The following is a 54,971-nucleotide window of genomic DNA, read 5'->3' as shown; positions in this document are numbered from 1 at the left end:
CAGATGTGGAAGCCCGGTAACGGGTGGAGCTGACTGGTACTAATAGGCCGAGGGCTTGTCCTCAGTTGCTCGCGTCCACTGTGTTAGTTCTGAAGTAACGAACTGTGTCATATCCGGTTGGTTAACTTCATAGTGTTTCGGTGGTCATAGCGTTAGGGAAACGCCCGGTTTACATTCCGAACCCGGAAGCTAAGCCTTTCAGCGCCGATGGTACTGCAGGGGGGACCCTGTGGGAGAGTAGGACGCCGCCGAACAATCATTGTGGGAAAGCCCCGCACCAGCCCTTACGGGTTCGGTGCGGGGCTTTTCTGCGTTTGCAGGGCTTTTTGGTTTTTGTGGCGGGGCGGCGGCCGGTGGGCGGTGGGCGGGCGGTGGCGGGTGTGCGTCACCGTTGTGGGCGAAGGGGGAGCGGGGCAGGATCTTTGGATGTCCTGCGGATGCCCGGCATGGGGTCCGGATGGATTGGCCCTGACGGCTCGTAGGGTTGTCGCATGGGCTACGACCTCGTCATCTTCGACAACGACGGCGTGCTGGTGGACAGTGAGCCGCTCGCCAACAGCATCCTCGCCGGGTACCTGACCGAGCTGGGGCACTCGACCTCGTACGAGGAGTCGCTCCGCGACTACATGGGGGCCGCGGTCCACCGGGTCCACGACCTCGTGCGGGAACGGACCGGGCGGGACCTGCCGGCCGACTTCGACACCACGCTGCACTCCCGGACCTTCGCGGCCTTCGAGCGGGAGCTCAAGCCCGTGCCCGGGGTCGAGGGGGTACTGGCGGCTCTGGTCGAGAGCGGGACCGCGTACTGTCTCGCGTCCTCCGGGAGCCACGAGCGGATCCGGGTCGGGCACCGGGCGGCCGGGCTCGACGAATGGTTCGAGGAGGAGTGGATCTTCAGCTCGGAGGACGTGGGGCAGGGCAAGCCCGCCCCCGATCTGTTCCTGCACGCCGCGGACCAGATGGGTGTGGCACCCGGCCGGTGCGTGGTCGTCGAGGACAGCCCGCTGGGTGTCCAGGCCGCGCTCGCCGCGGGGATGGACGTGCTCGCGTACACCGCGATGGTGCCCGCAGACCGGCTGCCCGGCGCCACCGGATACTTCGGCGACATGAACCAACTGGCCGGGTTGCTGGGGCTGGCGGAGGGTGCCGGCTCCGGCTACAGCGGCTACGGCGGCGGGTTCTCGCACTGACCCAATCGATATGTGATCGCTCTACCCACCGGTAGGACCGGCGCCTACGCTGAGCCGCCATGACGGCAGACGTGCGGCTGCGCCGCGGGCGCGGGGCGTTGGGATTCAGTTTCTTCGTGCAGGGCGTGGCCTTCGCGCTCCTCGTGACGCGGATCCCCGCCATTCAGGACCGGTACGGGATATCCGACGCACTGCTGCCCGTCTTCCTGGCCGCCGTGCCGATCCTCGCCGGTGTGTCCAGCGTGGTCACCGAGCACCTGGTGAAGCGGGTCGCACCCAGCACCGTACTGCGGTGGGCGCAGCCGCTCGTGTTGCTCGCACTGCTCGGGGTCGGCGCAGGCAGCGAGATGTGGCACGTGGCACTGGCCCTCGGGGCGTTCGGGCTGTTCGTGGGGGCGCTCGACGCCTCCATGAACATGCTCGGGGTGAGTCTGCAGGGCGCGTACGGGCGCAGCATCATGCTCGGGTTCCACGCCTCGTACAGCCTCGGCGGGATCCTGGGCGCCTCGGCCGCGTGGGCGGGGGCGCACTGGCACCTGTCCCTGTTCAGTTCCTATCTGCCCGCCGTGGTGGTCCTGCTGCCGCTCGCGTTCGCCGCCAGCCGGTTCTACGTCGACCAGGACGGCAAGGCCGGCGGGGCCGAGGCCAAGGGTCTCGGGCCGGGCGGGTTCAAGCTGCTGCTGCCGCTGTGCCTGGTGATGGCATGTGCGTACATCGGGGACTCGACGGTGTCGAACTGGAGCGCCAAGTACCTCCAGGACGTGCTCGGCAGCTCCGAGCAGCTCGCCACCGTCCCCTACAACGTCTACATGGTGACCACCTTGCTCGGGCGGGCCGTGGGAGACCTCGGGGTGCGGCGCTTCGGGGCCGTGGCCGTCGTACGGATCGGGACGGTCGTATCGGCCGCCGGGTTCGCCGTGGTCGCGGTGGCGCCCGGGGCGTGGGTGGGGATGCTCGGCTTCACCCTGCTGGGGTTCGGGCTGTGCGTGATCGTGCCGCAGACCTTCGCCGCGGCGGGCCGGCTGTTCCCGGGAGCCTCCGACACCGCCATCGCGCGGCTGAACATCTTCAACTACGTCGGATTCCTCATCGGGGCGCCGCTCGTGGGCGGGATCGGCGACGCCTGGAGCTATCGGGGGGCGATGCTCGTGCCGATGGTGCTGGTCCTCGTCACTCTTTTCCATGCCCGCTCGTTCGGTTCTGAGCCCGCCCGATACGGTGTCCGGCATGAGCGGCGAACCGGTGACCGGGCTGTTGATGTGGGACGAGGCGGTAACGAAGTATGACTTCGGGCCGGGCCATCCGATGGATCCGGTGCGCCTGGAGCTGACCATGGGCCTGGTACGGGCCTTCGGGCTCGACCGGGAGCTGGAGGTACGGGCGGGCCGGCCGGCCGGGGAGTCGACGCTGCGGCTGGTGCACCGCGAGGAGTACGTGGCGGCGGTGCGCGAGGTGTCCGCCGACCCCGGGGTCGCCGACGGCTCGTACGGGCTGGGGACGGCGGACGATCCGGCGTTCCACGGGATGCACGAGGCGTCCGCGCTGATCGCCGGGCAGTCCGTGGCGGCGGCCGAGGCGATCTGGCGCGGGGAGGCCGAGCACGCCGTGAACTTCGCCGGCGGGCTGCACCACGCGATGCCGGGCGGTGCGGCCGGATTCTGCGTGTACAACGACGCGGCGCTGGCGATCGCGCGGCTGCTGGAGCTCGGGGCCGAGCGGGTCGCCTACGTGGATGTGGACGTGCACCACGGGGACGGGGTCCAGGCGGCGTTCTGGGACGACCCGCGGGTGCTGACGATTTCGATGCACGAGCATCCGCGGACGCTGTTCCCGCAGACGGGCTGGCCCGAGGAGACGGGCGGGCCGGCGGCGGAGGGATCGGCGGTGAACATCGCGCTGCCCGCGGGGACCGGGGACGAGGGGTGGCTGCGGGCCTTCCACGCGGTGGTGCCGGAGCTGCTGGAGGAGTTCAGGCCCCAGGTGCTGGTGACGCAGCACGGTGCGGACACCCACTTCGAGGACCCCTTGGCGCATCTGGCGGTGTCGTTGGACGCGCAGCGGGCCGTGCAGGAGGCGTGTCACGAGCTGGCGCACTCCTGTGGGGAGGGTGGCGGGCGGTGGCTGGCGCTGGGTGGGGGCGGGTACGCCGTCGTGGACGTCGTGCCGCGGTCCTGGACGCACCTGGTGGCCATTGCCGGGCATCGGCCGATCGATCCTGAGACGGCTGTGCCGGGGTCCTGGCGGGATGCGGTGTATGCGCGGACGCGGGAGTTGGCGCCTGGGCGGATGACGGACGGGCGGGTGCCGGGGTGGCGGGGGTGGGAGGGTGGTTACGACCCTGCCGATCGGATCGACCAGGCCGTGCTCGCCACCCGGCGGGCGGTGTTCCCCCTGCGGGGGTTGCTGGCCTAGGGGTGGCCGGAAGCGGGTGTGGGCCCTGCGGGGCTGCCCCCTACCCGCCCTTCCACCCTTCCCCGGGCTCCGCCCGGACCCGCGCCCCACACGCCGGTGAGGCTGGATCGGTTGGGCCAACGGGTGGGGGAATGGCCGGAACTGGTGAGGGGTCAGGTCCGGTGCGGGAGCATCGGGAGGGTGTTGAGTACCGGCGCGTTGCGTGCGCATCTGCTGGCCGCCCGCCTGGCCGGGCCCGTCGCGACCTCCCGGGAGGAAAGCCTGCGCAGCTACCGGCTGTTCGCGGCGCGGGATCCGCGGGTGCTGCTGGGGCTGGATCCCGCGTGGGGGTGGGGCGAGGGTGAGCTGCTGCGGCTGATGGCGCAGAAGTGCGGAGTCTCGGCGGATCCCGCGCACGTCAGCGGGCCGGACGTGATCGATCCCGAGCTGACGCTCGCGGCCCTGGAGGCCTTCGCGGGGAAGCTGCGGGCGGTGGCGGTGGCGCGGGCCCCGGTGTTGTTCGGGACCGGTCACCCGCACCGGCTCCTGGGGTTCTACGCCACGTTGGCGGGGGCGCTGTCGGCGGCGGGATGTGATGTCCTCACTCCGGCGCGGGGGGCGCCCGTGGACGTGCAGACCCGGTTCGGCGTACGCACGCACCGCATCGATTACGTACGAGGGGTCGCACTGGTGCGGGAAGACGGCGTGCGGCCGGACGGGAGTGACACCGGCGCGCACTCCCATTCACCCCTGCCGGTTCGGATAGCGCTCGGGGCGCTTGCGGAGGCCGGCGGGCCGTTGCCGGAGCTGGTGGTGGGGGACCACGGGTGGGTCTGCGGTGCAGGTCAGCTCGGTGTGGAGGCGATAGGGCTGGCCGATACCGATGATCCCGCGCTGTTCGTGGGGGAAGCAGAGGGGCAGGTGTCGGTGGCGGTTCCGCTTGATGACGCGGTGCGCGCGGACTACTACCGACCCCTCACTCGCTATGTACTCAATCGGGCGAGTCTGTCGGGTCCGCATGAGTGGCCGTAGCTCCTCTTCCCCACTCGTATCACACGCCCCTACTCTGGGGAGTGAGCGTGCGACGACGGGGCGTAACCGGAGGGGAAGCCGGTGCCCGTCATGCGCGGAAGGTCAAGGTGTGTCATGGCTGCTGGCGAGAGGCCTCTCAGTGAGGTTCAGTTCCTGACCGTGGCGGAGGTCGCCTCGGTGATGCGAGTGTCGAAGATGACCGTGTACCGCTTGGTGCACAACGGACATCTGCCCGCAATCCGGGTGGGCCGGTCCTTCCGGGTCCCCGAAAACGCGGTTCACGAGTACCTTCGCGAGTCCTTTGTGGGGGTGGAATCGGCCTGAGGGCATGGGTCGGGAGCCCGGCGTTACCCTTCGGGGGCACTCGGATTACAAGCTCAGAGCTCGGGCGGGTAGGCTAGGCCGACGTAGGTCGTGTGGGCCCCGACGCCCCGCACCGAATGAAGAGAAGTGAGCGAGGGTAGTCGTGGGCTCTGTTATCAAGAAGCGGCGCAAGCGGATGGCTAAGAAGAAGCACCGCAAGCTGCTCAAGCGCACCCGCGTCCAGCGCCGTAACAAGAAGTAAACGGTAGCTGTACGTGTTCTCCGCAGCCCCTCCACCATTCTGGTGGGGGGGCTGCGGTGCAGCCGGAGACGGTTGTTCCGATCTAGGGAGGCGCTGAGCTCGTGGGGAAGGTCGTGCTGGTCACCGGGGCTGCCCGGCAGCTGGGGGGCCGCTTCGTGCGGCGGATCCAGCGGGACCCGGAGGTCGAGCGGGTGATCGCGGTCGACGCGGTGACCCCGCCGCACAGGCTCGGCTCGGCAGAGTTCGTCCGTGCGGACATCAGACAGTCGGCCATCGCCCGGGTGCTGGCCGAGAACGCCGTCGACACGGTGGTCCATCTCGCGGTCACCGGGGGAGCGGCGACGGGCGCGGGCTCCGGCTCGTACAGCACCGTCAAGGAAACCAACGTCATCGGGACGATGCAGCTCCTGGGAGCCTGCCAGAAGTCCCCGACGGTACGGCGGCTCGTGGTGAAGTCCAGTACCAGTGTGTACGGGGGCACCTCGCGGGATCCGGCCGTCTTCACCGAGACCACGCAGCCCAAGTCGCTGCCCGCCGCCGGCTTCGCCAAGGACGCCGTCGAGGTCGAGGGGTACGTACGGGGCTTCGCGCGCAGGCGGCCCGACGTCGCGGTGTGCGTGCTGCGGTTCGCGAACATCCTGGGGCCCTTCGCCGACTCGGCGCTCGCCGAGTACTTCTCGATGCCGTTGATCCCGACCGTGCTGGGCTATGACCCGCGGTTGCAGTTCGTGCACGAGGACGACGTCCTGGACGTGCTGCGGCTGGCTTCGCAGACCAGCGGGCCCGGCGGGCTCAGCGGGACCTTCAACATCGCCGGCGACGGGGTGCTGCTGCTGTCGCAGTGCGCCCGGCGGCTGGGACGTCCGACGGTGCCGCTGCTGCTGCCCGCGGTGACCTGGGTCGGCGCGGCGCTGCGGGCGGTCGGGGCGACGGAGTTCTCGCCCGAGCAGATAAGGCTCCTCACGCACGGGCGGGTCGTGGAGACCACGCAGATGCGCGAGGTCCTGGGATTCGAGCCGATGTATACGACCGCCGAGACCTTCGCCGACTTCACGCGGAGCCGGGGCAGCGGGCTGCTGCCGCCGGAGCGGGTGGGACGGGCCGTGGACCGGGTGGCCGGGTTGCTGGACGTGGACATGGGCATGGACATCGATGGGGCCGCGGGCGCAGTGGCCGAGGGAGCGAAGCGATAGTGGCGGACGCCAAGGTCATTCCGTTCGACGAGGACCGGCCGCGACGGCGGTCCTCGCCCGCCCGGCGGGTACGGGTGGCGCCGGAGGCACCGGTCACGCCCGTCACGGCGGAGCCGGTCGTGGAGGCCGTACCGGATCCGGTGGCGGCGGGGGACGGCTGGGACCGGCGGATCGCCGGCGGGCTGGCGTTCCTGCGGCGCCGGATCACCGGGGAGTACGAGGTCGACGCCTTCGGCTACGACAAGGAGCTGACGGACCAGGTCCTGATGTCCCTGCTGCGGCCGCTGTACGACAAGTACTTCCGGGTCGAGGTCAAGGGCATCGAGAACATCCCGAAGGAGGGCGGTGCGCTGATCGTGGCGAACCACTCCGGGACGTTGCCGCTGGACGGTTTGATGCTCCAGGTCGCCGTGCACGACCAGCACCCGGCGCAGCGGCACCTGCGGCTGCTGGCCGCGGACCTGGTGTTCATGCTGCCCGTGGTGAACGAGCTCGCACGGAAGGCCGGGCACACGCTGGCGTGCGCGGAGGACGCGCAGCGGCTCCTGGAGGCCGGGGAGCTGGTGGGCGTGATGCCCGAGGGCTTCAAGGGGATAGGGAAGCCGTTCGGAGACCGGTACAAGCTCCAGCGGTTCGGGCGGGGCGGGTTCGTGTCGACCGCGCTGCGGGCGGGGACGCCGATCGTGCCGTGCTCGATCGTGGGGGCGGAGGAGATCTACCCCATGATCGGCAACTCGAAGACGCTGGCACGGCTGCTGGGGATTCCGTACTTCCCGATCACGCCGACGTTTCCGCTGCTGGGTCCGTTGGGTGCGGTGCCGCTGCCGACGAAGTGGACGATCCAGTTCGGGGAGCCGATCTCGACCGACGGCTATGCGGCCGAGGCTGCCGAGGATCCGATGCTGATGTTCAACCTGACGGATCAGGTGCGGGAGCAGATCCAGCACACGCTGTACAAGCTGCTGGTGCAGCGGAGGTCCGTGTTCTTCTGACGAGCACGGCCTTCTGACGAGCACGGCCTTCTGGCCAGCACGGCCTTCTGGCGAGCACACAGCCTTCCGACGCGCCGTTGCCGGGGCTCCGCCCCGGGCCCGCGCCCGAAAACGCCTGCGGGGCTGGATTGCATCCAGCCCCGCAGGCGTTTTCGCTAGTCGGCGTCCTCCGCCTTGATGCCCAGGCCTGGAAGGAGGCCGGGGAGGAGGGGCGGGAGGGTGATGTCCGGGTGGGCGGGGGTCGGGGCGGGTGCGGACTCGGACGGGGTGGACTCGCCCGTGGGCGGGTTCAGGAGGTTGCCCGTGCCGCCCAGGAGACCGCCGCCGCCCGGGGGCGGGGCCTTCGGGGAACCCGAGGCTGACGGTGCGGGGGCCGCGGACGGGGTGCCCTGAGGGGGCGTCGCCTGCTGCTTGCCCGCCGGGGCGCTCGGCTTCGTGGAGGGGCCGGAGCCGCGGGTCTGTTCCGGAGGCTTCGGGAGCAGACCCTGGAGCGGCGCCACGTCTTGGTCTATGGCCTGGAAGACCGACTCCACCTCACCGCCCACGTCCGTGAGCTGCGCCGGGAGATTGCCCCGGAGCTTGGCCCACGCGTCCCGGTGCGAGCGGGAGAACGAGGACAGCGCCTGGATCGGGCCGAGCGAGCCGTCCCGTTCGTAGGCGGCCTGGAGCAGCCGGTGGCCCTCCGAGGCATCGTGCTTCATCCCCGCGAGGGCTCGGCGGATCGCGCCGAGGGACTCGTGGTCGAGTGCGCCGAGACGGCCGCGCTCCATGAGCCGGCGGGCTTCCGACAGGCGGTTCGAGGCCTGGTCGAGATAGAGCTCGCCCCGGTCCGAATCGTCGTCGGCCATCCCGAGCCTGATGTCCTCCATGCCCCGCTTCACGGGGTACAGGTGGTCACCCGGCAGGGCGTCCGTGCTGGCAGCGGCCACTCCGCTGAAGGCCCCCGCGGCCACACCTACGGTGAGACCGCCTGCCGCGATGCCCTTGGACCAGCGGGAGCGGGGCCGCAATTTCCGGAGCGAGGTCGCCCGGTGGGCGCCGCGGCCGGTCCGCTGTTCGGGCACCTGAGGGTCGGCGGCCACGCCGCCTCCGGCCCTCTCTTCCATCACCTTGGCTTCCATGGCGGCAATGAGCTGGGCTCGTTGCACCACTTTGACCTCGGGGTCCAGCACCGGGCGCGGCATTCTTTCGCCGAGCACGTTCGCCAGGGCCAACAACCGGTCGTGGTCGGCAGGTTCGGCAGGTGCCTCGGACTGCTCGGCCGCCGGGTCCGGTTCCGAAAGGTCGGACGGGGTCCGCTCCTCCAGGGCCTGGGCGAAGGCGTTCGCCCGCCGGTGCGGAGTCACGTTCGCGATCACTGGCGGCACCTCCTCTCGTCATGACGATCGACTCCCCAAGGTGTCCGGAAGGTTGCCTTCCTTGAGCACATCCACTCTTTCGAGTGAGCGGCTTCGGTCAGGGCTTGTCCACAGGGAGCCTGCATTCCCCACAACGAGCGGCGCGGCACTTGGGTTACGGACGAAGGATGATCGGACCACAGCGTCGTCGGATTCGACGGTGTCGTCCCTGTCGTCGGGGGCGTCGGTGTCATCAAGGTCATCAGGGAGGTGTACCGAAATGTGAGAGGAGGGCGGCGTCAGCGGGCGTCGTCGGGGAGCAGGCGGGCCAGGGTGCGGACCGCCCGGTACTGGAGGGTCTTGATGGCACCCTCGTTCTTTCCCATCACCCTGGCCGTCTCGGCGACCGAGAGGCCCTGCAGGAAGCGCAGGGTCACGCACTCCTGCTGCTGCGGATTGAGTTTCCGTACGGCTTCCAGCAGAGCCGCGTTGGAGAGGGACTCCAGGACGGAGTCCTCGGGGGACCTTTCCACCTCGTTGGCGTCGAGCATTTCGCCGGTGGTGACTTCCAGGCGGAAGCGGCTCGACTTGAAGTGGTCGGCGACCAGGTTGCGGGCGATCGTCACGAGCCAGGCACCGAAGTCGCGGCCCTGCCAGGTGAAGGTGGAGATGCGGCGCAGCGCACGCAGGAAGGTCTCGCTGGTGAGATCCTCCGCGGTCGCTTTGCCGCCGACGCGGTAGTAGATGTAGCGGTAGACGGTGTCGCTGTACTGGTCGTACAGGCGACCGAAGGCATCGGCTTCGCCGGCCTGGGCGCGTTCGACCAGGTCCATCATGCGGGCCTGGTCGCTGTCCGCGGTGGGGCGGCGGGCGGCGGGCGCGGTGGTCCCGGCGGCTGCGCCCCCGGCGCGACCACGTCTGCCCACCGTCGCTCCGCCGTCGGTCAGGGCATAGCAAGGACCGGCCGGGCCGAGTCCGGCGGGGACCGCGGTGGCGAATGCGGGGACGGTGTACGCGGTGGGGACGAAGCCGCGCAGCTGGTCGAGGACCGTTGCGCGCAGCGTAGCCAGGCCCGAGGCGTCAACCCCGACAGGTGGGTACACGGGACTCCCAGAGGCAGAGCTTCCATCACGTGCAGTGCGGGACCGTTCACCCGTCGTAGCGACAGATGGCGGTGGCATGCGTTTGAGGAGAATAACGCTTCGTACAGGCAGCGCTACACCCAGTTGCTCAAATCACCGATTACGACACTTCTGTTGCGTGTCGAGGGCATATTCAGGCACAGATGGTGATCGATTCTTGATCACTTGGGAGCGCGGAATGCCTGCTTCCACGGTGGCTCGCGACCGAGTAGGGCAGGGCGGAGTGCCGCGCCGGGGGTGCGGGTAGAGGTGAGCGAATGTCCCGGGCAGGGGAGGGCGCGGGGCGTGGTGGGGCGGGGGGCCGGTCAGGGCCCCGTAGCTGCTACTTGCGGCGGCGGTGCAGGGCGATCGCGGCGGCCGTGCCGCCCGCGATCGCACCGACGCCGGCGGCGGCCGGGACGCCGATCTTCACGGCCTTGCGGCCGGTCCGATAGTCGCGCAGGCGCCAGTCGTTGGTGCGGGCATGCTTGCGCAGTTTTGTGTCGGGATTGATCGCGTACGGATGTCCGACCAGCGACAGCATCGGAATGTCGTTGTGCGAATCGCTGTACGCCGCGCAGCGCGCGAGGTCCAGTCCCTCGGCGGAGGCCAGGGCGCGGACCGCCTCCGCCTTGGCGGGGCCGTGGAGCGGCTCGCCGACCAGTCGGCCGGTGTAGACGCCGTCCACGGACTCGGCGACGGTGCCGAGGGCTCCGGTCAGGCCGAGCCGGCGGGCGATGATCGTGGCCGTTTCGACGGGGGCGGCCGTGACGAGCCAGACCTTCTGTCCGGCGTCGAGGTGGGCCTGGGCCAGGGCGCGGGTGCCCGGCCAGATCCGCACCGCCATGTACTCGTCGTAGATCTCCTCGCCGATGGACATCAGTTCGGAGACCTTGTGTCCCTTGACGATGGACAGCGCGCTGTCGCGGGCGTCCTGCATGTGCTCGGGGTCCTCGACCCCGGCGAGCCGGAACCAGGCCTGCTGCCAGGCGAAGCGGGCGAGCTCGCGGCGGCGGAAGAACTCACGCTTGTAGAGGCCGCGGCCGAAGTGGAAGATCGCGGCGCCCTGCATGACGGTGTTGTCGAGGTCGAAGAAGGCGGCGGCCAGGTCGTCGCCGGCGACGGGGAACTCGGGCTCAGCAGCCGCGGGCGGCTCCTGCGGGGCCTTCGCCTCCGCCTCCGCCGCGCGTTCCGCTTCCGCGGTTCCGGGGAATTCCGGTCCGGCGAGTGGTTCGTCGGCCAGCGCGGTCTTGCGGGCGGCCTCGGCCGAGGCCTCGCCTGCCAGCACGCTCCGCGCGGTGGCGGAGCGCCTACGGGGGGTGAGCCATCCCAGAGCGGCCATGACGCGAGCATAGCCACTGTGTTCGGGAGTTCCCGAACCGATGGGAATCGGGGATGTGAACTCTTCGGTGCGCCGGGCGGGGGCCGGTCGGCGTGCGGGCGCGGGAGAATGGGTGCATGAGTCCTTTGCTGCGCCGTGCCGAGAAGAAGCGTCCGCAGGAGCGGGTGGTCACGCTCATCGGGAAGCCGGGGTGTCATCTCTGTGATGACGCCCAGGAAGTGGTCGAGAAGGTCTGCGCCGAGACGGGCGCACAGTGGGAGAAGAAGGACATTTCACAGGACGAGGAGTTGTACCGCCTGCACTGGGAGCAGATTCCGGTCGTGCTGGTGGACGGAGAGCAGCACACCTTCTGGAGGGTGAACCCTGACCGGCTCCGACGGGCATTGCAGGCTTGAGCCGTCGGGCGGTTACCATCATGGGCGATTTATGGGGTCTCGGGGGCGTATTGGTGAGGAGTGTGTACCGTTTTGCCCCCTTCGGGAATTGAACGGGTTCGGCGTGTCGTCGGTTCCCGGTCCATACGCCCAAGGCGCGTGACCCCGGTCACTTTGCTCGGACAAAGCGGACACAATCTTTGTGCACGCGTTCACAAAGACATAGCCTGCATTCGACGGGGTGGTCCTGGGACAAGTGGCCACCTGCAGCCCCGCTCATCCCGCAGGAGCATCGTGGCAACTGGCCGAACTCACCGACCGGCGACCCGCAGCCGAGGTATTCCCGAGGCCACTGTCGCCCGGCTTCCGCTGTACTTGCGCGCCCTCACCGCGCTCTCCGAGCGATCGGTGCCCACGGTGTCCTCCGAGGAGCTGGCCGCGGCCGCCGGAGTCAACTCCGCGAAGCTCCGCAAAGACTTCTCCTACCTCGGCTCCTACGGGACCCGCGGGGTCGGGTACGACGTGGAGTACCTCGTCTACCAGATCTCCCGCGAGCTCGGGCTGACCCAGGACTGGCCCGTCGTCATCGTCGGCATCGGTAACCTCGGCGCCGCTCTGGCCAACTACGGCGGTTTCGCCTCGCGCGGGTTCCGCGTGGCGGCGCTCATCGACGCCGACCCGGCCATGGCCGGCAAGCCCGTCGCCGGCATGCCCGTGCAGCACACCGATGACCTGGAGAAGATCATCGAGGAGAACGGTGTCTCGATCGGGGTCATCGCGACCCCGGCGGGGGCCGCCCAGCAGGTCAGCGAGCGGCTCATCGCCGCCGGCGTCACGTCCATCCTGAACTTCGCGCCGACCGTGCTGTCCGTGCCCGAGGGCGTCGACGTGCGCAAGGTCGACCTGTCGATCGAGCTCCAGATCCTGGCCTTCCACGAGCAGCGCAAGGCCGGCGAGGAAGCCGCCGCCGCTGCCGCCGGGGTCTCCCCCGCGGGCACCGGCACCGGGGCGGCTCCGGCCGCCGCCGTCGTGCCGCCCGCCGGCCGGGCCGCCGCCGTCGCACGCAAGGGCGGACCCGACGGGGACGTCCCGGCGGTGATGCCGGCATGAGTCTGCTCGTCGTAGGGCTGAGCCACCGCAGTGCGCCCGTGAGCGTGCTGGAGCGCGCTTCGCTGGCCGCCGATGCCAAGGTCAAACTGCTGCACGACACGCTGGCCGCGGAGCCGGCGGCCGAGGCGGCGGTGCTCGCCACCTGCAACCGGATCGAGCTGTACGCCGACGTGGACAAGTTCCACGCGGGTGTCGCCGAGCTGTCGACGCTGCTGGCGCAGCACAGTGGTGTCGCGCTGGAGGAACTCACCCCTTATCTGTACGTGCACTACGAGGACCGGGCCGTCCACCACCTCTTCTCGGTGGCGTGCGGGCTGGACTCGATGGTGGTCGGCGAGGGGCAGATCCTCGGGCAGATCAAGGACGCGCTGGCGCTGGGGCAGGAGCTCCACACGGCAGGGCGTCTGATCAACGATCTTTTCCAGCAGGCGCTGCGGGTCGGCAAGCGGGCGCACTCCGAGACCGGGATCGACCGGGCGGGGCAGTCGCTGGTGACCTTCGGGCTGGAGCAGCTCGCCGTACGGGTGCCGGTGGAGGAGTGGGCCGCGGGAAAGCGGGCGCTCGTCATCGGGGCCGGGTCGATGTCGTCGCTGGCGGCGGCGACGCTGGCGCGGGTGGGTGTCGCCGAGGTCGTGGTGGCGAACCGGACCGCCGATCGGGCGGAGCGGTTGGCCGAGATTCTGGTTGCCTCGGGCACCGGGGTCACGGCTTGCGCCGTGCCGATGTCCGCGGTCGCGGGTGAGCTGACTCGGGTCGACGTCGTCGTGTCCTGCACGGGGGCGACCGGGCTCGTGCTGACCGGGGACGACGTGGCCGCGGCCATGGAGGAGCGCCCTGCGGGGGCCGTCCCCTCCTTCGGACCCGATGCGGGTGCGGCGCCGTTGCCGGGGGCCGGCCCCCGGACCTCCGCGCCCCAAACGCCGGCCGGGCCGGACGCCGCTGAGCCCGTCCGCCTGGATTCCGTCGACGCCGAGCTCGTCGCGCGGCTTGCCGTGCTGGCGGCCGGGGGGCGGCGGATCGCCGATGCCGGGGCCGTGCGCAGCAAGGTCGCCGTCGAGGAGCGGGACGGGTGTCCTGTGGGACTCGAGGCGCCGGCTTCCGACCCGGGGCGGACCGCCGACGGGCGGGCCGCGCTGGCCGGGGTGGACGCCGGGTCGCTGGAGCTGCACGGGACCTGGGCCGACCAGGGCGAGGCCGCCGCGCAGCGGCAGCCGCGCAGGACCGTACGGAGCCAGGACGACGCGCCCGTACGGCTCGCGCTGCTCGACCTGGCCATGCCGCGCGACATCGACGCCGCCGTGCACCGGATCCCCGGGGTGCGCTTGGTCGACATCGAGTCGCTCGCCGAGGCGAGCGCCGATGCGCCCATGGCCGCCGACGTCGACGCCGTGCGCGGGATAGTGGCCGCGGAGGTGGCCGCCTTCGGGGCCGCTCAGCGGGCCGCGCACATCACGCCCACCGTGGTCGCCCTGCGCGCCATGGCCGCCGAGGTCGTCGCCATGGAAGTGGCACGGCTCGACGGGCGGGTGCCCGATCTCGACGACCGGCAGCGGGCCGAGGTCACTCAGACCGTGCGCCGCGTCGTAGACAAACTCCTCCACGCGCCCACCGTGCGCGTCAAGCAGCTCGCGAGCGAGCCCGGCGGCGCCGGGTACGCCGAGGCGCTGCGCGAACTCTTCGATCTCGACCCGCAGACGGTGGCCTCCGTCAGCCGGGCCGACGAGGCTGACAAGAACCACGACTCAGGACGGGCATCATGAATCCACGTCTCGACCAGCCGCTGAGGCTCGGCACGCGGCGCAGCAAGCTGGCCATGTCCCAGTCCGGGCATGTCGCCGAGGCGGTACGGGCGATCACCGGCCGGCCCGTCGAGCTCGTGGAGATCACGACCTACGGTGACGTGTCCCGCGAGAGCCTTTCGCAGATCGGCGGCACCGGCGTCTTCGTCACCGCCCTGCGCGAGGCCCTGGTACGCGGCGAAGTCGACTTCGCCGTGCACTCTCTGAAGGACCTGCCCACCACGCAGCCCGCCGAACTCGTCATCGCGGCCATGCCGCGGCGCGAGGACCCGCGCGACGCGCTCGTCGCCCGCGACGGCCTGACCTTCGAGCAGCTGCCCGACGGTGCGCGCATCGGCACGGGCTCGCCGCGGCGCAGGTCGCAGCTGCACGCCTACGCCAAGTCGCTGGGCAAGGTCATCGAGACCGTCGCCATCCGCGGCAACGTCGACACCCGGATCGGCTTCGTGAGGAACGGTGAGCTCGACGCCGTCGTGCTCGCGGCCGCCGGGCTCAACCGGATCGGCCGCGGCGACGAGGCCACCGACCTGATCTCCGTGGACAACATGCTGCCCGCACCCGGCCAGGGTGCCCTGGCCGTGGAGTGTCTGGCGTCCGAAACGGACCTGATCTCCGCGCTCGCCGAGCTCGACGACCCGTACACCCGGGCCGCCGTGACCGCCGAACGCGCCCTGCTCGGCGCCCTGGAGGCCGGCTGCAGCGCCCCCGTGGGCGCGCTCGCCGACCTGTTGGCCGACGGGCAGATTGTCAATGAGATGCGCCTGCGTGGAGTCGTGGGAACCCTCGACGGTTCCACGCTGGTGCAGCTGTCCACCACCGGTCCCGTGCCCCAGTCGTACGACGAGGCCATGGCGCTCGGCCGCGAACTCGCGGACGAGATGCTGGCCAAGGGCGCGGCCGGTCTGATGGGGGAGCGGTCGCTTTGAACCCCTCAAGCCCAACCACCTCCGCATGTCCGGCCGTCGCCGTCCAGGGGCACGTCACCTTCCTCGGTGCCGGCCCGGGCGACCCGGGACTGCTGACGCTCCGCGCCGTGGAGGCCCTGGCCGCCGCGGACGTACTGATCGCGGAGCCCGAGGTGCTCGAGGTCGTACGTACGCATGCGCGCGCGGGGGTGGACACGCCGCAGCTGACGATTGCTGACGAGAAGTCAGCAGCCGCCGGGGTCCCGGTCATCCGAGATGCCGCCAATCTTGTCATGGAGGCCGCGCGCTCCGGCAGGCGGGTCGTCCGTGCCGTCACCGGCGACCCCGGACTCGACGGGAACGCGGCCGAGGAGATGCTCGCCTGCGCCACCGGAGGCATCCCCTTCGAGGTCGTCCCCGGAGTCGCGACCGCCGTCGGCGTTCCCGCGTACGCCGGTGTTCCGCTGACCGGCACGCAGGGTGCGGACGTGAGGTTCGTGAACGCGCGGACCGCCTCCCCGCGCTGCTGGAGCGAGGTGGGCGCCAGCGACGGCATCCTCGTGGTCTCCGCGACGCTGGAGACCGTCTCGGCGGCGGCGGCCGATCTGATCGGCGCCGGGCGCAAGCCCGACACCCCGCTCACCGTGACCGTGGCCGGCACCACCACGCGCCAGCGCACCTGGAGCGCGACCCTGGGGACCATCGCCCAGGTGTTCAAGCAGGGCAAGATCCTTCCCTCGCCGGAGGGTGCCCGCTCCGTCATAGCCGTGGTCGGGGAGCACGGCGCCGTCGCGCGCCGCGAGGAACTGTCCTGGTTCGAGTCGAAGCCGCTGTTCGGCTGGCGCGTGCTCGTCCCGCGGACCAAGGAGCAGGCAGCCTCGCTCTCCGACCAGCTCCGTTCGTACGGCGCGGTGCCCCACGAGGTGCCGACCATCGCCGTGGAGCCGCCGCGCACCCCGCAGCAGATGGAGCGTGCGGTCAAGGGGCTCGTCACCGGCCGCTACGAGTGGATCGCCTTCACCTCGGTGAACGCGGTCAAGGCCGTACGCGAGAAGTTCGAGGAGTACGGGCTCGACGCCCGTGCCTTCGCCGGCATCAAGGTCGCCGCCGTCGGCGAGCAGACCGCCGCCGCGCTGGTCGAGTTCGGCGTCAAGCCCGACCTCGTGCCCAGCGGCGAGCAGTCCGCGGCCGGACTGCTGGAGGACTGGCCGCCGTACGACCCGGTCTTCGACCCGATCGACCGCGTCTTCCTGCCGCGCGCCGACATCGCCACCGAGACCCTGGTCGCCGGGCTCATCGAGCTCGGGTGGGAGGTCGACGACGTCACCGCCTACCGGACCGTGCGCGCCTCGCCGCCGCCGCAGGACACGCGTGAGGCGATCAAGGGCGGCGGCTTCGACGCCGTGCTCTTCACGTCGTCGAGCACCGTGCGCAACCTGGTCGGCATCGCCGGCAAGCCGCACAACGTCACCGTCATCGCGTGCATCGGCCCGGCCACGGCCAAGACGGCCGAGGAGCACGGGCTCCGCGTCGACGTGCTGTCGCCGGAGCCGAGCGTGAGCAAGCTGGCGGAGGCCCTGGCGGAGTACGGGGCCGCGCGCCGCGAGGCCGCGAAGGAGGCCGGGGAGAACGTGTACCGGCCGAGCGAGCGGCGGCCGGGGGCGCGCAGGCGCCGTACGACCTGATGGCCGCCTTAGCGGTGTTACGTGACGGGGCCCGGGTGCGATGCGCACCCGGGCCCTGTGGCATGTTCCGGGCATGACGGCACTGGGGGAAGCGGTACGGGCGGGCGACACCGAGGCGGTACGGACGCTGCTGGGGGAGGGCGTGGATCCGGACGCCCCGGACGGGGACGGACTGCCGCCGCTGTGCGCGGCGGTGGCGGCGTTCGCGTACGGGACGGCCGAGCTGCTGGTGGCGGCCGGCGCGGACCCGGACCGGGTGCTGACGGACGGTACGACCCCGCTGCTGCGGGCCGTCGAGAGCGGCTCCCCGGCGGTGGTCGGCGCGCTGCTGTGGTCCAGGGACCTGCCGGAGCCGGGGGAGCGCCTGCCGGAGGCCGAGCGGGCACGGCTGCTGGATGCGGCCCGGCGCTGGTACGGGGCGGGCGCGGAGGCGGAGCTGCGGCGGCTGACGGGGGCGGTCGGCCGGGCGCAGACCTCGTGGGTGGAGGAGCAGTGGTGCCGGGTCGAGGAGGTCGGGCTCGGCGGGCGGACGGTGCGCGCGGGACACGGCGCCGTACTGACCACCCTGGAGTGGGTGTTCGGTGTTCCGGTCCCCCTGGAGGAACTGGTGGCCCGCGCCGTCCGGCACACCGACTCCTCGCACGTGGACTGGTCCACGGCCGGCTTCCGGTTGGAGAAGCGCCTCGCGGAGGGCAGCCGGGACGTGGTGACCGCTCTGCGGCACCACCCGTCCCCCGTCCACCGCCGCTTCGCCGCCGACTGGCTGCTGAGCCGGCAGTGGGGCCTCGGGGCCGACGCGTACCCGTATGCGGAGGAGGACCGGGAGCTCCTGGCCGCCTGGGCGGACGTGGAGGGGGACCCCGAGGTCCTCGCGGTGGTGCTGTGGGCCCTCACCGAGTACGACGCGGGCCATCCGAGGCTGGGGGCCATCGGCCTGCGGTACGCCGTCCACCCGGAACCCGGGGTGCGCTTGCGGGCGGTGGACTGCCTGTGCTGGTCCGACGGGCCGTGTCCGGCCGCGGAGGGCGAGGCCCTGCGGCTCCTGGCGGGCGACCCCGACGACGAGGTGCGGTACTGCGCCGTCCTGCGCCTGCTGGAGGGGGAAGAGGACGTGGACGCCCTGCGGGGCGTGGTCCGCGACCTGGTCCGGGACCCGCGGAGCCCGGTGCGGCAAGGGGCCGCGGACTACCTGGCGGAGTCCGGCGACCGGACGGCCGATGCCACGGAGCTGTTGCTGTCCCTAGTGGACGCCGACGACTGGCTGACCCGGATGATCGGCGCCTACGGGCTGGCCCTGCGGGACCATCCGGACACCCCGCAGGCGTACGCGAGGGCGGAGGAGCTCGGCCCGATCCGCTCGCCCGACCACCGGTGGAACGCCTTCTGGGACTGGAAGGAGCGCAACCGCCCCGCCGGTCCGGCCGATCCGGACGACGGGGCGGGGCCGGGGCGGGCCGGGCTCTAGGCTGGTCCCGACTGCTGTCGAAGCTCGAAGAGGCGACTAGAAGATGAGCACGTACGGATCCTTCCCCGGCTCGCGGCCCCGTCGGCTGCGCACCACCCCGGCGATGCGGCGGATGGTCGCCGAGAACCGGCTGCACCCCTCGGACCTGATCCTCCCGGCGTTCGTCCGGGAGGGCATCAGCGAGCCGCTCGCCATCTCGGCGATGCCGGGCGTGGTCCAGCACACCCGGGACACGCTGCGGAAGGCCGCCGTGGAGGCGGTCGAGGCGGGCGTCTCGGGGATCATGCTCTTCGGCGTGCCGGCCGACGAGAACAAGGACGCGCGGGGCACGGCGGGCACGGAGCCGGACGGGATCCTCCAGGTCGCGATCCGCGACGTGAAGGCGGAGGTGGGGGACGATCTGGTGATCATGTCCGACCTGTGTCTGGACGAGTACACCGACCACGGCCACTGCGGGGTCCTGGACGAGCACGGCCGCGTGGACAACGACGCGACCCTGGAGCGCTACGCCGAGATGGCGCAGGTCCAGGCCGACGCGGGCGTCCACGTGGTGGGCCCGAGCGGGATGATGGACGGCCAGGTCGGCGTCGTCCGCGACGCGCTGGACGAGACGGGCCACGAGGACGTCTCGATCCTCGCGTACACGGCGAAGTACTCCTCCGCCTTCTACGGTCCCTTCCGCGAGGCCGTCGCGTCCTCGCTCCAGGGCGACCGCAAGACCTACCAGCAGGACCCGGCGAACGCCCGGGAGTCGCTGCGCGAGCTCGCCCTCGACCTGGAGGAGGGCGCCGACATGGTGATGGTCAAGCCGGCCGGGCCCTACCTGGACATCCTCTACCGGGTCGCGCAGTCGGTGGACGTCCCGGTGGCGGCGTACCAGATCAGCGGCGAGTTCGCGATGATCGAGGCGGCGGCGGAGAAGGGCTGGATCGAGCGCGAGCGGGCGATCCTGGAGACCCTGCTCGGCATCAAGCGGGCTGGCGCGGACACGATCCTGACGTACTGGGCGACGGAGGTCGCGGGCTGGCTGCGCGCGGAGCGGTAGGGCGGTCCCCCCGGCACCGATTCGCATCGCGTCCGGCGCGGGCGCACTCTGGAGGCAGGGTGAACGAACCCTGGAGGTGATGCGCCATGACCACGCTCGTCGGGTGGCACGTGGATCTCGAATTCACCGAGGAGGGCCACCGCACCAGTGCGGCGGCCCTGGTCAGACTCGGGGACGGCTCCGAGATCAGGGCGCACGGCTACGCCATGCGCCACCCTTCCGACCCGGAGCAGCTGAGGGTCGGCGAAGAGATCGCCGGCGCGCGGGCTCTGATGGATCTCGCGTCCCAGATGCTGCAGAAGGCCCACAGCGAGATCGACGAGGCCACGGGCCGTCATTCATATCCGCTCAATCGCTGAGCGGGCAGGCCGCACAGGCCCGCGGCGGGCTCCGTCAGGAGCTCGTCAGCGGGTCCGGCCGCGGAAGAGGACGCCCGCCAGGGCGACGGCCGCCGCCGTGATGCCGGCGCACCAGGCGAGGGCCACCCAGGGGGAGTTCCCCGCGGGCTGCGCGAGCAGCAGTGCGCGCAGGGATTCGATCACCGGGGTCAGCGGCTGGTTCTGCGCGAAGCCGTGCAGCCAGCTCGGCATCGTGCCGATGGGGACGAACGCGCTGGACGGGTACGGCAGGAACATCATCAGGAAGGTGAACCCGCCCGCCGCCTCCGGCGACTTGGCGAGCAGCCCCAGCACGGCTGCCAGCCACGAGATCGCCGTGATGTACGCGAACAGCAGCCCGGCCGCCGCGAGGAAGGCGAGCGGCCCCGCCTCGGGGCGGAAGCCGATGGCGAGCGCGACGGCGAGGACCAGGGTGGTGGACAGCAGGTTCCGCAGGACGGAGGCCGTCACGTGCCCGGCCAGGACCGGGATGCCGCCGATGTCCAGGGAGCGGAAGCGGTCGATGATCCCGTTCTTCATGTCGTCCGCGACGCTGACGGCGGTGCTCGCCGCGCCGAAGCCCGCGCAGAGGAGCATGGCGCCGGGGACCACGTACGTCACGTACGCGGTCCCGGTGTCGATGGCGCCGCCGAAGAAGTAGACGAAGATCAGCATCAGCATGACCGGGAGCATCAGCGCGGCGATCAGCGCGTCCGGGCTGCGGCGGCTGATGCGCAGGCTGCGGCCGGCCAGCGCGAGCGCGGCGGTGGAGGTCTTCATCGCGGGCGTCGCGGGGATGGCGGGCATCGCGGGGATCGTGGTCGGTGTGGTCGTCATGGTCATCGGGCAGCTCCCGTCAGGGCGAGGAACACGTCGTCGAGGGTGGCGGTGCGCACCGCGAAGCGGGCGATGTCGGTGCGGTCCGGGTCGAGTTCGTCGAGCAGGGCCCGCACGTGGGCGGCGCTGCCGTCGGTGGGCAGGCCCAGGGTGAGTTCGTCCGGTACGAGGTGCACCGCGCGCGGGGTCAGTGCGTCGTAGGCCGCCCGGTCGGCCAGGGTCAGGTCGAGGCGGTGGCCAGCGACCCGCGACTTGAGCGCGGCGGGCGTGCCCTCGGCGGCGATCCGCCCCTCGGCCAGGACGACCACGCGGTCGGCGAGCCGGTCGGCCTCCTCCAGGTACTGGGTGGTGAGCAGCACCGTCGTGCCGTCCGCGCGCAGTTCCCGTACGAGGTCCCACAGGCCCTGGCGGCTGCGCGGGTCGAGTCCGGTCGTCGGCTCGTCCAGGAAGATCACCTCCGGCTGCGCGACCAGGCTCGCGGCGAGGTCGAGGCGCCGCCGCATTCCTCCGGAGTACGTCTTCGCCGTGCGCCCGGCGGCTTCGGCGAGCCCGAAGCGCTCCAGCAGCTCGTCGGCCCGCGCCCGGGCCGCGCGCGGGCGCAGTCCGCGCAGCCGGCCCATCATGCGCAGCGTCTCGGCGCCGGTCTGGAGGTCGTCGACGGCCGCGAACTGGCCGGTGAGGCTGATGGAGCGGCGTACGAGGGCCCGCGCGGACGCGGTGTCGTGGCCCGCGACGCGGGCGGTGCCGGAGTCGGGCTCGGTGAGGGTGGCGAGGATCCGGACGGTGGTGGTCTTCCCGGCGCCGTTGGGGCCGAGGAGGGCGAGGACGCTGCCGCGCGGGACGGCGAGGTCGATGCCGTCGAGGACGCGCCGGGCGCCGTAGGACTTGGTCAGGGCGGTGGCGTGGATGCCGAAGTCGTCGTTCGTGGTCATCGCGGACCGCGCTCCCTTCTACCTTCTTCTGTCTTCTGCGTATGGGTTACGCGCTTCTGCGTAAGTAATACACAGAACTAGGATGTGGGTCAACGACTCATCAGGGAGGAGGCGGCGATGGCGAAGGACCCCGATGGGGAAACCGGGCTCCCGGCGAGCCTGGAGATGGCCTGGGGCCTGCGCGAACGCCCCGGAAAGGGCCCCCGCCCCACCCTCACGCTCCAGCGGATCGTGGACGCGGCGGTCGCCCTCGCCGCCACCGAGGGGATGGGCGTCGTCTCCATGGGGCGGGTCGCCAAGGAACTGGGCGTCTCGACGATGTCCCTCTACCGGTACGTCACGGCGAAGGAAGAGCTGTACATCCTGATGGCCGACGCCGGCGTAGGCACCCCGCCGGAGCCGTCCGGCGGGGCGGGGCGGGGCTGGCGGGAGCTGCTGACCGACTGGGCGTACGCGCAGCGGGCCGTCCTGATGGCGAACTCCTGGATCGTGCGCATCCCGATCACCGGGGCGCCGGTCAGCCCGAACCAGCTCGCCTGGATGGAACGCGGCCTGGCGGCGATGGCCGGGACCGCCCTGCGGGAGGGCGAGAAGGTCTCGGCGATCATCCTGATCGGCGGCCTGGTCCGCAACGAGGCGACGATGGTCGCGGACATGATCGACGCCATCGTGAAGTCCGGCGTCTCACCCGACCAGGTGCTGGGTCAGTACGTACGCACCCTGCGGCTGATGACCGGCCCGGACACGCACCCGGCGGTGACGCGCCTGCTGGAGTCCGACGCGTTCGCGGGCTCCGACGAGCCGGACTTCCAGTTCCGCTTCGGCCTGGACCGCATCCTGGACGGCCTGGCCGCGCTGATCAGCGAGCGGTCCACTCCGTAAGGGCGGCCCAGGCGGTGGGGGTCAGGTCGAGCACGGGGCCGTGCGGGACCTTGGAGTCCCGGACGTGGACGGCCCCCGGGCAGGTGGCGACCTCGACGCACTGACCGCCTTCGTCGCCGCTGTACGTGGACTTCTGCCAGGCGACGGCCACCTCCAGGCACTGGCCGCCTTCGCTGCCGCTGTAGCTGGACTTGAACCACTTCAGTGCGGTGGTGGGGCTCATGGCTCTCCTAGCAGGCGGTCCAACAGGCCCCTCGTCTGCTCGGTGTTGAGGGCCTGAGTCCGCAGCATTGCATACTTGCGCGCGAGGATGCTGACCTCATTGGGGTCCGAGATCAGGTGGCTGCCGCGCTGGCTTTCCGTGTACGCGAGGTGCTGGTGGTCCGCGGTTTCCAAGAGCGTGAACGGGCCGTTGAGGCCTGCGTGCGAGGTGCGGCCCAGGGGCATGACCTGAAGGCTCACGTCCGGCAGGTCGGAGCAGGTTCGCAGATGGCGCAACTGCTCGGCATGCACCTCGTCCCCGCCCAGCCGGTCCCGTAGGACCGCCTCCCAGACAACGAAGCTCAAGGTCGGCGGCTTGGCGCGGCGCAGGATCTGCTGGCGCGCGATGCGCGAGGCGGTCAGTGATTCGATCTCCGCCTCCGGGTGGGCCGGGACGCGGCAGGCGAAGACGGCCCGGGCGTGGGTCTCCGTCTGGAGCAGGCCGGGTACGACCTGGTTGTCGAACCAGGAGAGGGCGATCGCGCCGTACTCCAGGTCCATGTACTCCTCGGCCCAAGGCGGCGTCACGTCCACGGCGGGCATCTCCGCGGCCGCCACGGTCAGGGTGCCCGGCAGACCCAGGAACTGGTCCATCAGCTCCGCGACGTTCGGCATCAGCGCCCGCCGCCCCTGCTCGATGGAGGCGATGGTCTCCGCGTCCAGGCGGACCAGTTCTCCGAGCTGTGTCTGCGTCAGGTTCTTGGCGATCCGGGCCCCGGCCACCTGCTTGCCGACCATCTTCATGGTCGTCGCGTTCGGCCGTGCGCGTTTCCTCGGTGGCATGACGGTGAACTCCCCACCCCTGCTGCTGAACTACCCCGTGCCGACCCGTACTCATCACTGAGTACGGGTCGGCGCTCAGCCACACGCTAGTCACGCAACGCGATGATCGGCGCGTGAATCTGCATACTCAACCCGCCCTGGTGCAGGACCGCCTCTACCTGCGCGCACCCCGAACCATCAGCGCCGCACGCCACTTCACACGTGACACCTTGGACGCGTGGGGCCGGACCTCCCGGCAGGACGACGTGTTGCTCTGCGTGAGCGAGCTGGCGACCAACGCGCTGCGGTACGGGGTCCCGCGCGGTCGCGGGTACCTGCTGCGACTGCTCACGTACGACGGGACCGTCCGCGTCGAGGTCCACGACAGCGGGCCCGGGCTGTCGCGGATCCGGGAACGGGCTCCCGGGTGGGGGCTGTTGCTCGTGGACGGGCTGGCCGACGCCTGGGGGGTGCTGCCGCGGGCGCCCGGGAAGGTGGTCTGGTGCGAATTCCGGGGGCTCGGCTGCTAGCTTCGGGCTGCTCAGGGGTTCTGTTCGAGGGGGGTCAATGTCAGGTCCGCTGCGGTGGGTCGTGGTCGTCGTCAGCGCGGGGATCGTGTTCCTGATCAGCTTCAGGCTGGGGGTGTGGGACCCCTTCGGCTGGTTCCCGGAGAAGGACTCCGACCGGGTGTCGGCTGCCGCCGGCTTCGGCGGGGCCATGGCCGCCGTGTGCGCACTGGTCGGCGGCTGGTGGGCCGGCGGGGGCAGCGGCGGCGGGAACTCCGTACGGCAGCGCGCCCGCGCCTCCGGTACCAGCCAGGTCACCCAGACCGGCGGGACCGGCGCACCCGGCCCGGTGGACCAGCGGGCACGCGCCGACGGGGACGCCCGCGTGCGGCAGACCGGCGGCGGTGAACAGCAGCCGGACCCGACCCCGTGACGGGGAACCGGTGGCAGCAGCGGGCGCGGGCCGAGGGGGACGCGCGGATCACCCAGATCGCTGTGGCGGGGGACTACGTCACCCACGCGCCCGGATCCGGTCCGCTGCCCCCTGCCTCCCTCGGGCTGCCCGCCGCGCCCGTCGCCCTCGTCGGCCGGGACGGCGCGGTCGGGGAACTCACGCACCTGCTCGGCCGGGGCGAGCGCGGTGCCCCGGTCACGGTGGTGGCCGGGCTGCCCGGGGTCGGCAAGAGCGCGCTGGCCGTCACGACGGCCCACCGGGCCGTGGCGCAGGGGTGGTTCGGGGACCGGGTGTTCTTCCTCCGGCTGCACGGCTACGCCCCGAACGGCGCCGTGAGCGGGCCGCAGGCGGTGCGGGAGATGCTCCGCTACCTGGGGATCAGGGACACGGACGTACCGCCGTCCCCCGACGGGCAGGTCACGCTGTACCGGGCCCGGCTGGCCGCCCTCGCCGGGGCCGGGCAGCGGGTCCTGATCGTCGCGGACGACGCCGCATCGGTGTCCCAGGTGCAGGGCCTCGTACCGCCCGACGGCACGCACCGCCTGCTGGTGACCTCGCGGCACCGGCTGGTCGCGCCGGGCTTCACCGCGCGCGTGGTCGTCCTGGACGAGCTGGCGGCGGAGCCCGCGGCGGAACTGCTCGCGGGTGCGCTGCTGCAGACCTGGCCGCAGGACCCGCGACCGGCGCGGGAGCCGGAGGCGCTGGGGCGGATCGCGGAGCTGTGCGGGCGGCTGCCGTTGGCCCTGACGGTGGCCGGGGCGCTGCTGGCGGGGGATCCGGGACTGGCGGCGGGGGAGTTGGCGCGGGAGCTGGCGCGGGCGAGGACCCGGCTGGAGACGCTGCACGTCGGCGGCCTCGGCGACGGCTCCGGCGGCGACGGCTTCGGCGGCGACGGCTTCGGCGACGGTGAGGTGCCCGTCGGGGTCCGGGCCGCGTTCGACCTGTCGTACGCGAGGCTCCCGGCGGACCAGGCCCGGATCTTCCGGCTGCTGACGGTGGTTCCGGGGCCGGACTGCTCCACGCTGTGCCTCTGTGCGGTCGTTCACGAGGGCGACCCGGAGGAGCTCGAAAGCACCGTCGCAGGCCTCCGGCGCCCGTTGGCAGCCCTCGCACGGGCCAGTCTGTTGACCGAGCACCCCGTCGGCTCGGGCAGGTGGCGGATGCACGACCTGATCCGGCTCTACGCGCTGGAGCGGGGAGCGGAACATGCCGATGAGGACGGCCGGGAAGCCGCGGTCGACCGGTTCCTGGAGACGGTGGTCTTCGCGGTCGAGGCGGCCCAGCAGGCACTGGGCGTGGCTCCGGTGACCGCGGAACTGGCGTCCGGCCTCACGGTGGAGCCGGTACGGAAGTGGTTCGAGGACGAACGGGCCATGCTGGTGAACGCGGTGGGGTTCGCCGCGGACAGCGGTCGCACGCGGATGGCCCTGCGCTTGTGCGACCGCCTGGGGTCGGTGCTCCAGGTCTACCGCTACGAGCAGGACATGCTCGTGGTGGCCCGGACCGGGCTGGAGCTGGCCCGGCGCTCGGGCAACCGCGGGGCGGTCGCCATGGCCCTGTGCAACCTGAGCAGCGCACTCCTCAACGGGCATTACCTGGAGGAGGCGGCCGGGCACCTGGCGGAGGCCCTCGCACTGGCCGAGGAGACCGGTGACCGCAAGGCGCAGGGCGTCGTGCAGCGCCTCCTGGGGGACGCCTACCGGTACATGGACCGGTACGAGGACGCGCGGGCGGCGCTCGAAGGGGCCTTGGTGATCTTCCGCGAGCTGGGCCTGCGCAACGAGGAGGGCATGACGCTGGCGGGCCTCGGCCACAGCCTGGGCGTGCTCGGCAGGCCGGACGAGTCGCTCGCCGTGCTGCGGGAGGCCGTGGACGTCCTGCGGGAGACCGGGGACCGCCACCGCGAGGCCACCTTCTCGGCGGCCCTGGCCTCCGCGCTCTGGCGGGCCGGACACCGCGAGGAGTCCCTCGCGGTGCGGAAGAGGGCGCGCGCCGTGCTGATCGAGCTGGGCAACGGGATCGCGGCCGCCGACTCGCTGCTGGGGCTCGGGGATTCGCTGTTCGCCGCCGAGCTTCCGGAAGAGGCGCTGACGCACTACGAAGAGGCCCTCGCGCAGTACGAGGAGGCCGGGGAGCCGAAGTACCGGGGCATCGCACTGGGCCGGCTGGGCCTGTGCCATCACGCGGCGGGCCGGCTGGAGGAGGCGCTGGCCGTGTTCCGGGAGGCCTGCGCCCTCCTCGCCGGTACGCGGGACCGCACCAACGAGGCCCTGGCGCTGATGGGGCTCGGCGCCACGCTGACGGATCTGGGCCGCGAGGCGGAGGCCGCGGACTTCCTCGGCCGGGCGCAGGAGATGTACGACTCCGTGCGCGACACGGACACCGGCACCGGCCTCGCGGACGACCCGCCTAGCCGCTGACCCGGCCCGCCAGCCGGGCCATCGCCTCGCGCAGTTCCCGCTCCGCGCCCAGGGGGACGATCGCCGCGCGGCCCGGGACGCGTACCCCGCCCGTCAGGGCTGCTCGGGTGGCGCCGTCGGGGGCCGGGGCGGCGGCCATGCCGATGATCAGGAAGCGGCTCTGGAGCCAGCACCAGCCGGGGCGCAGGACGCCGTGGAAGTGGGCGCGCAGGCCGTACTTGCTGCGGGCCAGGGCCTCCACGCGGTCGCCCGTGACGCGGAGCACGCGCACGGTGCGCATGTCGGGCTGGAAGCTGCCGAACTCGCCCTCCAGGTCCGACATCACCGCCCAGACGGCATCGAGAGGGGCGGGGAGGACCTCCTCGACGACCCGGGCTCCCGGGACGCCGGCCGCCATGATGCGCAGGCGGGCGACCGGATCCATTCGGTATGCGTCTGCGTGCGTCATGACGTCCACGCCTTCCGGAAGCTCGTACGGGCCCGGTGCAGCCGGGACTTGGCGGTGCCCGGCGGGACGCCGAGCAGGGCGGCGGCGGACTCCTCGTCGAGGCCTTCGACGTCGCGGAGTACGAGGACCGCCCGGTGGTCGGGGGAGAGGCGGGCCAGGACGTCGTCGATGTCGGTGGCGAGCTGCGGGTCGTCCCGGCCGGGTACGTCGGCCAGTTCGGCCGGGCGGTCGCGGGCCGCGCGCCGGGCGGTGCGGACGGCTTCGCGGACGGCGATGGCGCGGACCCAGCCGTACAGGGTCTGCGGATCGCGGAGCGAGCGGAGGGAGCGGAAGACGCGGAGCAGGGCCTCCTGTGTGGCGTCCGGGCCGTCCGCGAGGGCGATCGGGTGGCAGATCCTGGCGATGTACGGGGTCAGGTGGTCGAGGAGGCCGTGGAGCGCGAGGGTGTCGCCGGCCCGGGCCGCGCGCGCGAGGGCGACTCCGCGGTCGCGGGCGGCCTGGGTGAGGGGCCCGGCGGCGGGGCGGCCGGATGGTGCGCTCACCGGGCTCTCGCCAGCCGGACCGCGGCCCAGCCGAAGCCGAGGCAGGCGGGGGTGTACAGGGCGAGGTTGAGGGCGCGGAAGGGGCCGTCCGCCGGGCTGTCGAGGAGACCGGCGGCCCAGCCCAGGCCCGCGAGGCCCCGTACGGCCAGCCCGGCCGCCACGGCGGCCGTCGCCAGGCGGGCGGCCCGCCGGACGGGCCCGCTGCCCCGGCCGTGCGCGTGCGCGAGTACGGCGGCGGCCCCGGTCAGGGTGAGCGCGGCGAGCGGCAGGACGACGGGCGGCCCGAAGGACACCTCGGAGCCGAGCACGGCCAGGGACAGGGTCCGCTCGTCGGCGGCGGGCCAGGTCAGGCCGGTGGCCCAGTACAGATGGACCAGCCCGTCCGCGGCGAGCAGCGCGGCGAGCGCGCGCCCGGTGCGCCTGCGCGTCGTGTCCTTCATGTGTGCCCCTCTCGGTGGTGGAACGCTCCCGCAACGCTCCGGCACACAGAGGAGGGGGCCCACGGGGGAAAGGTTCCCTGTGAGCCCCGTCACCCCTCTGGGGGCGTCCGTCAGTCGATGATCTCCGGGCGGGCCTTGATCACCGCGAAGACGGCGCCCTGCGGGTCGGCCAGGACGGCCATGCGGCCGGCCGCCATGTCGAAGGCCGGGGCCATGACGGAGGCTCCGGCGCGGGTGGCGGAGGCCTGGATCTCGTCGACGTCGTCGGCGCTGAAGTACGGGATCCAGTTCGGCGGGGTGCCCGGCGGGAGGTTGCCCAGGTCCATCATTCCGGCCACCGCGCGGCCGTCGACCTGGAACTCCGTGTACCCCGCGGCCTCCGGCATCTCGGACAGGGCCGTGGTGACCGGCAGGACGGCGCTGTAGAACGCCCGCGCGGCGGGGACGTCGCCGGTGCTCAGCTCGTTCCAGATGAGCGCGCCGTGCTCGTTGACGATGCCCGCCCCGTCGAAGGTGCCCGCCTGCCACAGGCCGATGACGGCGCCGGTCGGGTCGGCGATGACGGCCATCCGGCCGAGGTCCATCACGTCCATCGGGACCATCACGACCGTGCCGCCCGCGTCGGTGACGGACTTGAGGGTGGCGTCGATGGCGTCCGTGGCCAGGTACGTGGTCCACACGGTCGGGGGCATCGGGTCGGGGACGCTGCCGTCCGGGTTCATCGCCTTCATGATCCCGGCGACCGGCTTGCCCTTGAGGGTGCAGACGGAGTACCCGCCGGTCTCGGGCGGGCCGATCTCCCCCTGCCAGCCGAAGAGGTCGGCGTAGAAGTCGAGGGCGGCCTGCTGGTCGGGAACCATCAGGTCGATCCAGCAGGGGGTGCCGGGCTTGTAGGGGCCGTTCATGTCGGGCACGGGGCCCTCCGGAGGTGCGTAGGGGAAGGACGGGCCGTCCCCTACCCGGGCCACCCGGACCCAAGCGGGCTGTTCGGGTGAAACCGGGTGGTCGATCACGGGTGCGATCACGGGTGCGATCACGGGGACGTGCGGCTGCTCGCGGGTGTTCGCGCGTGCTCGTCTCCGTGGCGGCGGCCGTCGCGGCCCCGGGCACGACGCCCGGCACCCTCACCGGGGCGGCGCCCGCCACCCCGGTGACACAGACGCCGAAGGGGCCCCGGGGAACACGCTCAGCGCGTTCCCCGGGGCCCCTTCCGGTACGTCAGAGCTTCTCGGGGGTCCGGATGCCCAGCAGGGACATGCCCTTGCTGAGGGTGCGGGCGGTCAGCTCGCACAGGAACAGGCGGTTCTCGCCGACGACGAGCTCGGGCTCGGGCTTCACGACCGGGCACTGCTCGTAGAACGTCGCGAACAGCGAGGACAGCTGGTAGAGGTACGCCGCCACCTTGTGCGGGGCGTGCTCCGCGGCCGCTTCGGCGATCAGCTCGCCGAACTGGTCCAGGTGCAGGCCCAGCGCGCGCTCCGCCGGAGCCAGCTCCAGCTCCGGGTGCGCGACCGGCTTGCGGTCGCCCGCCTCGCCCGCCTTGCGCAGGATGGACTTGATGCGGGCGTACGCGTACTGGAGGTACACGGACGTGTCACCGGTCAGCGAGACCATCTGGTCCAGGTCGAACTTGTAGTCGCGCGAGGCCGAGGTCGACAGGTCCGCGTACTTCACGGCGCCGATGCCCACGTACTGGCCGTTCTCGACGATCTCCTCCTCGCTCAGGCCGATCTTCTCGGCCTTCTCGCGCACGACGGCCGTGGCCCGCTCGACGGCCTCGTCGAGGAGGTCCACCAGCCGGACCGTCTCGCCCTCACGGGTCTTGAACGGCTTGCCGTCCTTGCCCAGCACGGTGCCGAAAGCCAGCTGAACGGCCTTGACCTCGTCGTTCAGCCAGCCCGCCCGGCGCGCCGTCTCGAAGACCATCTTGAAGTGCAGGGACTGCCGCGCGTCGACCACGTAGATCAGCTCGGTCGCGCCCAGGGTGCCCACGCGGTCGCGGATCGCCGAGAGGTCGGTCGCCGCGTAGCCGAAGCCGCCGTCCGACTTCTGCACGATCAGCGGGGTCGGGTTGCCGTCCTGGCCCTTGACGTCGTCGAAGAAGACGCAGAGCGCGCCGTTGGAGCGGACGGCGACGCCCGAGTCCTCCAGCAGCTTGCAGGTCTCCACCAGCATGTCGTTGTAGCCGGACTCGCCGATGACGTCGGGGTCCTGGATGTCCATGTCCAGCTTGTTGAAGACGGAGTAGAAGTAGATCTTCGACTCGTCCACGAACCGCTGCCACAGCGCCAGGGTCTCCGGCTCGCCCGCCTGGAGGTCCACCACCCGGGCCCTGGCCCGCGTCTTGAACTCCTCGTCGGAGTCGAAGAGCGTGCGCGAGGCCTTGTAGAGGCGGTTCAGGTTGGACATGGCCTCCTCGCCGGAGACCTCCGAGCCGTCCTGCGCCTTGTGGTCCAGCTCGTGCGGGTGCTCCAGCAGGTACTGGATGAGCATGCCGAACTGGGTGCCCCAGTCGCCGATGTGGTGGCGGCGGACCACCTTCTCACCGGTGAACTCCAGGATCTCCACCATCGCCGCGCCGATGACCGCCGAGCGCAGGTGGCCGACGTGCATCTCCTTGGCCACGTTCGGCTGGGCGTAGTCGATCACCGTCGTACCCGGCTTCGCGGCGAGCGGCACGCCGAGGCGGTCGTCCGCGGCGCGGGCCGCCAGGGTCTCGATGATCGCCTCGTCGGTGATGGTGATGTTGAGGAAGCCGGGACCCGAGACCTCGATCTCCCGGATCAGGCCGCCGGTCTCGATGCCCTCGACCACGGTCGTCGCCAGCTCGCGCGGGTTGGCCTTGGCCTTCTTCGCGAGCGCCAGGATGCCGTTGGCCTGGAAGTCGGCCCGGTCGCTTCGTCGCAGCAGCGGGTCGCTCGCACCGGCGTCCGGCAGGGCGGAGGCGAGTGCGTCGGCGACGCGCTGGTTGACGGAGGAAGCGAGGGAAGGGACCGAGGCCATGAGCTGCCGTTCCTGTGAGGTCGTGCTTGAGCGTGCACTTGGGGTTTCCGACAAGGACCGAGTATCCCACGCGGGGGCTGTCCACATCCCGGGATATATGGGGGACCGGGCGGCACCGATAAACCTCGGAGCCCTCCCTTCCGTCTGGGAGAATGGCGAGAAGCCAGCATTCGAGATAGAAGGACGTGTCGTGGCTCAGAGCGCCCAGAGCAGCACCGAGACCGACTGGGTCTCCCGTTTCGCGGACGAGGTCATCGCCGAGGCGGAGCGCCGAGCCCCGGGCAAAGCCGTCGTCGTCGCGTCCGGTCTTTCCCCCTCCGGCCCGATCCACCTGGGCAACCTGCGCGAGGTCATGACCCCGCACCTGGTCGCGGACGAGATCCGCCGCCGGGGCCACGAGGTCCGCCACCTGATCTCCTGGGACGACTACGACCGGTACCGCAAGGTCCCCAAGGGCATCCCCGGCGTCACCGAGGAGTCGCACGCCCAGCACATCGGCCGCCCGCTGACCGCTGTGCCCGCCCCCGAGGGCTCCCCGTACCCGAACTGGGCCGAGCACTTCAAGGCCGCCATGGTCGAAGCGCTGGCCGAGCTCGGCGTCGAGTACGACCCGATCAGCCAGACCGAGCAGTACACCGCCGGCACCTACCGCGAGCAGGTGCTGTTCGCGATGAAGCACCGCGGCGACATCGACGCGATCCTCGACCAGTACCGGACCAAGCAGAAGCCGGGCGGCAAGAAGCCGCAGCAGAAGCAGGTCGACGAGGCCGAGCTGGAGGCCGCCGAGGGCTCGGGCGCGGCGGCCGAGGACGACGGCAGCGTCGGCGAGGGCGGGTACTTCCCGTACAAGCCGTACTGCGCCGAGTGCGGCAAGGACTTCACCAAGGTCACGTCCTACGACGACGAGACCACCGAGCTGACCTACGTCTGCACCGAGGACGAGTTCACCGAGACGGTCAAGCTCAGCGAGTTCAACCGCGGCAAGCTGGTCTGGAAGGTCGACTGGCCCATGCGCTGGGCCTACGAAGGCGTGATCTTCGAGCCGTCCGGCGTCGACCACTCCTCACCCGGCTCCTCCTTCCAGGTCGGCGGGCAGATCGTCGGCATCTTCGGCGGCGAGCAGCCGATCGGACCGATGTACGCGTTCGTCGGCATCAGCGGCATGGCCAAGATGTCCTCCAGCAAGGGCGGGGTCCCGACCCCGGCCGACGCGCTGAAGATCATGGAACCGCAGCTGTTGCGCTGGCTCTACGCCCGCCGCAAGCCCAACCAGTCCTTCAAGATCGCCTTCGACCAGGAGATCCAGCGGCTCTACGACGAGTGGGACAAGCTGGAGGCCAAGGTCGCCGACGGCTCCGTGCTGCCCGCCGACGCCGCCGCCCACGCCCGCGCCGTACGCGTCGCCTCGCACGAGCTGCCGCGCACCCCGCGCCCGATGGCCTACCGGACGCTCGCCTCGGTGGTGGACATCACCGCCGGACACGACGAGCAGACCCTGCGCATCCTCAGCGACCTGGAGCCGGAGCGGCCGCTGACCTCGCTCGACGAGGTACGCCCGCGCCTGGACCGCGCCGAGAACTGGATCACCACCCAGGTCCCGGCCGATCAGCGGACGCTGGTGCGCGAGGAGGCCGACGTAGAGCTCCTGTCCTCCCTGGACGACGAGGGACGCGAATCGCTGCGCCGCCTCGTGGACGGGCTCGACTCGCACTGGTCCCTCGACGGACTCACCACGCTCGTCTACGGCGTGCCGAAGGTGATGGCCGGCCTGGAGCCGGACGCCAAGCCGACGCCGGAGCTCAAGGTCGCGCAGCGCACGTTCTTCGCACTGCTCTACCGGCTCCTCGTGACCCGGGAGACCGGGCCGCGCCTGCCCACGCTGCTGCTCGCGGTGGGTGCGGAGCGGGTGCGCAAGCTGCTCGCCGTCTGAGGCTCCGCGTCCGAGGACACGGGAAGGGCCCGCACCCCACGGGGTGCGGGCCCTTCCCGTGTCCCGGGTCAGGCGATGTGCTCGTTCTCCAGCTCGGTCTGGTAGCGCTGCTTGAGCTGCGGAAAGATCTTGCGGATCAGCGAGGCGCTGCGCGGATGCACCACTCCGTACCGGTCGGCCAGCAGTATGTCGAGCTGCTCGGCGGTCAGGACCTCGCCGTTCTCCTCCAGGTGGGAGCGGAACACCTCGTACGCCGCCTCCGCGAACTTCACGTCGTCGTCGCTCGGCGGCCCGCCCTCCAGGAAGGCCTCCTCCTGGCGGGGACCCGGTATCGGCAGCTCCTGCAGCTCCTGCTGCTCGCGCGCCTGCTCCGGCTCCTGCTGGTCCTCCGGGCCGGTCGGGGGCATGACCGGGGTCGGCTCCAGGCCCTCGACGTACTGCGGGTTGTAGCCGCCCTCGTACGCGGCCTGCGGCGCGCGGGGTGCCGCGAACCACGCGCTGTTGTGCGCGGCCGGCATCGCGGTCGGGTCCACCACGAAGGGCGCGGCGTCCGGGTGGCCCTGGGGGGCCTGCGCGCCGCCCGGACCCTGCGCGTACGGGGGCTGCGGCCCGGCGAGCTGGTGGTCCTGCCCGCCGTGCCCGGCATCGCCGGGAACGGGAACGGTGCCGGCGACGGCCACGACCGCCCCCGGCGACGGCTGTTGCGCATCCTCGGCGCCCGCCGGGAGAGCCGGAGCCGCCGGTTCCGCAGACGGGGCCGGGGGGATGAGGAGGGGCTCGATGCCGGCCGCCGCCAGACCCTCGGGGGCGGTCTGGGCCAGGGGGACGCCTATGCGGGCCAGCCTCAGCGGCATCAGGGCCCCGACGGGGGCCTTGCGGCGCCAGGCGCGGCCGTAGCGGGCCTGCAGGCGGGCCTGGTAGATCAGACGGTCCTGCTCCATGCCGACGGCCTGCTCGTAGGAGCGCAGCTCCCACAGCTTCATCCGGCGCCACAGCTTGAAGGTGGGAATGGGGGAGAGGAGCCAGCGGGTGAGGCGGACGCCTTCCATGTGCCGGTCCGCGGTGATGTCCGCGATCCGGCCCACCGCGTGGCGGGCGGCCTCCACGGTGACCACGAACAGGATCGGGATCACGGCGTGCATGCCGACCCCGAGGGGGTCGGGCCAGGCGGCCGCACCGTTGAAGGCGATCGTCGCCGCCGTCAGCAGCCACGCCGTCTGGCGCAGCAGCGGGAACGGGATCCGGATCCACGTCAGGAGCAGGTCCAGCGCGAGCAGGACACAGATGCCCATGTCGATGCCGATCGGGAAGACCAGCGAGAACGAGCCGAAGCCCTTCTGCAAGGCCAGGGCGCGCACGGCGGAGTAGGAACCGGCGAAGCCGATCCCCGCGATGACGACGGCTCCGGCGACCACGACACCGATCAATATCCGGTGCGTACGAGTCAGCTGCATCGCGGCCACCCGCGATCCCCTCCCCTTGTCGAGCTACGGCAGGGCACAGCGTACGCGCGTACGGCCGAGGGGACGTCGGCGGATCCGGACCCGCAGGCTCCGGGCACGGTCCGCCGACGGCGCGGTGCGTATCAGGAGTTCGAAGGCGAAGGCGAGGACGAGGGCTGCTGCGCCGACTGCTCGGGCTGCGCCGACTGCTCCGGCTGCGCCGCCTGGTTGGAGGCCGCGACCGAGGCGACGGTCTCCTTGGTCGCCGCGATGGCGTCCTGGAGCAGCTTGGCCTGGTCGGGAGCGGCCGCACCCTCGTAGGCCGTGCCGTTGTAGTCGAGGGTGATGACGACGTTGTGCGTGCGGGCGATGACCGAGGTGTTGAAGAAGTCGCCGTCCTTCTTGGTGGTGAAGGTGACGGAGGTGGCCTGGTCGCCGATGCCGCCCGCCTCCTCCGGCTTCACGTTCTCCGCGCCCTCGACGGCCTTCGCCTTCTCGACCTGCTTGGCGTACTCGTCCTCGGCGCGCTTGGTGCCGGTGCCGACCGAGGCGAGGGAGTCGTAGCGGACCAGGGATATGGAGAGCCAGCGGTACTGCGAGCCCTTCAGGCCGGCCTCGTCCAGACCGTTCCAGGTGCAGGTGGCACGGCTGGTGAGGTCGTTGGACTTGGCGGCGGTGCCGTTCGCGTCCTTCGCCTTCGGGACGATCGTCTCGATCGTCTTCGCGGCGACCGCCTTGCACGGCTCCGGCAGCGTGGCGTACACGGCCTTCTCCAGCGCCTCCTTGGAGGGCTTCGAGCTCGGCTTGGACGAAGAGGACGCTCCGGACTTCTTGCCGCTGTCGGCGCCCGACTTGCCCGAGTCGGACGAGCAGCCGGCGACCGTGAGGATCACCGGGACGGCTGCGCAGGCGAGGACGCGGGTGAGGCGCGAGGCTGATCGGTGCATGATTCCTTCAGACGTTGTGGGTCTTCGTGCGGGCTCGTTCGGTCCCTCTGACGGGCGCGGGACCCGAGCAACGGTAGCCCGACCCGGCGCCCGGCTGCTGTGCGCGCCGTCACGACGGGCCCGGGCGCCCCCCTGGGCCGGGACCGGCTAGTCGTTGAACCGCTCCACGAGCGCCTGCGCCAACTGCCGTGCCCTGTCCTGGGTTTCACCGCTGGGCGGGACCGTTCCGGGGAGCGCGGGCTGGACGCTGTACTCGACGGTGACGATGACATTCGAGGTGCGGAACACAATGCGGACGGTGCGCGCCCGCGCGGCGGTGGCGCCGGCGGCGGCGAGCTTGTCGTCGAGGAAGGCCTCGTCGCCGAGCCCTTCGAGGACGCGGGAGCCGAGCTCGGGCGGGGCGGAGGGGCTCGTGCTCGCCCCGGGGCTGGTGCCCGTACCCGTACCCGTACCCGTACTCGTACCCGTGCCCGTACTCGCAGGCGCGCTCGTGCTCGGTGTCGGTGCGGGGCTCGGCGTCGCGCCGGAGGTCCCGGAAGCCGGTGTCCCGGCCCCGGACGGCGTCGGGCTCGTCGACGGCGCCGGGGCGGGCAGGTCGGCGGCGGTGAGCTGGCGGCCGTAGACCTGCCGCGCCTTGTCGTCGTCGCTCGTGGTGGCCCGGTCGTACGAGACCACGCGCTCGAAGCCCACCGACAGCAGCCGGGTATCGGTCAGCGTCTGCGAGGTCCAGCGGCAGCCGACGCGCCGGTCCGCGTCGTACGAGGCGTCCGCGACCCCGGCGTAGAGGGCCGCGAGGGCCTCGGGGGTGAGGCCCTCGGTGGCCGGGAGCATCGCCTTGACCTTCTTGGCGTCGGCGGCCTTGCAGGGCATGGGCAGGCTGCGGTACTTGCCGGGCTGGGCAGCCGTACCGGCCTTCGCACCGGCCTTCGCGTCGCTCTTGGTTCCGATTCCGCCGCCGCCGTCGGTGCAGGCGGTGAGGCCGGCCGTGAGGGCGGTGAGCATCGCGATGGCTGGCAGGACTCCACGTACTCGGCGTACTCGTACCACCTTGCGCTGCACGTTCCACCGGCTCCCTTCGGGAAAATGCGTTGCCGCGGCTGGGGCGCGGCTGGACACAATGTCTATCGCACACGCTGGTGCCGGCGCCGGTCTCATGTCGTTTTTGAGGCCATGAGCGAGGCTTTTTGCGTATGGAGACTTTTCTGCGGTTAACGGGGTGTTGAGGCCAAAATGTCGTATGTAGAGGTACCCGGGGCGAAGGTCCCGATCCGGATGTGGACCGACCCGGCGTCGGTGGAGGACAGCGCGATGCGCCAGCTCCAGAACACCGCGGGCCTTCCCTGGATCAAGGGCCTCGCCGTCATGCCGGACGTGCACTACGGCAAGGGCGCGACGGTCGGCTCGGTCATCGCCATGAAGGACGCGGTCTGTCCGGCGGCGGTGGGCGTGGACATCGGCTGCGGCATGTCGGCGGTGAAGACCTCGCTGAACGCGAACGACCTCCCGGGGGACCTGTCGGGTCTGCGCTCGCAGATCGAGAAGGCGATCCCGGTGGGGGCGGGGATGCACCGGGAGGCGGTGGATCCGGGGCGGCTGTACGGGTTCCCGGAGCGGGGGTTCGGGGATCTGTGGGAGCGGTTCGACTGCGTCGCGGATGCGGTGAAGTTCCGGCGGGAGCGGGCGCTGCGACAAATGGGGACGCTGGGATCGGGCAATCACCATGCGGAAGTCAATATCGACCAAAATGGTGTGGTTTGGCTGACCCTGCACTCCGGATCCCGAGGTATTGGCAACGAACTTGCCAACCACCACATCGGCATCGCACGAGGGCTGTCCCACAACCAGGGGCTGATCGACCGGGACCTTGCGGTCTTCCTGTCGGCGACGCCGGAGATGGCTGCGTACCGGCACGATCTCTACTGGGCCCAGGAGTACGCCAAGTACAACCGGGCGGTGATGATGAGCCTCATGAAGGAGGTCGTCCGGCGGGAGTTCCGGAAGGCGAAGGTCTCCTTCGAGCAGGAGATCAGCTGCCACCACAACTATGTGGCGGAGGAGCGGTACGGCGGCGTGGACCTGCTGGTCACCCGCAAGGGCGCGATCCGCGCCGGCAGTGGCGAGTACGGGATCATCCCCGGCTCGATGGCGACCGGCACGTACATCGTGAAGGGCCTCGGAAACAAGGCGGCCTTCAACTCGGCCTCGCACGGAGCGGGCCGGCGGATGAGCCGGACCGCGGCCAAGAAGCGGTACACGGCGCAGGATCTGGCGGACCAGACCAAGGGCGTGGAGTGCCGTAAGGACTCGGGCGTCGTGGACGAGATTCCGGCGGCTTACAAGCCGATCGAGCAGGTCATGGAGCAGCAGCGGGACCTCGTAGAGGTCGTTGCCAAGCTCAGGCAGGTCGTCTGCATCAAGGGCTGAACGCGAGAGGGGCACCGCATGTGCGGTGCCCCTCTCGCGTTGTCGCGTCTACTGCGGTAGGGCGACGACGCGTCCGCTGCGGATCCGCCAGAGGCGCATCGCGCAGCTCTGTTCTGTCCGGTCCAGGGTGGTGGCCACTGCGGCCGGGTCGTCGAGGCGGAGCAGTTCCTGGTCGTCCTGCACGGTCCAGCGGCGTCGTGGCGGGGCGATCCTCATGTCCGCAGGGCGGACCCAACCTTGGATCGATTCCGCGTTCGCCCTCGTGTGGGCGAGGGCGAGACAGCCGTCGTAGTACAAGTGTGCGGCGAGTTGCTGTGCGGGCACGCGGGACTGCCATCCCGGGTGGGGGCCGTTTCTGTTTCTGCCGAACCCAAGTGTGAATTCAGGTGACTTGAGGCCCTTCGCGGCGCCTTCACTCGAACGCATGATGGAATGTCACATTCCCCCGGATCTCGCGCAATCCGCGGAAGGAAGTGTCAACCGGGGCATTGACGGGGGGAGTTGGTCTAGACCAGGGTGTGCCGCATGGGGAGATCTCGTGCGGTGCTTGCCGCGTTCGCGTCGTTGTCGCTCACCGTGGGCGGAGCTCAGGCCGCCGGTGCTGCCGGGGCCGAGGCCGCCGCTCCGGCCGCTGTCGCTGCTTCGCGGGTCGTGGGGCTGCCGCCCGTCGTGTCGCACGTGCCGACCAGCGAGAAGGTCGTGTTCATCACCATCGACGACGGGTGGGTGCACGATCCCGCGGTCGCGCAGACGCTCGTCGAGCAGCGGGTGCCCGCGTCGCTGTTCCTGCTGCCGGGGGCGACCTCGTACGACACCCAGTACTTCACCGGGCTGGTCGAGCAGGGGCGGGCGGTGAACGTGGAGAACCACACCGTCAACCACCCTGATCTCACTGCTCTCGACGCCGCCGGCAAGGACGCCGAGGTGTGCGGGGCCGGGGAGCAGCTCGGTGCGGTGTTCGGGCGGGAGCCGAAGCTGCTGCGGCCGCCGTTCGGGGCCGTCGACGACGAGGTGCGGCTGGCCGCCAAGGCGTGCGGGGTCAAGGCGCTGATCACGTGGACGCACGACTTCACGACGTGGGGCGGGACGCCGGCCACGCCGCAGCTGAACGCCGGCGACATCGTGCTGCTGCACTTCACGCCGACGCTCGGCACGGACCTGAAGCGGGCCCTGGACGCGGCGAAGGCCGCCGGGCTGAAGCCGGCGGCCTTGATGCCGCACCTGAAGAGTGCCGGGTTGGTGAAGTGACTACAGCTCGCGGTGGAGCTTCGTGTTCGAGGCCTGGGCGCGGGGGCGGACCACCAGGAGGTCGATGTTGACGTGGCTGGGACGGGTCACCGCCCAGGTGATGGTGTCGGCCACGTCGTCGGCGGAGAGGGGCTCGGCCACGCCGGCGTAGACCTTCTCCGCCCGCTCGACGTCGCCGCCGAAGCGGGTCTTCGCGAACTCCTCGGTCTTGACCATGCCCGGGGCGATCTCGATGACGCGGACGGGCTGGCCGACGATCTCCAGGCGGAGCGTCTCGGCGAGGACGCGGGCGCCGTTCTTGGCGGCCACGTATCCGGCGCCGCCCTCGTAGGTGGCGTGGCCGGCGGTGGAGGAGAGGACGACCACCGTGCCGTCGCCCGAGGCGGTCAGGGCCGGGAGCAGGGCCTGGGTGACGTGGAGCGTGCCGATGACGTTGACCTCGTACATCGTGCGCCAGTCGGCGGGGTCGCCGGTGGCGACGGGGTCGGCTCCGAGGGCGCCGCCGGCGTTGTTGACGAGCACGTCGCAGCGCTGCAGCGAGGCGGCGAGGGCGTCCACCGCGCTGCGGTCGGTGACGTCGAGGGCGTGGGCGGTCGCCTCGTGGCCGGCGGCCGTGATCTCGGCGGCGAGGGCCTCGATGCGGTCCTTGCGGCGGGCGGTGAGGACGACGTGGTAGCCGGCCGCGGCGAGCTGCCGGGCGGTGGCCGCGCCGATGCCGCTGCTCGCGCCGGTGACTACGGCGGTTCGGGTGGCCGTGCTCATGCTGGCTCCTCGTGCGTTCGTACGGGTGAGTACTGGCCAGCATAGGCGGGTCGCGCCGCAGGTCATCGGCCGCGTGGGGCGTACATGATCACTGCCATTCCGGCGAGGCAGACGAGGGCGCCCGCGATGTCCCAGCGGTCGGGCCGGTAGCCGTCGGCGACCACGCCCCACAGGAGGGACCCGGCGACGAAGACCCCGCCGTAGGCGGCGAGGACGCGGGCGAAGTCGCCGGTGGGCTGGAGGGTGGCGACGAACCCGTAGAGGCCCAGTGCGATGACTCCGGCGCCGATCCAGGCCCAGCCCTTGTGCTCGCGGACGCCTTGCCAGACGAGCCAGGCGCCGCCGATCTCCAGGAGCGCGGCGAGGGCGAAGAGGGCGGCGGAACGGGCGATGAGCATGGCCGGAACCCTATGCGGAGCGCTTGAGCGAGCGGGGGAGGAGGGCTCGCCCTCGTTCGTGTGATGGTCCGACCATCGGACGGGTGGGAGGGCTAGCGTCCGCGCGAGGAGGTGGTCGCGGTGCGCCGAGGTGCCGTACGGAGTGTGGTGATGGCCGGGCTGCTGGTGCTGCTCGGCGGGCTGGGGAGCGGTGTGGGGACCGCCCGCGCCGGGGCCTGGCCCGGGCCCGGGCCCGAGGCGGGGGCGGAGGCGGGGGCGGAGGTCGAGGCCGGGCCCGAGGTCGAGGCCGATGTGGCCTATCACGGGCGGGTCGCGCTGGCCGGGGGCCGGCTGCGGATCCTGCTGGTCCCGGAGAACGAGGGGCCGTCCGCCCTGGTGAACGCGACCGTGCGGCTGCGCCTGTCGGCCGATCTCGCGGACCGGCAGGAGCTGGCGGAGGGCTGCGCGCGGGCAGGGCTGCGCGAGGTGGTGTGCGAGACCGGGGAACTGCCGCTGCACGGGCGGGGACGGCACATCGGGCTGGTGATGCGGCTGAAGGAGCCGGCTTCGGAGGTGGTGGTGCGGGTCGACACCTGGTGGAACGGAGGCGCGGCCGACCGGAACCACGCCAACAACGAGCACGTGGTGCTGGCCCTGGACACGGGGGACACGTACGCGTTCTGACCAGGGGGTGGGTCCGGGAGGCGGCGCGGGGGCGGCGCGGGGGCGGACCCGGAGGCGGAGCCGGCTCCGGAGCCGGCTCCGGAGCCGCACCCGGACCGCGGCTACGGGGTGCCGACGCCGCCGAACTCGGCCACGGCCTCGTCGACGATCCGCTCCAGCCGGGCGTGGTGGGCGCCGCGCCAGTAGACGCGCTCGCAGTCGACGCACTGGGCGAAGACCTCGTACGAGCGCTGCGTGCCGCTCTCCAGCCGGTCGCCGACGCTGTCCTTGTCGGCCTCGCGCAGGGTGCCGTTGCACGCGGTGCAGCGGGTCCACGGCGCGAGGGCCGGGGCGAACCGGCCCAGGATGTCGCGGACCTGCTCGTCGGGGTTGTCGCTGTAGACGTACGCGCCGGCGAACAGCTCGCGGCGGCGCAGCAGTCCGCGATCGCGGGAGAGCAGGACGCGCTGCTCGGCGGCGGAGCGGGTGGCCAGGGCCGGGTCGCCGATGTCCTCGTTCTCGTACGCCGCGTCCACGCCCAGCAGCCGCAGGCGGCGGGCGAGGGTGCCGAGGTGGACGTCGAGGAGGAAGCGCAGCGGCGTGACCTCGGGGACGCCGGGGAGGTGCTGGGGGCGGTCGACGCCGAAGACTTCCACGGATTCGCCGGCCCGGGGCACGTGGGCGAGGGGGGTCTCGGCACCGTCGACGAGGATCCGGCCGACTTCGGTGAGCGGAACGCCGGCCGATTCGACGACGTGGCCGAGGCTGGAGACGCCGTCGGTCGCGGTCGGTACGCGCGTGCCGCGGCGCGTGGGCGCGGCGAACACGTGCAGTTCGGGGGCGAGGGTGAGCTGAATGCCGGGTCCGTTCACGGGCCCAGCATGCCATCGCGGGGCGGGGGACGGCGGTGGATTTACGCGGCCGCGCGCAGGGCCGTAAGGCCGGGGGCCGCGTGTCCTGGGACCGTACGGGCCGTGAGCCCCGGCGCGAGCGGCCGGGGCCGTATCGACGGTGGCCCTACGCGTCCGCGTCCGCGTCGGCATCCGCGGCCGCGGCCGCCGCGTCGTGGAGCTCGCGGTGGGCGTTGACCTCGTCGAAGTGGTTCTCGGCCCACTCCTTCACGGAGCTGAGCAGGCAGCCGAGGTTGCCGCCGAGGTCGGTCAGCCGGTAGTCGACGCGGACCGGGACGGTGGGCGTGACGGTGCGGGCGACGAGGCCGTCGCGCTCCAGGGAGCGCAGGGTCTGGGTCAGCATCTTCTGGCTGACGCCGGGGATCTTGCGGCCGAGCTCGCTGTAGCGCAGGGTCCGGTCCTCGGCCTGGGCGAGCGCGCTGACGATGAGGCCGACCCACTTGTCGCTGATGCGTGCCAGGAGCTGGCCGGTGGGGCACTCCTTGAGGAAGGCGTCGTAGGCGGCGCGGGCCTCTTCGCGGCGGGCCTCGGCGGTACGGGTGGCCATGGGTGCCCCACTTCCGGGTCGGGTACGCACTCCGAGGTACGTACTTACGATTCGAGAGTAACTCTCCCTAGGTTAGTTCTCACCGGAACACCGGAACGAGAGAGCGAGCCCGCGGAAGAGGCGATGGCGATGGCGATGAGCGAGATCAATCAGACGACCGGCTCGACGGCGACGACGGCGACGACGGCGACGACGATGGCGGCGGCCGTGGCCCAGGGCTTCGGCGGCCCCGAGCGGGTCGAGGTCGTACGGGTGCCGATCCCGCGGCCGGGCGCCGGGCAGGTCCGCGTACGGGTCCGGGCGGCCGGCCTGAACCCGGTCGACGGCGGGGTACGGGCCGGGGTCTTCGGCGGCGAGGGGCAGCGGCTGGGCTTCGGGTGGGACGTGGCGGGCGAGATCGACGAGCTCGGCGCGGACGTGGACGGCTGGGCGGTGTCCGACCGGGTGGTCGGCCTGCACTACGGGACGGTCAAGCCGCTCGGTACGCACGCGGAGTACGCGGTGCTCGACGCGTCGGCGCTCGCGTCGGCCCCGGTCGCGGTCGACGGGGTGACGGCGGCCGCCCTGCCGCTGAGCGGCCTGACCGCCGCCCGTGCGGTGGCCCAGCTGGAACTTCCGGCCGGATCCACGGTCCTGGTCACGGGCGCGGCGGGGGCGGTCGGGGGCCTCGCGGTCCAACTGGCGGCGCGCGCCGGCTACGTGGTGACGGCCCTGGCGGGAGCCGATGACGAGGCGCTCGTACGTTCCCTGGGCGCGGCCCACTTCGTCCCGCGCGGCGCGGCTCCGGCCGCCGCCGTGGACGGTGTCGTGGACACCGCGGTGCTCGGCGGGCCGGCGCTGGCCTTCGTCCGCGACGGCGGCGCCTACGTCGGTCTGATCCCCGGCGCAGCCCCGGCGGCGGAGCGGGGCGTCCGCGTGGTGGAACAGGAGGTCGCGGCGGACGGCGCCCACCTGGCCCGCCTCGTGTCGCTGGTCGACGCGGGGGAGCTGACGCTCAGGGTGGCGCGGACCTTCCCCCTGGCGGAGGCCTCCAAGGCCCACGCCCACCTCGCGGACCCGGGCACCCGGGGCCGCATCGTCCTGACGGCCTGAGGCCTCCGGGGACGGGGCGACGCGGCCGGATCCGACGGGGCGGGGCCCGGCCCGCTGCGCCGCCGGGGAGCGCAGTGGGCCTCGCAGGCCCAGTACAGCCGTTGATCGGCGGTCTCCTCCCGCGAAGGCGGCGCCGGTGGGCCATGCCCGGCTTCCGAGGCCGGGCCGAGGCCGGGCCGAGGCCGGCGCCGCGGAGCTGCCGGGAGCTTTGGGGCGGCCCGTCACGGCGGTGGTGCGCCGCCGCGCGGGGAGCGGGGCTCACCCGTGGGGGTGGATCGAGGCAGCCAGTGGGGCTCAGGGTGGCCAGCCGTCGCCACCCGGCCGCGCAGGTGCCAACAGGCTGTGGCCTGTCCCTGCAGGCGGCGACCCGCCGGACGCCGGCGGCGAGCAGACGAAAGGCCTCCATGTCCCCATTCACCGCTGGTCTGAGAAGAGCGCTGGAGCGAACCGGGGTCGCGGCCGCCACCGGCCTGGCGCTGGTTGTGACCCTGCCGGGAGCCGCTCTTGCCGCGCCGGGCGATCTCGATCCGGCCTTCGACGGCGACGGCAAGGTCGTCACCGACTTCGGCGGCTACGACGAGAGCCGCGACATGGCGTTGCAGTCGGACGGCAAGATCGTCACGGTCGGTCTCGCCGAGCCCCCGCCGGGCGGCGCGGCCGACTTCGCGCTGGCCCGGTACAACACCGACGGCAGCCTCGACACCGGCTTCGACGGCGACGGTCTGGTCCTGACCGACGTGAGCGGCGGCAACGAGGACGTGGCCAACGGGGTGGCGGTGCAGCCGGACGGCAAGATCGTCGTGGTCGGCCGCAGCACCGATCCCGTGAGCGGCGGGTACGGGTTCACGGTGGCCCGGTACAACCCGAACGGCAGCCTCGACACCGGCTTCAGCGGCGACGGCACCCTGCTCACCGACTTCGGAACGGGCGGCGCGCAGGAGGCCTTCGCGGTAGCGGTGCGGGCCGACGGCAAGATCGTCGCCGTCGGAATGGGCGGCGCCGAGGTGGCGGTGGCCCGCTACAACAGCGACGGCAGCCTCGACACCGGCTTCGGCGGCGACGGCATGGTCACCACGGCCTTCGCGGGCGGCTCCGCGACCGCCTACGACGTGGCGCTGTCGCCGGCGGACGACAAGATCGTGGTCGCCGGTCGTGCCGGGTACAACTACCCGGCGAACGCCTCCGACTTCGCGGTCGCCCGGTACAACGCGAACGGCAGCCTCGACACCGGCTTCGACGGGGACGGCAGGGTGACCACCCCCTTCGCCGAGGCCGACGTGGCCGGTGGGGTGAAGCTGCAGTCCGACGGGAAGGTCGTCGTGGCGGGGAGCAGCGCCTTCGACTTCGCACTGGCCCGCTACCACGTGAACGGCGCTCTCGACAGCGGCTTCAGCGGCGACGGCAAGGTCACGACCGACTTCGGAACCGGCACCCTGGACGGAAGCTCCGACCTGGAGCTGCAGTCCGACGGCAAGATCGTCGCCGCGGGCATCAGCCAGGCCGACTTCGCGGTGGCCCGCTACACCACCGACGGCGCCCTGGACGGCGGCTTCGGGACCGGCGGCAAGGTGACGACCGACGTGTACTTCGGCTTCTTCGACACCGCCAGTGCGGTGGCGCTGCAGTCCGACGGCAAGATCGTCCTCTCCGGCAACACCGGCGACGAGCGCGGACTCGTCCGCTACCAGGTCGCCGCGACCCCGCCGCCCCCGCCGGGGGTGAACCTGTCGGTCACCAAGACCGGACCCGCCACCGTCAGCATCGGCGACCAGGCCACCTACACCGTGACGGTGACCAATACGAGCACCACGACGGCGGCCACGGGAGTCACGCTGGCCGACACCCTCACCGGACCCGGATCCCTCCTGTCCGCCGTGCCCGGCCAGGGCACCTGCACCACCACGTCCACCAGCGCCAACTGCGCTCTGGGTTCCCTCGCCCCGGGCGCCCGGGCCACGGTGACGGTGGTCGCCGAACCCCGGGCCACGGGCACCCTGTCCGACAGGGCCACGGCCGGTGCCGCGCAAACCGACCCGGTGCTCACCGACAACACGGCGACGGCGACCACCACGGTCAACAACGCGCGGGGCTGCACGATCATCGGCACCAGCGGCGCGGACACCCTGACCGGGGGCTACTTCAACGACGTGATCTGCGCCCTCAGCGGCAACGACACCGTCCGGGCCGGCTACGGCAACGACACGGTTCACGCCGGCCCCGGCAACGACAACGTGGACGGCGGCTTCGGCGCCGACACGCTGACCGGCGGTACCGGGAACGACACCCTGACCGGCTACTACGGCGACGACGTGCTCAACACGGTCGACGGGGCCTCCGGCAACGACACCGCCAACGGCGGCTTCGGCACCGACACGTGCACGACCGACCCGGGCGACACCCGCCTGAGCTGCCCGTAGCGAACGACGCATCCCCCGTCCGCCCCGGCCCGCGGGGTCTGCCCCCGGAGGTCACGCCGCCCGGGGCGGGCCCGCGGGACCCGGGCAAGGACCAGGTCGGGTCAGGGCCAGACCAGGCAGTACGGCTGGTGCCCGGCTTCGTGCAGGCGGTGGCTGAAATCCTGCCATTCGTGGAGCAGCTGGTAGACGTTGAAGGCGTCGCGGGGGCCGCCGCGGTCGGGGACCGTGGACCAGATGAAGGCGGCGGCGCCGACCGATTCCTCGCCGATGCCGCGCAGCGGGTCGACGACGGTCATCGGGAGTTTCACGACGGCGTAGTCGGGGTGGAGGACGACCAGTTCCAGCGGGGGCACCTTGTGCAGGGGTATGCCCTCGATGCCGGTCAGGACCATCGCGGCGACGGTTTCCGGCTTGATCTTGGTGAACATGCCGCCCATGCCGAGCTCGTCGCCGCCGAGCTCCTCCGGCCGCATCGTGACCGGGACGCGCGCCGCCGTGGCCCCGTCGGGGGCGCCGAAGTACTTGTACGTCACGCCCATGCCGCGCCCTCTGGGGAGGCCGTCGGGGTCCTGTGTGGGGCCCGGTACGGGTTCTGCCGCGTCCGTGGCGCGACGGCGGTGCTTGCCGCGGCGCCGTTCGCGGGCGCGCTGCGGGTCCAGGCCGTCCGTGCCCTCGCCCGGTCCACCACCGCGTTGCATATCTCCACCCGACTGGTCTTGCCTGCCCCGGCCCCGTGACCCCCGCCACGCAGCCTGATCATCATGGCAGTGACCTCCCCCGGGGCGGCGCGGTGAAACGCCCGTCCGCAAGTCAGTCGCGGCCTCTGAGACCATGGCTGGTGTGAGCTACCCGTACCCGTATGAAGCCAAAGTCTCGCAGACTCTCTTTGACCGCGCGTCCCTCGTGACGCCTGGCGGCGTGAACTCTCCCGTGCGCGCCTTCCGCGCCGTGGGCGGAACGCCCAGGTTCATGGTGTCCGGTACCGGTCCGTACCTGACCGATGCCGACGGGCGCGAGTACGTCGACCTCGTCTGCTCGTGGGGGCCGATGATCCTCGGCCACGCCCACCCGGCCGTGGTGGAGGCCATCCAGGCCGCCGTCGTCCGCGGCACCTCCTTCGGTACTCCCGGTGAGGGCGAGGTCGCGCTCGCCGAGGAGATCGTCGCGCGCATCACACCCGTGGAGCAGGTCCGTCTGGTGTCCTCCGGGACCGAGGCGACCATGTCCGCGATCCGCCTCGCCCGCGGGTTCACCGGCCGCGCCAAGATCGTGAAGTTCGCCGGCTGCTACCACGGGCACGTGGACGCGCTGCTGGCCGCCGCCGGCTCCGGGCTCGCGACCTTCGCGCTGCCGGACACCCCCGGGGTGACGGGCGCGCAGGCCGGCGACACGATCGTGCTCCCCTACAACGATCTGGAATCGGTCCGGGCGGCCTTCGCCGCGCACCCCGGCGAGATCGCCTGTGTGATCACCGAGGCCGCGCCCGGCAACATGGGCGTCGTGACCCCGGGGGAGGGCTTCAACCAGGGGCTCGCCGACCTGTGCCGGGCGTACGGTGCCCTGTACATCTCCGACGAGGTCATGACGGGTTTCCGTACCTCGCGCGCCGGCTGGTACGGCGTGGACGGGGTCGAGCCCGACCTGATGACCTTCGGCAAGGTCATGGGCGGCGGCTTCCCGGCCGCGGCGTTCGGCGGCCGGGCGGACGTCATGGGCCACCTGGCGCCCGTGGGTCCCGTCTACCAGGCGGGCACGCTGTCCGGTAACCCGATCGCGACGGCCGCCGGTCTCGCACAGCTGCGGCTGCTGGACGACGCGGCGTACGAGAAGGTCGACGCCGTGTCGCGCCAGATCCAGGGGCTGGTCACCGAGGCGCTCACCAAGGAGGGCGTCGCGCACCGGGTGCAGACCGCCTCCAACATGTTCTCCGTGTTCTTCACCGAGGACGAGGTCCGCAACTACGACGACGCGAAGAAGCAGGAAGCCTTCCGCTTCAACGGCTTCTTCCACTCGATGCTGGCGCAGGGCGTCTACCTGCCGCCCTCGGCGTTCGAGTCGTGGTTCGTGTCCACCTCCCACGACGACAAGGCGATCGAGCGCATCGCGGCCGCCCTGCCGGCCGCCGCGCGGGCCGCCGCGGAGGCCACCGCATGAGCAATCAGGGCAGTGCCGAGATCACCGTCGTCCACGTGGTGCGCCACGGCGAGGTGCACAACCCGGACGGGGTCCTCTACGGCCGCCGCTCCGGCTACCACCTCTCCGAGCTGGGCCGCAAGATGGCGGACCGGGTCGCGGAGCACCTGGAGAACCGGGACGTGACGTACGTCGTGGCCTCTCCGCTGGAGCGGGCCCAGGAGACGGCCGCGCCGATCGCCAAGGCGCACGGGCTGGACCTGGCGACCGACGGCCGCCTCGTCGAGGCGGGCAACGTCTTCGAGGGCAAGACCTTCGGGGTCGGGGACGGCGCGCTGCGCCGGCCCCAGAACTGGAAGCACCTGACGAACCCGTTCAAGCCGTCCTGGGGCGAGCCGTACGTCGAGCAGGTCGTGCGGATGATGAGCGCGATCGAGTCCGCCCGTGACGCGGCGCGCGGCCACGAGGCGGTGGCGGTCAGCCATCAGCTGCCGATCTGGATCGTGCGGAGCTTCGCGGAGAAGCGGCGGCTGTGGCACGACCCGCGCCGCCGCCAGTGCACGCTGGCTTCGCTCACCTCGTTCACGTACCAGGGCGACAGGCTGGTGTCGGTGGGCTACAGCGAGCCGGCCCGGGACCTGGTCCCGGCGCACCTCCTCGCGGGGGCGAAGCCGGTGAAGGGCAAGTCCAAGGCCTTCGGCGCGTAAGGCCCGGCCGGGCGGTACGGATGACCGGGCTCGGCCCCCTCGGGCCGGGCCCGGAGCCTTTGGCCCGGGCCGGGGCCGCCGGACCCGGGGCCGCCGGACGCGGGCCGCCGGACGTGTCCGGTTGGTCAAGACTCTGCCTAATTTCATACAAGTTGCCTGGCGGGGCTGTGTCACCCCTTGCCTTCGCTGGGATGTCCGTTTGTATGACATTTCATGAGCGATATGCGCGGCTTCAGCCGAAGAGGAGTGCTCGGACTCGGACTTGGTGCCGCCGCCGCGGCCGGCGTCGCCGGCTGCAGCGTCGGCGGGCCGTCCGGCACGGGCAACCCCGGACCGGTCAACCCGTCGGGCGCGGCGCAGCCCACCGCCCCGCCCGGCCCGGTGGTCAAGCCCATCGGCGACGGATCCACCGCCGACACCGGGCCGCAGCCGCACCAGCCGGCCGCCCCCGTACCCCTCCAGCCGGGCGAGACGCCGCCGCAGTTCGTGGTGTTCAGCTGGGACGGCGCGGGCGAGATCGGCAACGGGCTCTTCCCCCGGTTCCTCAAGCTCGCCAAGGACCACGGCGCGGCGATGACCTTCTTCCTCTCGGGCATCTACCTCCTCCCTGAGTCGAAGAAGGACCTCTACCGGCCGCCGAAGAACCGCGTCGGCGCCTCCGACATCGGCTACCTCAAGGACGAGAACGTCCGGAGCACCCTCAGGTACGTGCGCGAGGCGTGGCTGGACGGCCACGAGATAGGCACCCACTTCAACGGGCACTTCTGCGGCGGCTCCGGCTCGGTCGGCAAGTGGACCCCCGAGGACTGGCGGAGCGAGATCGACCAGGCCGTGTCCTTCGTCACCAACTGGCGTACGAACACCGGCTGGACCGACCTCGAACCGCTGCCCTTCGACTACCGCAAGGAGCTGGCCGGCGCCCGCACCCCCTGCCTGCTCGGCCAGGACAACCTGCTGCCGACCGCTCGGAAGCTGGGCTGGCGCTACGACTCCAGCTCGCCCGGCGGCCTCCAGCAGTGGCCCGTCAAGCGCGGGGGCCTGTGGGACCTGCCGCTGCAGTCGCTGCCGTTCCCCGGGCACTCCTTCGAGGTGCTGTCGATGGACTACAACATCCTCGCGAACCAGTCCAAGAACACCACCAGGGGCGTCCCGTCGAACTACCCGGCCTGGCGCACCCAGGCCACCGCCGCCTACCTCGGCGGCTTCAAGCGGGCCTACGAGTCCAACCGGGCACCCCTCTTCATCGGCAACCACTTCGAGGAGTGGAACGGCGGCATCTACATGGACGCCGTCGAGGAGGCCCTCAAAGGCATGGCGGACAAAAAGGACGTACGCCTCGTATCCTTCCGGCAGTTCACCGACTGGCTCGACGTCCAGGACCCCGAGGTGCTGGCCAGGCTGCGCACGCTCGGCCCCGGTCAGGCGCCGACCGGTGGCTGGGGCACGTATCTCGCGGCGGCCTGAACCGCCCCGGGTCAGTACCTGACCAGCGGCTTCACGGACCCCGCGGGGGGCGCGGAAGATCCGCAAACCGCACATGCGAAACTTTTCACATGAGCCTTAGCCGCGCCCCCCGCCGCAGCCGCTCGACCAGCGGCCGCGCCCTCCTGCTGACCGCGGTGACCCTCGCCGGCGCACTCACCCTCACGGCGTGCGGCGATGCGGACGGCGGCAGCAAATCCTCCGGTTCGGCCGGCGGCAACTACGTGACGGGCTCCAGCGGCGTCTCCACCGTCGCCCGGGGCAAGCGCGTCGACGCGCCCAAGCTCGACGGCGAGACCGTCGACGGCGCGACCCTGGACGTCACCACCCTCAAGGGCAAGGTCGTCGTCCTCAACGTCTGGGGCTCCTGGTGCCCGCCGTGCCGCGCCGAGGCCAAGTACTTCGCGAAGGTGTCCCAGGAGATGGCGGAGGCCGGCGAGCCCGTCGCCTTCGTCGGCATCAACACCCGGGACAACACCAAGCAGAACGCCACCTCCTTCGAAGAGACCTACGGGATCACCTACCCGAGCCTCTACGACCCGGACGGCAAGCTGGTCCTGCGCTTCCCCAAGGGCTCGCTCAACCCTGCGGCCATCCCCTCCACGATCGTCCTCGACAAGGAGGGCAAGATCGCCGCCCGCACCCTGGCCGCGGTCAACGAGCAGCAGCTGCGCGCGATGATCAACCCGCTGCTCGCGGAGAAGTGACCTCGTGGTCACCGAGCTCTCCGCGCTCTCGGCGTTCCCGGGGACCGTGCTCGCCGCCGAAGCGACCGGCGTGAACACGACCGTCCTCAACGGCGCCCTGCTGCTGGCCCTGCCGATCGCCCTGCTCGCCGGGCTGGTCTCCTTCTTCTCGCCGTGCGTGCTGCCGCTGGTCCCCGGCTACCTCTCCTACGTGACCGGCGTCGGCGGCGCCGACCTCGCCGAGGCCCGCCGCGGCCGGATGCTGGGCGGCGCGAGCCTGTTCGTCCTCGGCTTCACCTCCGTGTTCGTCTCGACCGGCGCGCTGTTCGGGTACTTCGGGCAGACCCTCGACGCGAACAAGGAAGTCATCTCCCGGGTCCTCGGCGGCCTGGTGATCCTGCTCGGCCTGTTCTTCATGGGCGCGATCCCCGGTCTGACGATGCGCGAGTTCCGCTTCCACAGGAAGCCGACCGTCGGACTGATCGGCGCGCCCGTGCTCGGCGTGCTCTTCGGACTCGGCTGGACCCCCTGCATGGGCCCGACCCTGGCCGCCGTCGGCACCCTCTCCCTCGACCAGGCGACCGCGGGCCGCGGCGCGCTGCTCACCGTGGTCTTCTGCCTGGGGCTGGGGCTGCCGTTCATCGCCACCGCCCTCGCCTTCCGCAAGGCGCTCGGCGCCTTCGGCTGGGTGAAGAAGCACTACGCGTGGGTGATGCGGATCGGCGGCGGCATGCTGATCCTGACCGGTCTGCTGCTCGTCACAGGTTTGTGGAGCAGCATCGTCAGCGACATGCAGAGCTGGACCAACGGCTTCACGGTGGGGATCTGAGGACTACACGGACATGAGTACGACCGACAAGGCGTCCACCGAGGCGCCGCACGATGCCCCCGAGTCCGAGGATTCCGCCTCCGCCGATGCTTCGGCCGAGGCGGCCGCCGGCGCGCAGCTGTCCACCGCTCCCCTGGAGGACGCCCCCGGCGGCCCCGTGGGCATCGGGGTGCTCGGCTGGGCCCGCTGGTTCTGGCGGCAGCTCACCTCGATGCGGGTGGCGCTGATCCTGCTCTTCCTGCTGTCGCTGGCGTCCATCCCGGGCTCGCTGGTCCCGCAGAACCAGGTCGACCTGATGAAGGTCGCCGCCTGGAAGAAGGAGCACGCCTCCTGGGTGGGCGTCGCCGAGAAGCTCCAGCTCTTCGACGTCTACAGCTCGGTGTGGTTCTCCGCGATCTACCTGCTGCTGTTCATCTCGCTGATCGGCTGCATCCTGCCGCGTTCCTGGCAGTTCGTCGGCCAGCTCACCGGGCGGCCGCCGGCCGCGCCCAAGCGGCTCGACCGGATGCCCGCGTACACGACGTGGCGCACGGACGCCTCCCCGGACGAGGTGCTCGCCACCGCGCGCGGCCTGCTCAAGCGCCGCCGCTTCCGTACGGAGGCAGGCACGGGATCGGGGTCGGGATCGGGATCGGTCTCGGCCGAGAAGGGCTACCTGCGCGAGGCCGGGAACCTGATCTTCCACGTGGCGCTGATCGTCATGCTGATCGCCTTCGCCTGGGGCCAGTACTTCAAGTCCGAGGGCGGCAAGCTCGTCCTGCGCGGCAAGGGCTTCTCGAACACCCTCACCCAGTACGACGACTTCAAGGCCGGCGGCCTCTTCGACCCCGACGACCTGCCGCCCTTCTCCTTCACCCTGGACAAGTTCGACGCCACCTTCGAGCGCACGGGCCCGCAGAAGGGCACCCCGCGCGACTTCAAGGCGTACGTCACCTTCAGCAACGGGGCGCACGGAACGCCGGAGAAGCGCGAGATCCAGGTCAACAAGCCGCTGGAGGTGGACGGCTCCAAGGTCTACCTGCTCGGCCACGGCTACGCGCCGGTCATCTCGGTGACCGACTCCACCGGCAAGATGGTCTACAAGGACGCCGTGCCGATGCTGCCGCAGGACGGCAACCTCACCTCCACCGGAGCCGTCAAGGTCACCGACGGCTACAAGGACAAGGACGGGAAGACGACGCAGCTCGGCTTCGCCGCGATGTTCGTGCCGACCTTCGCGGGCGCCGGCCAGGGCACGATGTTCTCGCAGTTCCCGGAGCTGGACTTCCCGGCGCTCGCGCTGAACGCGTGGCACGGCAGCCTCGGGGTGGACTCGGGGCTGCCGCAGAACGTGTACCAGCTGGACACGTCCAAGATGCAGCAGTTCAAGACCGAGGACGGCCAGCCGCTCGCCAAGCGGATGCTGCCCGGGGAGAGCATGGAACTGCCCGGCGGTCAGGGCACCGTGAAGTTCGAGGGCATCGAGCGCTGGGCGACCTTCTCGATCACCCACCAGCCCGGCAGCGGCCTCGCCCTCGCCGGCGCCGTCGCCGCCATCGCGGGACTCGCGGGCTCCCTCTTCATCCAGCGCCGCCGGATCTGGGTGCGCGCGGTCCGCGGCGAGGACGGCGTGACCGTCGTCGAGATGGCGGGCCTCGGCCGCAGCGAGTCCGCCAGGCTCCCGGAGGAGCTGGCGGTCCTGGCCGGCGTGCTCCACGAGCAGGCGCCCACGGCGGCGCCCCCGCCGCCCGTCGCCGAAACCGAACCCGAACCTGCCGAAGAAGCCGAAGAAGTCGAAGGGGAGCGCGCGTGATGCAGCTCGCGGCCGCAGCCAACGAGAGTCTGGCTCACCTCAGCAACAACCTGATCTACGCGTCCATGGCGGTCTACACCCTCGCCTTCTTCGCCCACATCGCCGAATGGATCTTCGGTAGCCGCAGCAAGGTGGCCCGTACGGCCGCCGCGCTCACCAGCTCCGGAGCCGCGTCCGCGTCCGGGGCCGCCGCCCCCGCCGTCCAGGTGCGGGGCAAGGCCGGTACCGCCGTCCTCGACAAGCCCAAGGTGGTCACGCGCAGCGCCGCCGGCACCCGTGACGTCCCGGACGGCCCCGGCGCGGCCGGCGGCACCGTCCAGGGCGACCTGTACGGGCGCATCGCGATCTCGCTGACCACCCTCGGCTTCCTGCTCGCCGCGGGCGGGGTCGGCGCCCGCGCGATGTCGGTGGAGCGGGCCCCCTGGGGCAACATGTACGAGTTCTCGATCACCTTCTCCACGGTGGCCGTCGGCGCGTACCTGCTGCTCCTCGCGCTGAAGAAGAACGTCCGCTGGCTCGGCCTGTTCCTGGTCACCACGGTCCTGCTCGACCTCGGCATCGCCACCACGGTGCTCTACACCGACAGCGACCAGCTGGTGCCCGCGCTGAAGTCGTACTGGCTGCTGATCCACGTCTCCACCGCGATCATCTGCGGTGCGGTCTTCTACATCGGCGCGGCCGGCGCGGTCATGTACCTCTTCCGCGACGGCTACGAGGCGAAGCTCGCGCGCGGCGGCAAGCCGGGCAAGTTCGCCACCTCGGTCTGGGAGCGCTTCCCGTCGGCGGCCTCGCTCGACAAGTTCTCGTACCGCATCAACGCGGCCGTCTTCCCGCTGTGGACCTTCACGATCATCGCGGGCGCGATCTGGGCCGGCGACGCGTGGGGCCGCTACTGGGGCTGGGACCCCAAGGAGGTCTGGTCCTTCGTGACCTGGGTGGCGTACGCCTGCTACCTGCACGCCCGTGCCACGGCCGGCTGGAAGGGCCGCAAGGCCGCGTACCTCGCGCTCTTCGCGTTCGCCTGCTGGATCTGGAACTACTACGGCGTGAACATCCTGCTGAGCGGCAAGCACTCGTACGCGGGCGTCTGACCCGGGGACGCGTGGACGCGTGAACGCGTAGGACCGATGGCCGCAGGGGCCGGGCAGCCGAAAGGCGGCCCGGCCCCTGCG

Annotated in this window: 54 protein-coding genes and 1 rRNA gene; 34 read left to right on the top strand and 21 right to left on the bottom strand. The window is 71.7% G+C overall.

Features of this window, described 5'->3' with window-relative positions; genetic code table 11:
- Window positions 1-136: 136 nt before the first annotated feature.
- From rrf to ABZY57_RS13565, 9 genes are all read left to right on the top strand, one after another.
- Window positions 137-254, top strand: a 5S ribosomal RNA gene (gene rrf, locus ABZY57_RS13605).
- 237 nt (window positions 255-491) lie between these two features.
- On the top strand, window positions 492-1,190 hold the full coding sequence (locus ABZY57_RS13600; protein ID WP_356511382.1) for an HAD family hydrolase: 699 nt from the start codon (window positions 492-494) through the stop codon (window positions 1,188-1,190).
- Between the two features lie 59 nt (window positions 1,191-1,249).
- On the top strand, window positions 1,250-2,476 hold the full coding sequence (locus ABZY57_RS13595) for an MFS transporter (RefSeq protein WP_356511380.1): 1,227 nt from the start codon (window positions 1,250-1,252) through the stop codon (window positions 2,474-2,476).
- On the top strand, window positions 2,448-3,602 hold the full coding sequence (locus ABZY57_RS13590) for an acetoin utilization protein AcuC (RefSeq protein ID WP_356511394.1): 1,155 nt from the start codon (window positions 2,448-2,450) through the stop codon (window positions 3,600-3,602). The genes ABZY57_RS13595 and ABZY57_RS13590 overlap by 29 nt, the downstream gene beginning before the upstream one ends.
- Window positions 3,603-3,782: 180 nt before the next feature.
- Entirely contained in the window at window positions 3,783-4,613 is an 831-nt protein-coding gene (locus ABZY57_RS13585) for a phosphatase (RefSeq protein ID WP_356511378.1), read from the top strand.
- Between the two features lie 114 nt (window positions 4,614-4,727).
- Window positions 4,728-4,937 (top strand): helix-turn-helix domain-containing protein, encoded by a 210-nt coding sequence (locus tag ABZY57_RS13580; RefSeq protein ID WP_162688852.1) that lies wholly within the window; start codon window positions 4,728-4,730, stop codon window positions 4,935-4,937.
- 142 nt (window positions 4,938-5,079) lie between these two features.
- Window positions 5,080-5,178: an AURKAIP1/COX24 domain-containing protein gene (locus tag ABZY57_RS13575; protein WP_003948845.1), complete on the top strand. Its 99-nt coding sequence runs from the start codon at window positions 5,080-5,082 to the stop codon at window positions 5,176-5,178.
- A gap of 101 nt (window positions 5,179-5,279) precedes the next feature.
- Window positions 5,280-6,371 carry an NAD-dependent epimerase/dehydratase family protein gene (locus ABZY57_RS13570; RefSeq protein WP_356511376.1) on the top strand — a complete coding sequence of 364 codons (1,092 nt, stop codon included), beginning with the start codon at window positions 5,280-5,282 and terminating at the stop codon, window positions 6,369-6,371.
- Window positions 6,371-7,363: a lysophospholipid acyltransferase family protein gene (locus tag ABZY57_RS13565; protein ID WP_356511374.1), complete on the top strand. Its 993-nt coding sequence runs from the start codon at window positions 6,371-6,373 to the stop codon at window positions 7,361-7,363. Before ABZY57_RS13570 ends, ABZY57_RS13565 begins: the two co-directional genes overlap by 1 nt.
- A 155-nt stretch (window positions 7,364-7,518) precedes the next feature.
- Here the strand turns inward: ABZY57_RS13565 and ABZY57_RS13560 are convergent, their stop codons facing one another.
- From ABZY57_RS13560 to ABZY57_RS13550, 3 genes are all read right to left on the bottom strand, one after another.
- Window positions 7,519-8,721, bottom strand: coding sequence for a DUF5667 domain-containing protein (locus tag ABZY57_RS13560; RefSeq protein WP_356511372.1), 1,203 nt, complete (start codon window positions 8,719-8,721; stop codon window positions 7,519-7,521).
- Window positions 8,722-8,999: 278 nt separating this feature from the next.
- Window positions 9,000-9,803 (bottom strand): ECF subfamily RNA polymerase sigma factor, BldN family, encoded by an 804-nt coding sequence (locus tag ABZY57_RS13555; RefSeq protein WP_356511371.1) that lies wholly within the window; start codon window positions 9,801-9,803, stop codon window positions 9,000-9,002.
- Between the two features lie 361 nt (window positions 9,804-10,164).
- Entirely contained in the window at window positions 10,165-11,163 is a 999-nt protein-coding gene (locus tag ABZY57_RS13550) for an HAD-IB family hydrolase (RefSeq protein ID WP_356511369.1), read from the bottom strand.
- A gap of 116 nt (window positions 11,164-11,279) precedes the next feature.
- On the opposite strand from ABZY57_RS13550, the gene ABZY57_RS13545 reads away from it, so the two are divergent.
- The 8 genes from ABZY57_RS13545 (at window position 11,280) to ABZY57_RS13510 (ending at window position 19,905) form a co-directional block, all read left to right on the top strand.
- The gene (locus tag ABZY57_RS13545) at window positions 11,280-11,558 is read left to right on the top strand and encodes a glutaredoxin family protein (RefSeq protein ID WP_356511367.1); all 279 of its coding nucleotides are present in this window, start codon (window positions 11,280-11,282) and stop codon (window positions 11,556-11,558) included.
- Window positions 11,559-11,831: 273 nt separating this feature from the next.
- Complete coding sequence (locus ABZY57_RS13540) at window positions 11,832-12,647, top strand: redox-sensing transcriptional repressor Rex (RefSeq protein ID WP_356511366.1); 816 nt, start codon at window positions 11,832-11,834, stop codon at window positions 12,645-12,647.
- The gene (locus ABZY57_RS13535; RefSeq protein ID WP_356511364.1) at window positions 12,644-14,407 is read left to right on the top strand and encodes a glutamyl-tRNA reductase; all 1,764 of its coding nucleotides are present in this window, start codon (window positions 12,644-12,646) and stop codon (window positions 14,405-14,407) included. Before ABZY57_RS13540 ends, ABZY57_RS13535 begins: the two co-directional genes overlap by 4 nt.
- Window positions 14,404-15,372 (top strand): hydroxymethylbilane synthase, encoded by a 969-nt coding sequence (gene hemC, locus ABZY57_RS13530; protein WP_356511362.1) that lies wholly within the window; start codon window positions 14,404-14,406, stop codon window positions 15,370-15,372. Before ABZY57_RS13535 ends, hemC begins: the two co-directional genes overlap by 4 nt.
- Window positions 15,369-17,036 (top strand): bifunctional uroporphyrinogen-III C-methyltransferase/uroporphyrinogen-III synthase, encoded by a 1,668-nt coding sequence (locus ABZY57_RS13525; protein ID WP_356511360.1) that lies wholly within the window; start codon window positions 15,369-15,371, stop codon window positions 17,034-17,036. Before hemC ends, ABZY57_RS13525 begins: the two co-directional genes overlap by 4 nt.
- Window positions 17,037-17,109: 73 nt before the next feature.
- Complete coding sequence (locus ABZY57_RS13520; protein ID WP_356511358.1) at window positions 17,110-18,501, top strand: HEAT repeat domain-containing protein; 1,392 nt, start codon at window positions 17,110-17,112, stop codon at window positions 18,499-18,501.
- Window positions 18,502-18,544: 43 nt separating this feature from the next.
- Complete coding sequence (gene hemB, locus ABZY57_RS13515; RefSeq protein WP_356511356.1) at window positions 18,545-19,546, top strand: porphobilinogen synthase; 1,002 nt, start codon at window positions 18,545-18,547, stop codon at window positions 19,544-19,546.
- 86 nt (window positions 19,547-19,632) lie between these two features.
- On the top strand, window positions 19,633-19,905 hold the full coding sequence (locus ABZY57_RS13510; RefSeq protein WP_356511354.1) for a DUF1876 domain-containing protein: 273 nt from the start codon (window positions 19,633-19,635) through the stop codon (window positions 19,903-19,905).
- A 45-nt stretch (window positions 19,906-19,950) separates the two neighbouring features.
- Here ABZY57_RS13510 and ABZY57_RS13505 read toward each other — a convergent pair whose 3' ends face one another.
- Window positions 19,951-20,703 (bottom strand): ABC transporter permease, encoded by a 753-nt coding sequence (locus ABZY57_RS13505; RefSeq protein ID WP_356511392.1) that lies wholly within the window; start codon window positions 20,701-20,703, stop codon window positions 19,951-19,953.
- Between the two features lie 59 nt (window positions 20,704-20,762).
- Window positions 20,763-21,692, bottom strand: coding sequence for an ATP-binding cassette domain-containing protein (locus ABZY57_RS13500; RefSeq protein ID WP_356511353.1), 930 nt, complete (start codon window positions 21,690-21,692; stop codon window positions 20,763-20,765).
- 117 nt (window positions 21,693-21,809) lie between these two features.
- On the opposite strand from ABZY57_RS13500, the gene ABZY57_RS13495 reads away from it, so the two are divergent.
- Window positions 21,810-22,574 carry a TetR/AcrR family transcriptional regulator gene (locus ABZY57_RS13495; RefSeq protein WP_356511351.1) on the top strand — a complete coding sequence of 255 codons (765 nt, stop codon included), beginning with the start codon at window positions 21,810-21,812 and terminating at the stop codon, window positions 22,572-22,574.
- Here the strand turns inward: ABZY57_RS13495 and ABZY57_RS13490 are convergent.
- Both ABZY57_RS13490 and ABZY57_RS13485 read right to left on the bottom strand, forming a co-directional pair.
- A complete protein-coding gene (locus tag ABZY57_RS13490; protein WP_356511349.1) occupies window positions 22,552-22,797 on the bottom strand; it encodes a DUF397 domain-containing protein in 246 nt (81 codons plus the stop codon). The two genes, ABZY57_RS13495 and ABZY57_RS13490, sit on opposite strands and share 23 nt — an antisense overlap.
- Entirely contained in the window at window positions 22,794-23,618 is an 825-nt protein-coding gene (locus tag ABZY57_RS13485) for a helix-turn-helix transcriptional regulator (protein WP_356511347.1), read from the bottom strand. Before ABZY57_RS13485 ends, ABZY57_RS13490 begins: the two co-directional genes overlap by 4 nt.
- A 113-nt stretch (window positions 23,619-23,731) precedes the next feature.
- Here ABZY57_RS13485 and ABZY57_RS13480 point away from each other — a divergent pair, with 113 nt between their 5' ends.
- Genes ABZY57_RS13480 through ABZY57_RS13470 form a run of 3 tightly spaced genes read left to right on the top strand, consistent with a single transcriptional unit; the run spans window position 23,732 to window position 26,977 of the window.
- Window positions 23,732-24,127, top strand: a complete 396-nt coding sequence (locus ABZY57_RS13480; RefSeq protein WP_356511346.1) for an ATP-binding protein — start codon at window positions 23,732-23,734, stop codon at window positions 24,125-24,127.
- A gap of 37 nt (window positions 24,128-24,164) precedes the next feature.
- Window positions 24,165-24,536: a hypothetical protein gene (locus ABZY57_RS13475; RefSeq protein ID WP_356511344.1), complete on the top strand. Its 372-nt coding sequence runs from the start codon at window positions 24,165-24,167 to the stop codon at window positions 24,534-24,536.
- Window positions 24,533-26,977: a tetratricopeptide repeat protein gene (locus ABZY57_RS13470; protein ID WP_356511342.1), complete on the top strand. Its 2,445-nt coding sequence runs from the start codon at window positions 24,533-24,535 to the stop codon at window positions 26,975-26,977. The genes ABZY57_RS13475 and ABZY57_RS13470 overlap by 4 nt, the downstream gene beginning before the upstream one ends.
- Here the strand turns inward: ABZY57_RS13470 and ABZY57_RS13465 are convergent.
- The 5 genes from ABZY57_RS13465 to argS all read right to left on the bottom strand — a co-directional run bounded on the left by ABZY57_RS13465 (window position 26,967) and on the right by argS (window position 31,410).
- Window positions 26,967-27,425 (bottom strand): hypothetical protein, encoded by a 459-nt coding sequence (locus tag ABZY57_RS13465; RefSeq protein ID WP_356511340.1) that lies wholly within the window; start codon window positions 27,423-27,425, stop codon window positions 26,967-26,969. The two genes, ABZY57_RS13470 and ABZY57_RS13465, sit on opposite strands and share 11 nt — an antisense overlap.
- Complete coding sequence (locus ABZY57_RS13460; RefSeq protein ID WP_356511338.1) at window positions 27,422-27,967, bottom strand: RNA polymerase sigma factor; 546 nt, start codon at window positions 27,965-27,967, stop codon at window positions 27,422-27,424. The genes ABZY57_RS13465 and ABZY57_RS13460 overlap by 4 nt, the downstream gene beginning before the upstream one ends.
- Window positions 27,964-28,407, bottom strand: coding sequence for a DUF3995 domain-containing protein (locus tag ABZY57_RS13455; RefSeq protein WP_356511336.1), 444 nt, complete (start codon window positions 28,405-28,407; stop codon window positions 27,964-27,966). The genes ABZY57_RS13460 and ABZY57_RS13455 overlap by 4 nt, the downstream gene beginning before the upstream one ends.
- Before the next feature lie 110 nt (window positions 28,408-28,517).
- Window positions 28,518-29,312: a VOC family protein gene (locus ABZY57_RS13450; protein WP_356511390.1), complete on the bottom strand. Its 795-nt coding sequence runs from the start codon at window positions 29,310-29,312 to the stop codon at window positions 28,518-28,520.
- Between the two features lie 313 nt (window positions 29,313-29,625).
- Entirely contained in the window at window positions 29,626-31,410 is a 1,785-nt protein-coding gene (gene argS, locus ABZY57_RS13445) for an arginine--tRNA ligase (RefSeq protein ID WP_356511334.1), read from the bottom strand.
- A gap of 190 nt (window positions 31,411-31,600) precedes the next feature.
- On the opposite strand from argS, the gene lysS reads away from it, so the two are divergent.
- Window positions 31,601-33,340 (top strand): lysine--tRNA ligase, encoded by a 1,740-nt coding sequence (gene lysS, locus ABZY57_RS13440; protein WP_356511333.1) that lies wholly within the window; start codon window positions 31,601-31,603, stop codon window positions 33,338-33,340.
- A gap of 68 nt (window positions 33,341-33,408) precedes the next feature.
- On the opposite strand, the gene ABZY57_RS13435 is transcribed toward lysS, so the two are convergent.
- From ABZY57_RS13435 to ABZY57_RS13425, 3 genes are all read right to left on the bottom strand, one after another.
- Window positions 33,409-34,794, bottom strand: coding sequence for a DUF2637 domain-containing protein (locus tag ABZY57_RS13435; RefSeq protein ID WP_356511331.1), 1,386 nt, complete (start codon window positions 34,792-34,794; stop codon window positions 33,409-33,411).
- A gap of 131 nt (window positions 34,795-34,925) precedes the next feature.
- A complete protein-coding gene (locus ABZY57_RS13430; protein ID WP_356511329.1) occupies window positions 34,926-35,729 on the bottom strand; it encodes a DUF3558 family protein in 804 nt (267 codons plus the stop codon).
- A gap of 147 nt (window positions 35,730-35,876) precedes the next feature.
- Window positions 35,877-36,788, bottom strand: coding sequence for a DUF3558 domain-containing protein (locus ABZY57_RS13425; protein WP_356511328.1), 912 nt, complete (start codon window positions 36,786-36,788; stop codon window positions 35,877-35,879).
- A gap of 171 nt (window positions 36,789-36,959) precedes the next feature.
- Here ABZY57_RS13425 and ABZY57_RS13420 point away from each other — a divergent pair, with 171 nt between their 5' ends.
- Window positions 36,960-38,153, top strand: a complete 1,194-nt coding sequence (locus ABZY57_RS13420; protein WP_356511326.1) for an RtcB family protein — start codon at window positions 36,960-36,962, stop codon at window positions 38,151-38,153.
- A 48-nt stretch (window positions 38,154-38,201) separates the two neighbouring features.
- On the opposite strand, the gene ABZY57_RS13415 is transcribed toward ABZY57_RS13420, so the two are convergent.
- Window positions 38,202-38,477 (bottom strand): hypothetical protein, encoded by a 276-nt coding sequence (locus ABZY57_RS13415; protein ID WP_356511324.1) that lies wholly within the window; start codon window positions 38,475-38,477, stop codon window positions 38,202-38,204.
- A gap of 201 nt (window positions 38,478-38,678) precedes the next feature.
- On the opposite strand from ABZY57_RS13415, the gene ABZY57_RS13410 reads away from it, so the two are divergent.
- On the top strand, window positions 38,679-39,401 hold the full coding sequence (locus tag ABZY57_RS13410) for a polysaccharide deacetylase family protein (RefSeq protein ID WP_356511322.1): 723 nt from the start codon (window positions 38,679-38,681) through the stop codon (window positions 39,399-39,401).
- Here the strand turns inward: ABZY57_RS13410 and ABZY57_RS13405 are convergent, their stop codons facing one another.
- Together ABZY57_RS13405 and ABZY57_RS13400 are read right to left on the bottom strand one after the other, a co-directional pair.
- Complete coding sequence (locus tag ABZY57_RS13405) at window positions 39,402-40,163, bottom strand: SDR family oxidoreductase (protein ID WP_356511320.1); 762 nt, start codon at window positions 40,161-40,163, stop codon at window positions 39,402-39,404.
- Between the two features lie 62 nt (window positions 40,164-40,225).
- A complete protein-coding gene (locus ABZY57_RS13400; RefSeq protein ID WP_356511318.1) occupies window positions 40,226-40,561 on the bottom strand; it encodes a YnfA family protein in 336 nt (111 codons plus the stop codon).
- Between the two features lie 120 nt (window positions 40,562-40,681).
- Here ABZY57_RS13400 and ABZY57_RS13395 point away from each other — a divergent pair, with 120 nt between their 5' ends.
- A complete protein-coding gene (locus ABZY57_RS13395; RefSeq protein ID WP_356511316.1) occupies window positions 40,682-41,224 on the top strand; it encodes a hypothetical protein in 543 nt (180 codons plus the stop codon).
- Window positions 41,225-41,325: 101 nt separating this feature from the next.
- Here ABZY57_RS13395 and ABZY57_RS13390 read toward each other — a convergent pair whose 3' ends face one another.
- Together ABZY57_RS13390 and ABZY57_RS13385 are read right to left on the bottom strand one after the other, a co-directional pair.
- The gene (locus ABZY57_RS13390) at window positions 41,326-42,075 is read right to left on the bottom strand and encodes a Mut7-C RNAse domain-containing protein (RefSeq protein ID WP_356511314.1); all 750 of its coding nucleotides are present in this window, start codon (window positions 42,073-42,075) and stop codon (window positions 41,326-41,328) included.
- Between the two features lie 145 nt (window positions 42,076-42,220).
- Window positions 42,221-42,661, bottom strand: a complete 441-nt coding sequence (locus ABZY57_RS13385; RefSeq protein ID WP_356511312.1) for a helix-turn-helix domain-containing protein — start codon at window positions 42,659-42,661, stop codon at window positions 42,221-42,223.
- A gap of 195 nt (window positions 42,662-42,856) precedes the next feature.
- On the opposite strand from ABZY57_RS13385, the gene ABZY57_RS13380 reads away from it, so the two are divergent.
- Together ABZY57_RS13380 and ABZY57_RS13375 are read left to right on the top strand one after the other, a co-directional pair.
- Complete coding sequence (locus ABZY57_RS13380; RefSeq protein ID WP_356511389.1) at window positions 42,857-43,753, top strand: NADP-dependent oxidoreductase; 897 nt, start codon at window positions 42,857-42,859, stop codon at window positions 43,751-43,753.
- A gap of 404 nt (window positions 43,754-44,157) precedes the next feature.
- Complete coding sequence (locus ABZY57_RS13375; RefSeq protein WP_356511311.1) at window positions 44,158-46,170, top strand: calcium-binding protein; 2,013 nt, start codon at window positions 44,158-44,160, stop codon at window positions 46,168-46,170.
- Window positions 46,171-46,271: 101 nt separating this feature from the next.
- Here the strand turns inward: ABZY57_RS13375 and ABZY57_RS13370 are convergent, their stop codons facing one another.
- Window positions 46,272-46,709, bottom strand: a complete 438-nt coding sequence (locus ABZY57_RS13370) for a hypothetical protein (RefSeq protein ID WP_008738524.1) — start codon at window positions 46,707-46,709, stop codon at window positions 46,272-46,274.
- Between the two features lie 292 nt (window positions 46,710-47,001).
- Here ABZY57_RS13370 and hemL point away from each other — a divergent pair, with 292 nt between their 5' ends.
- The 7 genes from hemL to ccsB all read left to right on the top strand — a co-directional run bounded on the left by hemL (window position 47,002) and on the right by ccsB (window position 54,890).
- Window positions 47,002-48,324 carry a glutamate-1-semialdehyde 2,1-aminomutase gene (gene hemL, locus ABZY57_RS13365; protein WP_356511309.1) on the top strand — a complete coding sequence of 441 codons (1,323 nt, stop codon included), beginning with the start codon at window positions 47,002-47,004 and terminating at the stop codon, window positions 48,322-48,324.
- The gene (locus ABZY57_RS13360; protein ID WP_356511307.1) at window positions 48,321-49,010 is read left to right on the top strand and encodes a histidine phosphatase family protein; all 690 of its coding nucleotides are present in this window, start codon (window positions 48,321-48,323) and stop codon (window positions 49,008-49,010) included. The genes hemL and ABZY57_RS13360 overlap by 4 nt, the downstream gene beginning before the upstream one ends.
- A gap of 222 nt (window positions 49,011-49,232) precedes the next feature.
- The gene (locus tag ABZY57_RS13355; RefSeq protein WP_356511386.1) at window positions 49,233-50,474 is read left to right on the top strand and encodes a hypothetical protein; all 1,242 of its coding nucleotides are present in this window, start codon (window positions 49,233-49,235) and stop codon (window positions 50,472-50,474) included.
- A gap of 89 nt (window positions 50,475-50,563) precedes the next feature.
- A complete protein-coding gene (locus ABZY57_RS13350; protein ID WP_356511305.1) occupies window positions 50,564-51,199 on the top strand; it encodes a TlpA disulfide reductase family protein in 636 nt (211 codons plus the stop codon).
- 4 nt (window positions 51,200-51,203) lie between these two features.
- Complete coding sequence (locus ABZY57_RS13345; protein ID WP_356511303.1) at window positions 51,204-52,007, top strand: cytochrome c biogenesis protein CcdA; 804 nt, start codon at window positions 51,204-51,206, stop codon at window positions 52,005-52,007.
- A 13-nt stretch (window positions 52,008-52,020) separates the two neighbouring features.
- Window positions 52,021-53,799, top strand: a complete 1,779-nt coding sequence (locus ABZY57_RS13340) for a cytochrome c biogenesis protein ResB (RefSeq protein ID WP_356511301.1) — start codon at window positions 52,021-52,023, stop codon at window positions 53,797-53,799.
- Entirely contained in the window at window positions 53,799-54,890 is a 1,092-nt protein-coding gene (gene ccsB / locus ABZY57_RS13335) for a c-type cytochrome biogenesis protein CcsB (RefSeq protein WP_356511384.1), read from the top strand. Before ABZY57_RS13340 ends, ccsB begins: the two co-directional genes overlap by 1 nt.
- Window positions 54,891-54,971: the final 81 nt, after the last annotated feature.

This window comes from Streptomyces sp. NPDC006450, from assembly GCF_040612195.1.
Classification (GTDB): Bacteria; Actinomycetota; Actinomycetes; order Streptomycetales; family Streptomycetaceae; genus Streptomyces.
This window is presented reverse-complemented; position numbering and strand designations above follow the sequence as displayed.

Bases quoted from the DNA above. Each gene is read 5' to 3' on its own strand.
- ABZY57_RS13465 (WP_356511340.1), bottom strand. From the start codon at position 27,425: ATGACGCACGCAGACGCATACCGAATGGATCCGGTCGCCCGCCTGCGC.
- ABZY57_RS13505 (WP_356511392.1), bottom strand. From the start codon at position 20,703: ATGAAGACCTCCACCGCCGCGCTCGCGCTGGCCGGCCGCAGCCTGCGC.
- ABZY57_RS13420 (WP_356511326.1), top strand. From the start codon at position 36,960: ATGTCGTATGTAGAGGTACCCGGGGCGAAGGTCCCGATCCGGATGTGG.
- ABZY57_RS13340 (WP_356511301.1), top strand. From the start codon at position 52,021: ATGAGTACGACCGACAAGGCGTCCACCGAGGCGCCGCACGATGCCCCC.
- ABZY57_RS13550 (WP_356511369.1), bottom strand. From the start codon at position 11,163: ATGGCCGCTCTGGGATGGCTCACCCCCCGTAGGCGCTCCGCCACCGCG.
- ABZY57_RS13450 (WP_356511390.1), bottom strand. From the start codon at position 29,312: ATGAACGGCCCCTACAAGCCCGGCACCCCCTGCTGGATCGACCTGATG.
- ABZY57_RS13435 (WP_356511331.1), bottom strand. From the start codon at position 34,794: ATGCAGCTGACTCGTACGCACCGGATATTGATCGGTGTCGTGGTCGCC.
- ABZY57_RS13485 (WP_356511347.1), bottom strand. From the start codon at position 23,618: ATGCCACCGAGGAAACGCGCACGGCCGAACGCGACGACCATGAAGATG.
- ABZY57_RS13600 (WP_356511382.1), top strand. From the start codon at position 492: ATGGGCTACGACCTCGTCATCTTCGACAACGACGGCGTGCTGGTGGAC.
- ABZY57_RS13590 (WP_356511394.1), top strand. From the start codon at position 2,448: ATGTGGGACGAGGCGGTAACGAAGTATGACTTCGGGCCGGGCCATCCG.
- ABZY57_RS13475 (WP_356511344.1), top strand. From the start codon at position 24,165: ATGTCAGGTCCGCTGCGGTGGGTCGTGGTCGTCGTCAGCGCGGGGATC.
- ABZY57_RS13405 (WP_356511320.1), bottom strand. From the start codon at position 40,163: ATGAGCACGGCCACCCGAACCGCCGTAGTCACCGGCGCGAGCAGCGGC.
- ABZY57_RS13580 (WP_162688852.1), top strand. From the start codon at position 4,728: ATGGCTGCTGGCGAGAGGCCTCTCAGTGAGGTTCAGTTCCTGACCGTG.
- ABZY57_RS13495 (WP_356511351.1), top strand. From the start codon at position 21,810: ATGGCGAAGGACCCCGATGGGGAAACCGGGCTCCCGGCGAGCCTGGAG.
- ABZY57_RS13430 (WP_356511329.1), bottom strand. From the start codon at position 35,729: ATGCACCGATCAGCCTCGCGCCTCACCCGCGTCCTCGCCTGCGCAGCC.
- ABZY57_RS13535 (WP_356511364.1), top strand. From the start codon at position 12,644: ATGAGTCTGCTCGTCGTAGGGCTGAGCCACCGCAGTGCGCCCGTGAGC.
- ABZY57_RS13510 (WP_356511354.1), top strand. From the start codon at position 19,633: ATGACCACGCTCGTCGGGTGGCACGTGGATCTCGAATTCACCGAGGAG.
- ABZY57_RS13355 (WP_356511386.1), top strand. From the start codon at position 49,233: ATGCGCGGCTTCAGCCGAAGAGGAGTGCTCGGACTCGGACTTGGTGCC.
- argS (WP_356511334.1), bottom strand. From the start codon at position 31,410: ATGGCCTCGGTCCCTTCCCTCGCTTCCTCCGTCAACCAGCGCGTCGCC.
- ABZY57_RS13375 (WP_356511311.1), top strand. From the start codon at position 44,158: ATGTCCCCATTCACCGCTGGTCTGAGAAGAGCGCTGGAGCGAACCGGG.
- ABZY57_RS13385 (WP_356511312.1), bottom strand. From the start codon at position 42,661: ATGGCCACCCGTACCGCCGAGGCCCGCCGCGAAGAGGCCCGCGCCGCC.
- hemB (WP_356511356.1), top strand. From the start codon at position 18,545: ATGAGCACGTACGGATCCTTCCCCGGCTCGCGGCCCCGTCGGCTGCGC.
- ABZY57_RS13370 (WP_008738524.1), bottom strand. From the start codon at position 46,709: ATGGGCGTGACGTACAAGTACTTCGGCGCCCCCGACGGGGCCACGGCG.
- hemC (WP_356511362.1), top strand. From the start codon at position 14,404: ATGAATCCACGTCTCGACCAGCCGCTGAGGCTCGGCACGCGGCGCAGC.
- ABZY57_RS13400 (WP_356511318.1), bottom strand. From the start codon at position 40,561: ATGCTCATCGCCCGTTCCGCCGCCCTCTTCGCCCTCGCCGCGCTCCTG.
- ABZY57_RS13595 (WP_356511380.1), top strand. From the start codon at position 1,250: ATGACGGCAGACGTGCGGCTGCGCCGCGGGCGCGGGGCGTTGGGATTC.
- ccsB (WP_356511384.1), top strand. From the start codon at position 53,799: ATGCAGCTCGCGGCCGCAGCCAACGAGAGTCTGGCTCACCTCAGCAAC.
- ABZY57_RS13545 (WP_356511367.1), top strand. From the start codon at position 11,280: ATGAGTCCTTTGCTGCGCCGTGCCGAGAAGAAGCGTCCGCAGGAGCGG.
- ABZY57_RS13350 (WP_356511305.1), top strand. From the start codon at position 50,564: ATGAGCCTTAGCCGCGCCCCCCGCCGCAGCCGCTCGACCAGCGGCCGC.
- ABZY57_RS13455 (WP_356511336.1), bottom strand. From the start codon at position 28,407: ATGAAGGACACGACGCGCAGGCGCACCGGGCGCGCGCTCGCCGCGCTG.
- hemL (WP_356511309.1), top strand. From the start codon at position 47,002: ATGGCTGGTGTGAGCTACCCGTACCCGTATGAAGCCAAAGTCTCGCAG.
- ABZY57_RS13410 (WP_356511322.1), top strand. From the start codon at position 38,679: ATGGGGAGATCTCGTGCGGTGCTTGCCGCGTTCGCGTCGTTGTCGCTC.
- ABZY57_RS13380 (WP_356511389.1), top strand. From the start codon at position 42,857: ATGGCGGCGGCCGTGGCCCAGGGCTTCGGCGGCCCCGAGCGGGTCGAG.
- ABZY57_RS13500 (WP_356511353.1), bottom strand. From the start codon at position 21,692: ATGACCACGAACGACGACTTCGGCATCCACGCCACCGCCCTGACCAAG.
- ABZY57_RS13360 (WP_356511307.1), top strand. From the start codon at position 48,321: ATGAGCAATCAGGGCAGTGCCGAGATCACCGTCGTCCACGTGGTGCGC.
- ABZY57_RS13490 (WP_356511349.1), bottom strand. From the start codon at position 22,797: ATGAGCCCCACCACCGCACTGAAGTGGTTCAAGTCCAGCTACAGCGGC.
- ABZY57_RS13520 (WP_356511358.1), top strand. From the start codon at position 17,110: ATGACGGCACTGGGGGAAGCGGTACGGGCGGGCGACACCGAGGCGGTA.